Raw genomic sequence first — 55,525 nt, forward strand, 5'->3', positions numbered from 1 at the left:
CGAAACCCTCAGGGAAGCAACGAACGTCTCGACGGGGACCCAGACGGTGCCGCTCGCTGACGCGGACGGACGAGTCCTCGCCGAGACAGTGACGTCGCCACGGAACGTCCCGGACTTTCCGCGGGCGGCGATGGACGGCTACGCGGTCAGAGCCGAGGACACCTTCGGTGCGGCCGATCGATCACCTGCCACGCTCACTGTCGGGGACAGCGCTGGCCCGCAACGGGCGACCTGGGTTCACACGGGCAGTCCCGTCGCGGAGCCGGCCGACGCCGTCGTCAAGACCGAGAACGCCCGGGAAGTGGGCGACACCATAGAGATCACGAGCGCCGCCGCAGTCGGCCAGAACGTCAGTGAGGTCGGCGAGGACATCGAGGCCGACCAGCACCTGTTCGATCCGGGGCATCGGCTCCGCCCATCGGATCTGGCGCTGCTCCGGTCGGTCGGAACTGAGTCAGTCACAGTTCGGGAGCGCCCGTCCGTCGCCGTGATCCCGACCGGCGAGGAGCTGGTCGAGAGCGACCCCGACCCCGGGGAGGCGATCGAGACCAACGGGCTGATGGTCTCATCGCTGGCCGAGCGCTGGGGCGGCGACACCCGGTATCGCGATGTCGTGACCGACGATCGGGACGCGCTCGTGGCGGCGATCGAGGCCGATCTCGACGCGGACGTGATCGTGACGACCGGCGGCTCTTCGATCGGCAAGCGCGATCTGCTTCCGGCCGTTGTCGAGGACCGTGGTGAATTGCTCGTCCACGGAGTGGCACTCAAGCCGGGCCATCCGGTTGCGCTCGGACAGGTCGAGGACACGCCGATCCTCATGCTGCCGGGGTATCCCGTCGCCTGTATCGTCAACGCCTGGCAGTTCGTCCGGCCGATCGTCAACTGGACGACCGACACGGAGCCCGACGAGCCGGCCCGGGTCGAGGCCGAACTCGATCGGAAGGTCCGGAGCGAACCCGGCATCCGGAGTTGTGTCCGGGTGACCGTCAGCGAGACCGACGAGGGCGTCGTCGCTGACCCGGTCCACGAAAGCGGCGCGAGTATTCTCTCGAGCGTTTCGCTTGCCGACGGCTGGGTGCAGGTGCCCGAGTCGGTCGAGGGGTACGACGCGGGCGATCGCGTCACGGTCGAGTTCTGGGAGGCCCAGCCGTGACCGAGCGCAAGCAGTTTCGCGACCTCGCGACGCCGTTGGAACTCCATTCGGCAATAGAGGCGCTGGACATCGGGGCCGGGACGGAATCGGTCGGGCTACTGGACGCCGACGGCCGCGTCGCGGCCGAGCGGATCGACGCCGCCATCGACGTACCGGGGTTCGATCGCTCGACGATGGACGGATACGCCGTCCGGGCTACCGACACGTTCGACGCCTCCGAGGGCGATCCTTTCGTGGCCGACCTCGCCGGCGCCGTCGACGCCGGGGAGCGCCCCGAGACGGACGTCTCCGCGGGAACGGTTGTCAGTGTCGCGACGGGTGCGCCGCTGCCCTCGGGTGCTGACGCAGTGGTCCCGGTCGAGCGCACGACCCGACGTGAGGCCGACGATAGCACCGTCGTCGAGATCCGAACGGCCGTCGCGCCGGGGGACAACGTCATGCACAGCGGCGACGACGTGGCCGCCGGCGACCGGGCCGTCGGTCCGGGGACAGTGCTGACGACGCGAGACGTGGGACTGCTCGCCGCTCTCGGCGTCGAGACGGTCCTGGTCGTCGAGTCGCCGTCGGTTGGGATCGTCTCGACCGGGAACGAACTCGTGCGACCGGGCGAGGCCCTCGAGACCGAGCGCGGCCAGATCTACGACCTCAACACGTACGCGCTGGCGGCGGCAGTCCGAGCGGCCGGCGGCCGGCCGGAGGTCGTGCCACACGTCGCCGACGATTACGAGACGATGCACGAGACGCTACAGTCGGTCGGCGAGCGGTGTGAACTCGTCCTCTCTTCGGGCTCGACGAGCGCGAGTGACACCGACGTGCTCTATCGGGTCGTCGACGACCACGGATCGCTCGATCTCCACGGTGTGGCGGTCAAGCCCGGCCGCCCGACGATCGTCGGGGAGATCGCCGACACTCCCTACGTCGGCCTCCCCGGCAACCCCGTCTCGGCGCTGAGTATTTTCCGGACCTTCGTCGCGCCTGCGATTCGGGAGGCGGCCGGTCGACCGCCCGAATCCGCTCCCACGCTCGTGGGGGAGATGGCGGTCCCGAAGCGCTACACCGAAGGGCGGACGTACCTGCTCCCGGTCGCCGTCATCGAGGACGGGGTGGGCGACGTGCTCGTCTACCCGGTCGACAAGGGAAGCGGGGCGATTACCAGTCTCACCGAGGCCGACGGCGTCGTCGAAATGGCGCCCGAGACCGAGCTGCTCGACCGGGGCGAGTCCGTCACTGTCGAGCTGTTCTCCGCGGAGACGCGCCCGCCGTCGGTGCTCGCCATCGGCGAGTCTGACCCGCTGCTCTCGCGGTTGCTCGACCGGCTCGACGGGCCGCGCTATCTCCCCCACGGGAGTGCCGAGGGCCGTCGCCGTCTCCGCGATGGGATCCCGGATTTCGCCCTGCTCGACGAGGACGACGCCGATGTCGCTGCTGGCGATACCCTCGCCACGTACACCCGCGAATGGGGGCTGATCGTCCCGGCGGGCAATCCTGACGACGTGTCGGAACTGACTGACCTCTTCGAGGTGGAGGGGTTCTACAACCTCCCGCAGTCGTCGGCCCTACGGTCGACTTTCGACCACGCCTTCGGCGAGATGGCCGCCGAATCCGGTGTGTCAAGACACGATCTCACTGATCGGATCCATGGCTACGACCGGACGGTATCCGGCATTCGGAGTCCGGCCCGTCGCGTGGCCGAGGGATCGGCGACAGTCGGACTCGGGCTTCGCTTCGCCGAAACGGCGCTCGACGTTGATTTCGTGCCGATCGGCACACAACGGCTCAGCGTCGTTGCGGCCCCCGATCGTCTCGGCAAGTCCGGCATGCGGACGCTCCAATCAGTGCTTGAACGCGAACTCGATTCGATCGCCGAGTCGACGCCGGGATATAACATACACTGATGCCGAGTAAAGCGCGTGCGAGACGAACTCACTGATCAGTGCGTGAACAGGAGTAGCTGGTCGTCGGTCCGGACCAGACAGAACGGGCCGGGCGGCGACTGGAAGGTGTTCGTCCGCTTCTCGGAGACGAATAGCTCCTCGAAGGGCTTTCCGCAGGCCGGACACTCGAAGCTCCCGCGGTTCTCCAGTTGCATCGTCCGTCGGGTTTCCTTGCGGAGTTTGAACCCCTCTCGATACTCGTGGACGTCGAACCCGTCCGATACGTCCAGTCGCGCCATACCTTCGTTTCGGGAACCGTCACAATAAGGGCCGGGCTAGCCGCTCGCGTCCGGATCTGGCAGGCCTGCGTGTCGCCGGCTCCCCGGCGTGATGTCTGCCGACTCCAGTGTACATATACGCCTCGCGCCGGTAGAGAGAGGTATGACTGACACTCAGACGCCAGACGACATCCCGGGGAGCGACGAGGAGTGGCGCGAGATTCTGACCGAAGAGGAGTATCACATCCTTCGCGAGCGCGGCACCGAGCCGAAGTTCAGCGGCGACCTGCTGGACGTCGACGACGACGGCGTCTTCCGGTGTGCCGGCTGTGGCGCGCCGCTGTTCGACGCCGATTCGAAGTTCGAGTCCGGTCACGGCTGGCCGAGTTTCTACGACGTCGTCGAGGAGGGTAACGTCGAGACCGAGGTCGACACCCGACACGGGATGGAACGGACGGAGGTTCTCTGTGACTCCTGTGGCGGTCATCTCGGCCACGTCTTCGAGGACGGCCCGGAGCCGACCGGCAAGCGCTACTGCATCAACTCGGCAGCACTGGAGTTCGAAGCCGACGAGTAGCGCGATCCGGATCACCGGAACGTTTTTGACGCTATTCGAGGTGGTTTGAGACGTGTCCATGGACGACTCGCCCGAGGACGGGCCGTTGTTCGACCCGCGGATAACGAGTTACAACTGGCTGGCTGGCGTCCTTGGCGGCGTTGTGACGTTTGTCGCGGGCTATCTCGTGATGGCCGCCACGATCCTGATGCCGGACGGCCCGCCCGAGGGACTGAGCCTTCGTGAGTTGCTCGCCGAGATTGGACGTGTGTTCTACAACGCCCATCAGGTGACGCTGGATCTCCGGCCGGCCAGCGATAACGTCGAGATAGAAGACGCCCCGAACACGGTCAACTGGAGTGATGTCGGGCCGGACAGCGTGATCACGATAAATACGGAACTGCTCGACCCAAATCAGACGATCGTCTGGAACGCAGACGTCGAGCAGATGATCCCGTATGAACAGGTCGGGCTCTATGTGTTCGATTTCAGTCAGTACCAGGAACCCGTACAGCACGCCCAGGAGAAGCCGGAACTCCTCTATCGTCTGGTGCCCGTCATCGTATTGATCGCGGCGGGCGCGACGCTGGCGTATCTCACGCTCTCGGATTCGGATTCGATCCACGAAGCAGTCCTCCCGGCAGTCGCGTTTTCCGGTGGGTATACTGCGGTCGCAGTTCTCGGGACGTTTTTCGTCGGACAAGAACTCGCGGGCGGTGCAGTCGTTCTCTCGCCGAACCTCGGACAGACGATCGTGTTCGCGCTGATGTACAGTCTCCTGTGTGGACTCCTCGGCAGTTACGCGATCTCGGCGTGGCGTGACCGAAACGGTCCGATTGCTAATCACTGAACTCCTCACGTGACGACAGGATCGAGCGGTGGGCTTTTGCGGTGGCCGGCCGGAAGGAGGGTATGGATGAGGGCGAGCCGACAATTTTGCTGACGAACGACGACGGCATCGAGACCGCGGGCTTTCGGGCGCTCTATGACGCGCTCACCGACGTCGGCGATGTGATCGCCGTCGCACCCGATAGCGACCAGAGCGCCGTCGGTCGCGCGCTGTCTGAGTCGGTGACCGTCACCGATCACGAACTCGGCTACGCGGTCGCCGGGACGCCCGCCGACTGCGTCGTCGCCGGCGTGGAGGCGTTAGTTCCCGATGTCGATCTCGTCGTCGCTGGTTGTAACGATGGGGCGAACCTCGGCGCGTACGTGCTGGGTCGGTCCGGCACGGTGAGTGCGGCTGTCGAGGCGGCCTTCTTCGGCGTGCCGGCGATCGCCGTCTCGATGTACATCCCGGTCCGGGAGGACATCACGTTCGAGTCTATCTCGGCGGAATATGACGCCTACAGTGAGGCGACTCGGGCGGCAGCCTATCTTGCGGAGCACGCGCTTGGGGCTGGCGTGTTCGATCACGCCGACTACCTGAACGTCAACGCGCCGATGGCTGGTGGGGAATACGGTCCGCTCGAGGATGGCGAACACGCGCCGCTGGCGATCACCGAACCCTCGAAAGTGTATCAGATGGACGCGGTCCGGGACGGCGAGCAGGTCCAGCTCTACGATCGGATCTGGGAACGGATGGCAGAAGGTGATATTCCCGATGCGAACGGAACTGACCGTCGCGCTGTCGTCGATGGCAAGATCAGCGTCTCACCGCTGGCCGTCCCGCACACGAGCGAGCATCACGAAGCGCTCGATGCGCTGGCGGAGACGTACCCCGTGTGATCGCTGTTCGAGGCAGAGATCAGTCTTTCATCTGCTGGAGTTTGTCCAGCAGTTCGTCCTGGTCGGCCTCGGCTTCGAAGCTGACGCCCCCGTCGTGGTCGTTGTCGTGGACGTTGACGGCTTCGTCGTCGTCGTAGTCGGCATCGCTTTGCTGGTTCTCCTGTTCGGATTCATCGTAGCTACCGAAGCCCATTGTATCTCTCTCTATGGAGAGCGTGCGGAAAAACCGTATGGCTTCTACACTGCCCTGGTTGTGATTCTCACTCACTGTGGCAGCCGACAGTCTCAATTGGAGTCCGCGTGTGGCACCTGTATGGATCAGACTATCCTCGAACTCCTGGAGCGCAACCGTGAGCACGCCCGGACGTTCGAGACGCGTTTCGATGACGTCCAGGACGGCCAGCGGCCGGACGCAGTCACCGTCTGCTGTTCGGATTCGCGCGTGTTACAGGATCACATGTGGGGCAACGAGCAACCCGGCCAGTTGTTCACCTGCGGGAACATCGGCAATCGAGTCGTTCAGCGGACCGCTGACGGGGAGGTCGTCTCCGGCGACGTGCTCTACCCAATCGAGCACACAGGTACCGAAACCGCGATCGTCGTCGGCCACACCGGATGTGGGGCGGTCACGGCGACCTACGACCATCTGACGGACGGACTGTCGGAACCACCGGGGATCGAACACGCGATCGGACTGCTGGCCCCACATCTCCGGGACGGCGTCGAGACATTGCCGGACGGTCTCGACCGGGAGGACGCGATCAATCGACTCGTCGAGTACAACGTCGACCGCCAGGTGCAGTTCCTTCGCGAGAGTAGTGACGTTCCCGACTCGGTCACAGTCGTCGGCACCGTCTACGATTTTCAGGACGTGTACGGGGGCCGCCGTGGTGAGATTCACGTCGTCAACATCGACGGCACCCGATCGACCGCGGACCTGCGGGCGGACTACCCCGGGATCGAAGACCGGATCGATCGGCTCTGGGAGTACTGACAGTGATCGCGGCCACGGTAGGTGCGCGACTATCGGGTTGTACTCGCTGCGGTAAACCGACTGATCTATCGTTTGTTTAGGTTGTCGACAGTTTCCGGCAAATATCGATGATTTAATTGAGAGGCGTCGTCAAGCGCGGACGAAATATGAGCAATTCAAACGCGGAGCGTGAGACGTGGTCGACCCGCATCGGTTTCATTCTCGCAGCGGTCGGGAGCGCTGTCGGGCTCGGCAACATCTGGCGGTTCCCCTTCCAGGTCGGTCAGGAAGGTGGTGCCGCGTTCATCGTCATGTACCTGGCGTTTGTCGTGCTGATCGGCTTCCCGGCGATGATGGTTGAGTTCGTCGTCGGCCGAAGCACCGGTCTCAACGCCGTCGGTGGGATTCGGGAATTCGCTGGTGGCGCTTGGAAATACCTTGGTGGTTTGTTCGTTTTCATCGGGTTCGTTATCCTCTCTTACTACAGTGTCGTCGGTGGCTGGGTCCTCCGATATGTCTTCGGCAGTGCAACGGGCGGATATATCGGCACTGCCGGCCCTGACGAGGCACCTGTTGCACAGCAGTACTTCTTCGATATCGCGTCCGGCCTTGACGCGCTTTTGTTCCACGCGCTGTTCATGGCCCTTGTCGTCCTGATCGTCGCGCTTGGCATCAAGCGCGGTATCGAACTCGGTGTGAAGATCATGGTGCCCGCAATTATCGCCATTTTTGCTATCTTGGCAGTATATGCGTCTACGCTGTCCGGTGCTGGTGAGGCGTACGCCTACTATCTATCGCCGGATCTCGGATACCTGATCGACAACTGGAAAAGTATCGTCCCGGCCGCGGCGGGACAGGGATTCTTCACCCTTTCGCTCGGTATGGGGGTAATGATCACTTACGCTTCGTATCTCTCCGAAGACGAAAACCTCGGTATCGACGGTGGTACCATCGTCGCCTTCAATACCGGGATCTCTATTTTGACCGGCCTGATCGTCTTCCCAATTCTCTTTTCGGCTGGTGTCAGTCCCGGCGATCCCGGTGCTGGAGCGATCTTCGTTAGTGTCGCTGAGGCACTTGGAGACCTACAATTCGGACGAGCCATTGGTGTCCTGTTCTTCGCGACGGTCGCTATTGCCGCGCTGTCGTCGGCTGTCAGCCTGATCGAGGTCGTCGTCTCCTATGCGATCGACGAATTCAATGTTCCCCGCGTGCGAGCGACCGCTATCATTGGGACTTTGATTTTTGCACTCGGGATCCCCGTCACGATCGATCCCGTGATGGTGGATCTGTACGACATTTTTGCGGCCAAGATCTTGCTGGTGCTGGGAGGTATCCTGCTTGTCACTGCGGTCTCTTGGATCTATTCCGACAAAGCACTCGCCGAACTTAGCAAAGGGATCGGCTCCTTCTCGGGTATTGGCACGGTCTGGCTCTGGACGGTTCGGGTTCCAGTACTCGTCGTGCTGATCATCTCACTGTATCTGGGCATTGATTCGTTCATCGACTTCCTTGCTGGCCCCTTCGCTGAGTTCCTGGCATAACCGTCGGGATACTGTATCTGCCGTTCGCGCTTCTCTGACCCTCACTCCCCGACTGCGTCATATCAACAGATCAGTATCATGTGAACGTGATGGGGCAGTTCCCCAGGCAGTTTCCTTCTCCTACTGGGTTCCGGTGGGGCTGGGATTTGAACCACGCGAGGGTGGTCACTCGCTTCGCTCGTGCTCCACCTTCTCTCCTTCAAATCCAGCGTAGTGTTCAACGCGGCGCGTCAATGCGCCGCGCACTCACGGTGGGGCTGGGATTTGAACCGGACCAAGACGTTCCTGCTCGCTTCGCTGTGCGGGCTGCGACTTGTAGGCTTCAAATCCCCGTTTCAGCCGTTGCTCCTCGCGGAGTTGCTCGGAGCAAAACGGTGGGGCTGGGATTTGAACCGAAGCCAGACGTGCTCACTCCGTTGCGCGCGACTGGCAGGCTTCAAATCCAGCGTATTGTTCGGCGCGGCGCGTCAATGCGCCGCGCACTCACGGTGGGGCTGGGATTTGAACCCAGGAGGCTTAACGCCACCTGCTTTCAAGGCAGGCGCAATGGGCCGCTCTGCCACCCCACCGCAGTCACTTCTTGCGGGGCGGCCATTTAATGGCTGTCGGTTTTCTCGATATCCAACCCGTCCTCGCCCTCGGCCGCGTACACGCCCCGATTCTCCGCCCATTCGTACGTCCGGGTCGGATAGAGTCGGTCCGCTCGCGCACGCGCCCGAACGACGGAGACGACCGACGCGAGGTCGGCCCCCGTCTCGACCGGCTGCAGCGACGGCACGAAATCCACATCCAGGTCCGCCGCCCGTGCCGCTTCGACCAGCGATGTCACTTCGGGCGGGTCGTATGCACCCTCGAAATCGATCGGTTCGCTGAAGCCGGCGTATCCGACACGGCCACCCGGTCCCGGCGAGATGACGACCGGGCTTCGCCGGAGCTTCATTGACGTCGAATCGATCCCCTGGCGGGTCACCAGCGGGACCGTCGGCTCGATCACGTGGACACTCCCTTCCTCTTCGGTATCGAGCAAGTGCCGCACGGTGTTTCCGGCCCGGGCCGCGAAGGAACTCCCGACCTGCACCTCGTATCGAACGTCGTCCGGCTTCTCGACGGCCGCTGTGACGACTGCTTCGAGACGCCCTTTCGGCGAGACGTCGTCGTCGATATCGAGGTGCTCGCGCGGTCGGTAGTTGACGAGCAATTGCCCGCTGGCGGCTTCCGCCGCCCGGACGATGTCCGACAGCATCGCCTCGTACAGCGAGACGACTTCCGTGGCGTCGAGCGGCGTCGTTTCGACGAGTCGCTGGCCGACGACGCCCTCGATCGGTGGATCCGCGAGTACGGCGAGCGTGGTCATACCTCCTTTCGGGCTGGCCCGGCCTTGAACGTCGCGCTTGCCGATCACGGTCCCGCCACGGGCGAGCTGTCACGGTACAAACGTCTTTCAGTCCGCGTGGTGTGGACTCATCCATGGGCTGGTCGGCACGGACCCTCGGACGCTGGGCCGGCGTCGCGTCGATCAGCACCGTCTTCGGGGCCGTCCTGCTCGCTGTGGTGCTGTCGCCGGCGTTCGCGCTCGAGGCCAACGCCCTGTCCGATCTCGGCGAGCGGAGCCACCCGGCGAGTACGGGTCTGACGGTGATCGTCTTCAACGGCGGGCTGTTCGTCGGCGGCGTCCTCGGGCTGCTGTTCGCCGGGGTACTCTCGACTGCGACAGCGCGCCCCCTCTCCCGAATCGGCGCGGCCCTGTTCGGTGTCGCGGCGATATTGCTCTCCGCGATCGGCGTATTTCCCCAGGGACATCCCCTTCATTTCCCGGTCGCGTCCGGGTTTTACACCCTGTTCTCGGTGGCCGTGCTCGTGTTCGGTGTCGGGCAACTGCGCGACCGAGACACACGGTCGGCTCTGGTCTCGATGGGCGCGGGGGTCGGAAACCTCGCTGTCTGGACGGGGTGGATCACGCGGGGCGGTCTCCGGCAGCCTGGTCTCGCCATTCCGGAAATCGCCGGCGCGCTGTTCGTCGCGCTGTGGGTGCTCGTCCACGCAACCGGGCTGCGGTCGACTGACCGCCAGCCGGACGTGAGCGTTCTCGACTGATCGCTGGTCCCGACGACGGAACCGTTTACTCCCCGTGGGGCGAACCGACGGGTGGATGAACAAGTGGTACCGTCGAACGGTTCTCTCCTTTGCCGTACTCGTAGTCATCATTGCCGTATACGCCGTCGTCTATCACTTCGGGATGCTCTATCTCGAGGGCGAATCGAAGACCTTCCTGCAGTCACTAGAGGCCGTCGTCCAGACGTTCACGACGACCGGGTTCGGCGAGGACGCTCCCTGGCAGACTGATTTTATGAACATCCTCGTCATCGCAATGAACTTGACCGGCGTCGCACTGGTCTTCCTCGCGCTGCCGGTGTTGATCTTCCCGATGTTCGAGGAGGCGTTCTCGACGACCGTCCCGACGAGCGTCGAGGAGGACCTCGCGGACCACGTCGTCGTGTGTGCGGACAAGCCACGGGCGGAAGTGCTCATCGACGAACTCGAGAGCTGGGACGTCGATCACGTCTTCGTCGAGTCCGATCGCGAGGTTGCGACCGCGCGATACGAGAACGGCTACGACGTCATCCACGGCGATCCGACCGCAGTCAGCGCCCTCGAAAACGCGAACCTCGCAGACGCGCGGGCTATCGTCGCGGACGTTGCGGACGATGTCGACACGAGCATCGTTCTGACCGCCCAGGAGGTCAGCGAGGACGTTCAGGTCGTGAGTATCGTCGAGGATCCGGACCAAAAGCGGTATCACGAACTCGCCGGCGCCGACGTGGTGTTGTCCCCGCGCCCGATCCTCGGCGAGAGTCTCGCGTCGAAAGTCACCACGAGCGCCCGAACCTATATCGACGACGCTGTCGCGATCGACGGCGATCTCCAGGTCGCGGAACTTCCGATCAGCGCCGGGAGTCCACTGGAAGGGACGACGATAGCCGAAAGCGACATCCGCGAGGAGACCGGCGTCAACGTCATCGGAGCGTGGTTCCGCGGGGACTTCGAGAGTCCCCCCTCTCCAGAGACGACCATCGATCGGGGCACTGTCTTGCTGGTTACCGGCCGCTCAGAGCAACTTGCCGATCTTCGGGACCGCACGCGTGCGCCGATGCGGCGCTTCGACGGCGGACGTGTCCTGATTGCGGGCTACGGACAGGTCGGCCAGCGTGTCGCGACGCTGCTGGACGAACAGGGAATTCCCTATACGACTGTCGACTCGGCCGACGGAGACGGCGTCGATGTCGTCGGCGACGTGACCGATCCTGAAACGCTCGAGTCGGCCGGGATCGACGATGCCAGGACGGTGGTGTTGGCGATCCCCGACGACACGGCGGCGGAGTTCGCGACACTGGTCGTCCGCGATCTCAGCCCCGAGACGGAGGTCATTGCTCGCGTCGAACAGGCCGAAAGCATCCAGAAGATGTACCGGGCCGGCGCCGACTACGTCCTCGCACTCGAGACGATCACCGGCCGGATGATCGCCTCGACTGTCCTCGAAAACGAGGACGTCATCTCTTTCGACACTCAGGTCGAGGTCATTCGGACGGAAGCCCCGGAGATCGTCGGCCATACGCTACAGGAGGCCGAGGTCCGGCCGAAAACCGGCTGTACCGTCGTCGCCGTCGAACGGGACGGACGGGTCCAGACCGACCTCGGCTCCGACTTTCGGATCCAGCCCGGCGACGAGTTGATCGTCGTCGGCACGGACGAGGGGATCAACCGGTTTACCGAGACGTTCCGGTAGGCTCTCCGATTGGCCGAACCTCTAAGGGAATCTCACCCGATGTCCGGGACGTGCTGGAATCGGACATGCGGGACGACTATCTGGAGGAGCCACGATGACAGCTATCGACACGCGGGATCTTCGGATGGAGTTCGGTGATGTGACCGCGCTCGACGACCTGAATCTGGCCGTCGACGACGGTGAGCTGTTCGGACTCCTGGGACCGAACGGTTCCGGAAAGACGACGACGATCGAGATCCTGACTGGCCAGCGCCGCCCGACGAGCGGCTCGGCGACCGTGCTCGGGATCGATCCGGTCGAGCGGCCGATGGCTGTCAGAGCGGAAATCGGGATCTTGCCCGAGCGCGAGGATCCGCCGAGCTTCCTCACGCCACGGGAGTATCTGGAGTTTGCGGCCGAGATCCGCGGGCTGGCGGACGCGGGCGAGCGCATCGACGAGTGGGCGACCAAACTCTCCTTCGAGCACAAACTCGATACGCTGGCGACCAATCTCTCGGAGGGCGAACGCCAGCGCGTCATGCTGGCCCAGGCGTTCTTTCACGAGCCGTCGCTGGTCTTTATCGACGAGCCGCTGGTCAACCTCGACCCGATCTTGCAGGAAGAGGTCAAAGAGCACCTGCAGGCCTACTGTGAGAGTGGCAACACCCTCTTTCTCTCGACGCATTTCGTCGACGTTGCCGAGGAGCTCTGTACCCGTGTCGCCGTCCTCAGAGAGGGACGACTCCTGGGCACGACCGACCCGCGGACGCTTGACGGTGAGGAGGCGCTGCTCGAGTACTTCCTCTCGACTGTCGAGGGCGATAAGCCGGAAACGGTCCCGACGACGGGGAGGTGACTTGTTGTGGGAATCCTACGTGCGATGATCGAGGAGGAATGGCGGCTCCACGCCGATCTCTTCGGAGGACGGCGGTTCGGCGCGTTCCCGGCCGGCGTCGCGGTCGTTGCGGCCGGCTCGTTCTGGCTCCTGGCCTCGATGGGGACGGACACGGCAGCGATCGCCGCCGGTCTGCACGTGCTGGTCGGCTTCTTCGGGTTGCAGGTCGGGACGATCGGACTCGTCGGTCGGGACGCGATGCGCGACGTGCTCGGGGACGTGACGCTGCTGGTGTTCAGTTCCCGGACGCTACCGATCTCGTGGCGGCGATTGCTCGCGACGTTCCTGTTGAAGGATCTGCTGTATTACTCGGGGCTGTTTCTGGCACCGATCGCGCTGGCGTACGCGCCCGTGGCACTCGCGACCGGCGACGGCGTGCTGGCGGTCCTGTCGCTGTGGATGACGCTGGCGGGCACGTTCGCCCTCGGGGTGAGCCTGAGTCTGGCGCTGGTGGGGCTCGCGAGCTATCACGGCGCTCTCGCGCTTGTGGCTGCCGGGCTGGCGACTGCCACTGTCGTGGTCAGCGGCGTCGATCCGATCACGCTGACGCCGTACGGCCCCTTCGTCGATCCGACGCTTGGGACCGTCATCGCCGGATTCGTTCCGACAGTCCTCGTCGCGACGCTCGGAGTCGCCCTGTTCGAGCCCGTCGAGCGGACCGACGGGAGCCAGCGGATCGGCCCGCTGTCGAGCTACGCCCGTGCGATCCCCGACGACACCGGAATCGCTCGGCGGACGGTCCTCTCGGTCGCGCGATCGAGCGGCTCGGTCTGGAAAGTCGCCTTCTCGATGGGCGTGCTGGTGGTCGTCGTAGTCGTGTTGCTCTCGGAGCTGGCGCGCGTGACCGTTCTCGAACCGCACTTCGGGCTCGCACTCGGGACGTTCCTCGGGCTCGGCGGGTTCACGACCTACGCCTGGCTCACCCAGTTCGAGGATCCTCGGGAGATGCTGCGGTACCCAGTCACGATCGAGCAGGTCTTCGCGAGCAAGCGGCGGGCGTATCTGGCGCTCGTGTTGCCCGCCGGCCTGGCGTACATCCTCCTGGCAGCGGTGTGGCTCCCGGTCGCGGAGCTGGTCGTCGCTGCCGTCGTCTTCCCGGGCGTCGCGGTCTACGTCTTCGGACTCACGGCGTATGTCGCGGGACTCTCCCCGACCGAGTTACTCTTCGACACGCCGCTGTTCGCGGCGTTCGGTGCCGGCCTGGCTGTCGTTGCGGTACCGTTGTTGGTCGCGGCGCTGGCGACGACTGCAGCCCCGGCACTGACCGTCGCTGTCGGAATCGGGATTGCCGTACTCGCCGGACTCGTCGGTGTCGTCCTCGCTCAGCGGGCCGGCCCGCGCTGGGAACGGCGACTCCGCGAATGAACCGTCAGATAGAGTTCTTCAGCTTCTCGAAGAAGCCTTCCTCGACGCTGATGTCCTCGTCGCTGGCATCGGCGAACGCCTCCAGGGCCTCGCGCTGTTCGCCGTTCAGCTCTTCGGGCGTGTACACCTGGACGGTCACGTAGAGGTCACCCTGTCCGCGCCGGCGCAGGTGTGGCATCCCCCTGCCCTCGAGCCGGAACGTCTCGCCGCTCTGGGTGCCCGAGGGAATCTCCAACTCGACGTCGCCGTCCAGCGTCCCCACTTCGATCGTGTCGCCGAAGACTGCCTGCGGGAACGAGATCGGCTCGCGCCGCCGGAGGTCGTCGCCCTCCCGTTCGAAGTCGGGGTGCTCGCGGATCGACACGTCGATCAGCAGGTCGCCGTTCGGTCCGCCGTTCTCGCCGGGTGCTCCCTCCCGTTCCATCCGGAGGGTCTGGCCGTCCTGGATACCGGCGGGAATCTCGACGGTGAGAGTCGCCTCGTTGCGGACGACGCCGTCGCCGCCGCAGGTCGAACAGGTCTCCTCGTAGAGCGTCCCGTCGCCGCCACAGCGCCGGCAGGTCGTCGTCTGCTGGACGCGACCCATCGGCGTCTGCTGGACCTGCGTGACCTGGCCACGGCCGTCACATTCGGGACAGGTCTGGCTGTCTGCGTCCGGTGGGTGGCCGTTGCCATCGCAGTCCGGACAGGTCTCGGGCCGGCGAACTGTCACCTGCTTTTCGGCTCCCTCGTGGGCCTCTTCGAGGTCGATTTCGAGCGTCGTTTTCAGGTCCTGGCCCTGGCGCGGACGGTTGCTGTCACGACTCCGACGGCGGCCGCCCCCGAAGAACTGATCGAAGATGTCCTCCATGTTGAAGCCACCGCCGAACGGGTCGCCACCGCGACCGCCGCGGCCACCGGCGCCACCGCCGTCGAAGCCGCCGCGCTTCTCGGCCTGTTCGAACCGGTCGTGCCCCATCTGGTCGTAGGCCTGGCGCTTTTCGTCGTCGGTCAGCACTTCTTTGGCCTTCTTGACCTGCTTGAACTTCTCCTCGGCGTCGGGTTCGTCGCTCACGTCGGGGTGGTACTCGCGCGCTTTCTTCCGGTAGGCCTCCTGGATCTCCTCCTCGCTGGCGTCGCGTGAGACCCCGAGTATATCGTAGAAGTCCTCGCTCATTCGTTATCGCTGGGTAATCGGTTGAGACACTTCAAAAGCCCGGGTCACCGATGCTACCGTGCCGGTGGCACGAGCAAGACGTTGCTGTCGGCTCTGGCGGTCACGTCCTCGGAGGTACTGCCGAGCAAGAGCCGACGGAGACGGCTCCGACCCCGGCCACCGAGGAGTACCGTCGTCGGGTCGACCTCGTCTTCGACGGCGAGGATCTCCTCGGCGGCTTCACCCTCCCGGACCATCGTCGTCGTTTCGATCCCGTTTTCTTGGAGCGTTTCGGCCATCGATTTGAGGCGCTGCTCGGCGTCGTCGACGCCGTCGTCACCGGCACGACGGTCCGGCGGCCGCACGTGTAGCAGCGTCGCCTCGTGGGTCGCTTCCCTCGTCCGGTGGAACTGCTCGAAGGCCCGCTCTGCGTTCTCCGAGAAGTCGGTCGCGTACAGCATCCGCCGGAAGAGGTGCTTGTTCGCGACTTCCGGAGCCCCGTCCCGTTCGACGATCCGCTGGACCAGCAGCGGACTGACGGCCGTCCGCGCGATGTTCCGGACCGTGCTCCCGATGAATCGCTGTTTGAGCGGGCTCTGTCCACGGGAGCCCGCGATGATGAGATCGGCATGCACTTGCTCGGCGAGGCCGTTGATCCGGCGATGGGGCGTTCCGCGGACGATGTGAGTGTTGACTGTGAACCCCTCGGATTCGAGTTGCTGTTGCTGGCGCTGTAGCCCGCGTTTCGTTTGACCGGCGATGTCACTGCCTGGCATCCCCGCTGTGATGTTGGGGCTGGTGACTGTGATCAGATCGATCTCGTCGATCCCGTACCGCCCGAGACACTTCAGGCAGATCCGTGAGTCGATCGCCGTATCGATCGCCGAGGACAGATCCGTTGCGTACACTGCGCGCATGTCTCTCTGTAGTGGCGCTGCTGTAATAGTATTGTTGGTGAATTCCAATACCACACAATATCAGTGATACCGCTACAAACGGGCGATAACGGCCCGGAGTCAATCGGCAGGTGTGACGGTCGTCTCGGTTTGCTGGCGATACGATCGCCAGTATCCCTGTGCATACGCGCCGATGAACATGCCGCCGATCGCGACGAGAATCGGGTAGTTACCGATCCCGAGGCTCGCGTAGGCCGCTCCGGGACAGATCCCCGAGAGGCCCCAGCCGATGCCGAAGATGGAGCCGCCGATGACGACGTTTCGGTCGAAGGATTTGACGCGCTTGCGGAAGATATCGCCCGTCAGTGGCGCTCGCTCGAGCACCCGCGGGACGACGGCGAACGTGACGGCCGTGACGACCGCACCGCCGCCCATCACGAACAGCAGGCCGAAGTCCTCGAACTGGAGGAAGTTGAGCACGACCTCCGGACGAGCCATCTGACTCAGACCGAGGCCGAACCCGAAGACCAGCCCACCGAGCAGGATGACACCGTGGAACAGCGGCGAACGCTCGCTCATGGCGACACCCCCAGTGCGGCGACTAGCTGTGCCGTCCCGATCGCGAACGCCAGGAACGTCGCCACGTTGACGAACGAGGTGTTCGACCCCGAGCCGACGCCACAGACGCCGTGTCCGGAGGTACAGCCCTTCCCCACGCGCGTTCCGATTCCGACCAGCACGCCACCGACGAACAGCCGCCAGAGCTGTACGTCGGTCGTCCAGCCACCGGCCCCGAGCGTCAGCGCGTAGGCTGCCGCGCCGGCGACGATCCCGACGGCAAAGACGACCCGCCAGTCCCGGGATGCCAGATACTTCGGCTTGTTGAACCGCGAGACCTTCGAGACGTACGACCACGTCGACTCCAGGAAGGTGCTCGCACCGGCGATGATGCCGGTGGCGGCGTAGATGATCGTGACGCCGAGCCCGATGAGCAGCCCGCCGGCTGCGTAGTGGCTAATACCGTTCGGGAACAGCGTTTCGACGGTGATCTGGAGCGGTTCAATCGTCATCTGCGTCGCCCGTGTCGATCTCGGATTCGTCCGCTTGCCCGTCCCGATCGTCGAGCAGCCGCTCCAGCCCCGGCGGCCCGACGATGCTGACGTTGCCGTCCTCGTCAAGCACGAATGGCTTGGTCATACTCGTCTCTCCGTACCCTTCCGTGCTACTAAAACGTTTGGATAGTAATGTATATTTGTGGCAATATTATGGACAAACGAAGTCTATATCCGGGTGGAGCGAATTACTTAAAGACCCCTGGTTTGATGGCATTCTATTCTAACCATTTCTTCGAGATCACGGGAACCTGACCGGGATAGCCCGGGTCGGATGTGGATTAGTATTGCAGGTAAAGAACAATATAGGCGCGGTGCTGATTCACGATATCGGAGTTACTCAGCGGCGTCGACACGGATCGTCACGGCGACGTGTTCGGGTAGCGGGACCCGCGTGCCGTCTTCGAGTTCGACCTCGATCAGTCCGATCGGGGGCGTATCGACGACGGTCAGCGTCGTCCCGGGGCCGATCCCGACATCGGCGAGGTACGCTAGTTCGTCGGGATCGCGGTCCCGAACCCGTGTCACTTCGACCACGTCGCCGTCCTCGCACTCGCTGAGGGCCGTTCCGATGCACTCCTCGATCGGTTCGAGTGTGTCGCTGGGGATCGGGTCGCCGTGGGGGTCGACGTCCGGATCGTCGAGTTGCGCCGCGACGCGGCGCTCGAACTCCTCGGAGATGTGGTGTTCCAGCCGGTCGGCCTCCTCGTGGACGGCCGTCCAGTCGAACCCGAGTCTGTCAGTGAGATACGTCTCGAGCAAGCGGTGGTGGCGGATGACCTCGGTCGCGATCGTCTCGCCCTCCTCGGTGAGCCGCACGCCCTTGTATTTCTCCCGCTCGACGAGTCCGCGGTCCTCCAGTTTCTCCATCATGCTCGTCGCCGTCGGCGGCGTCACGTCCATGCTCTCGGCGATGGTCGAGGTCGAGACCGGCCCCGTCGTCTCGCGCTGATGTTCGTGGATCGCCTTGAGGTAGTCCTCCATCTCGGGGCTGAGCATCTACCCGTATCTCGGGCGACCGCCGAAATAAAGGCTGGCTCTCCGGCCGACTACAGACGGTCCTGTTCTTCGAGAAATAAAGGCTGGCTCTCCGGCCGACTACAGACGGTCCTGTTCTTCGAGTTGGTCCAGCACGTCCTCGACGAACGACTCGACGTCCTCGTATGGGAAGTTCCCGCTTCCGAGCTTCGTGTTTAGCTGCATGGCTGTCATCGAGAAGTCACCCGATTCGAACGTCGTACTCGGACCGTCCGGCAGCGCCGGTACCAGGTCCATCGGACTGGAGATCGGATAGTCAGCGCCCTCGAACGCGTCGATGAACTGTTCGCGCAACTCGTCTGTGTCTACCATGGCGTTCGACGTTTTGGGATACTATCCTCAAAAATCATTCGCGTTTCCCTCCTTTCGCAAGCATCTCACGGACGCGCTCTCTAGCTCGCCCACTCGACCATCTCGGCGTAGGTGTCGTCCGTCGAGAGTGCGGCGGCGTCACCGACGAGCACCAGCGACTTCTTCGCCCGGGTGAGCGCGACGTTGATCCGCCGGTAGTCCTCGAAGATCGGTCCGTCGAGGTCCCCAGTCGCGACGAAAGAGACCACGATCACCTCCTTGCTTGAGCCCTGGAAGCGATCGACAGTATCAACGGCCACCGCGTCGGGCACGCGCTGGCCGATCTCGGCGACCTGCGCGCGGTAGGGGGCGATCACGCCGATGTCCTCGCGGGCGACGCCGGCGTCGGTGAACGCCTCGACGATCTCGGCGACAGCGTCCGCCTCATCGGGATTAGTGTTCCCCCGTGCCGCCCCATCTGGATCGACGAAGGTCACACGATCACGGAGATGGTCGGGAAGCGCCGAGGGCCCAACCCCATCCAGATCGTCCAGCCGCTGGGCCGCGACCTCGCCGGTGGCCGGGCGGAGTTGCCCGTCGTAGAACGCCCGCGAGGGAAACGCCTGGATACGCTGAGCCATACGGTACTGGCGGTCGAGCAGCACGCCCGCGTCGGGATGCGTCTCGATCAGTCGCTCGAACAGCGATTCCTGAAGTTCGTTTTCTGCTCGCACGACCGGGGGCAACTGCTGATGGTCACCGATCAGGACGAACCGCTCGGCGAGGTTCGTCGCCGCGAGCGTCCCCGGCTCGGTGAGTTGGCCCGCCTCGTCGACGACCGCGGCGTCGAACTCCTGTTCGCGGACGATCCGTGACCCGCAGGAGGCCGTGGTCGCCGCCACGACCGGCGCGTCCCGAAGTTTGTCTGCCAGTTCGCCCGGATTACCGGACTGTTCGAGCCTGAACCGCTGCATGTCCTCGCGAACGCCGCTCTCGGTCCCCACGCGGACGATGTCCTCGAATCCCTGCTCGACCAGCGCCGCCATCGCGTTGTCGACGGCCCGGTTGGTGAACGCCGACAGCAGCACGCGCTCGCCGCGATCGACGAGTTCCCGGACGATCGTCGCCAGCGTGTAGGTCTTGCCCGTCCCGGGCGGACCGTGGACCAGCGCGAAGTCCTCCGCACCCACCGCCAGCCGGACCGCCTCGTCCTGGGCCGGGTTGTTCCCGATGAACGTCTCTTCGGGACGATCGAACTCGGGATCGCGCCGCCCGAAGAGGACGTCTTTCGTCGGCTGGGGTTGTTTCAGAACTGCATCGTGCAGCGCCGTCAACAGTCGGTCTGTCGAGAGTTCAGAGGGGTAGATGTCCAGCCGCCTGAGTTCGACGGGCTCGTCCGCAGTGACGACGACTTCCTGTCCGGTTGCCGACTTGCCGCTCTCGGCGTCGGGCGACGGCCCGCCGAGCCGCTCGACCCGTGCGAGCTCGGCCTCACCCCGGATGGGGTGGCCGTCACTGGCAAGAACGACATCGCCCTCCCGGATTTTCGAGGTCGCACCCGTTCCCTCCGCGCGCAGCTCCCAGCGCCCCCCGTCGATTTCTCGTCGCTCCGTGGGTTCGAGATCCACCAGCGCGCGGTCGTCGTCGGCCCGCTCGTGAGCGCCTTGCTCCCAGAGTTTCGCATATTCGCGGTGGACTTCCCGCCGTTCTTCCTCGATCGCCCTGTAGAACTTCTCGAAGTATTCGCGTTCGGCTCCGGGGATCGGCGACCCGACTTGCCCCGCTTTCGACTCCTGGTCGAGCCGCCCCGAGACGGCCATACACGTGTCCTGCTCGAAGCAGTACTCGCATTTGGCGTCGGCCTCGTAGCCGGTCGGGACATCGCTGTCGTACTCCATAGCCGCGATGGCGTTTCGCTCCCGGAGGACGAACTCGAGCAGCCCCGGACCGATCGAGAATTCCTTGGCCGGCGAGAGATCACCGCTCTCCTCGCTGCGCTCGACGGCGGCGTTTTTCGTATACAGCAGCGTCCCGGTGTCCGGCGCGGCTGCGAGTGCGGACGGGCTATCGCTTTTGGCCGCGCCCCCGTCGCCCATCATCTCGGCCGCCGAGGTCTCCTCCGCCGCGCGCTCGCCGAGGATCAACGCGTAGGCGGCAGCCTGGATCTTGTCGTGAAATCGGGGCTCGCGCCGGGTGTTCTTGCCCGTTTTCAGTTCGACCGGCATCCCCCGGCGGACTGCGTCGGCCCGTCCTTTGATCCCGTACCGTTCGCTGATCAGCGTCATCTCCGAGCGCCACTCGTCCGTTTCAGTGAGTGTCCCTTGCGCGAGCCACCCTTCGATGGCGCTGGCGTGATCCCGGACGTCCTCCGTCACGTCACCCACGTCCCGCCCCAGCAAGCCGAGTTCCAGTCCGGCGGCCTCGACCTGCTCCTCGACTGCGGTGTCGAGGTCCCGGCCCCGCAGCAGATCGCCGAACACCTCGTGGACGATCGTCCCCTTGACGACCGGATAGGCCAGCGGCAGCCCGTCGATCTTGTTGAGATAGTACATCCGGGGGCACTGCACCCACGAGCGGATGTCGGTCACGTCGACGATGAAGTCGGGTTCGACGACGACCATCGTGTCACTGCCAGTGGTGTACTGCGTCTCACCCTGGTAAGTCCGCTGCTCGGTGTCGTAGACGGCCAGTTCCATGCCTGCCTGGAGTTGTTCTCCGTTCTCGGTCCAGTCGCCCCACAGCGTCACCATCGTTGGCTCGCCGCGACCGCGGTCGGGCCGGATCGTGACTTCACAGAGCTCGCGCTCCCCGTACTGTGTGCTGACGGTTTTCGGGCCTTCGACTTCGACGACGACGCCGCGAACGTTCACGAAACGGGCCAGGTTCGCGTCGGGAAAAACGCTGTCGGTGAGCTGTGGGTCCGGGTGACAATGCGGCAGATTCAATTCACATAACACTCAAGAAACACATAAAAATATAATAGTATTAGTATAAGACATGAGGATATAGCCGATTTCAATTCCACAATTCGGATATTTCTCGTGTTGAAGTCATAACAGAGATATGGTACGTATACCATATGTATTTAAATACTAATCTAGCTTATGAATAAGTATGGTTGATGTATACGACTATCGGCCCGACAGCGAGCGGCGTACCGTTGCCAGTGACGACCGGGCGTCCCCCGTCGGTGAAATCGAGGGTGGCTGATGTCCGAGTCCCAGACCGCCAGGCTGCACAGCGTTATCTGGTATCTTTCCGTGCTGGTAGCGCTCGTCGGCCTCGCCAGTGTGAGCACAGGCCGTTTGCTGACCGGGGCAGCTTTCGGTGTGGCTGGCGGGAGTACCCTCGTCGTATTGTCCCTGCTTTCGACGTGGCAGATTCACCGTGACAAGTTCGGGCACGCCGTCGGCGGCACGCTCGGCATTCTCGCCGTCGCAAGCATCTTCTTCGTGGCTATAGTGGTCAGTGTCGACGTTTTCTCGCTCGGTTTCCCGACCGACGTTCGGGTAGTCGCATTTGCGACGGGACTGCAGGCAATGCTTTTCATCCTATCGGTTCGCTCACCGAGTAGTTCCCCGATCGCACGATGGCTCGCCCCAGTCACTGGCCATATCACAGTGCTTTTTGGCTCCGCCCAGGCGCTTGGATGGGGGCCGTTCACGTCCAGAACGGTCTTGCTGGCCTACGCAGTCGGCTTTTCGTTGCTTGCCCTGCACGCGTTCTGGATGCGCCAGCGCGCTAACGAGCGTGTCATCCCCCCGCGTCCTGACACCGATCCACGACGATGGGAGGCGGTACTAATCGTCGCCGTGTTCGTTGCCGTGATCAGCGCTGCGATCGCGGACCTCGTTGTTCGGCCCGGCACTGCCGAACTCGCCGTCCGATCCGGTGGGCTGATTCCCGAGAGCGCTGTCGCACAGACGGCGGCCGCGATCGCTGCCGGGGCAGCTGTCGTCGGATTCTCGACGATCGCCGCTCCACCGTCACCGCCCGGATTTCTCGATGTCCTCACTGGCACTCGCGCAACGGTCGTACAGCACGCTCTCACGCTTATCCTCCTGTTGAACATGCTGCTCGCCGTCGTGTTGATGGCCGCCCCGTGGGGCTTCTATCCGGTACTGGGTGTGTTCCTCGCGTGGCTTGCTATCGGAGTTTCGGTCGAATACGCGTCCGTGGTCCACGCCCGCCGCAAGCGGCCAACGACGGCGTCTCCGGCCCCGCCGCTACCCCAGGATCCGTCCATCACCGTGGTCGTAGCCGCTTACAACGATGAGGCTGTCCTTTCAGAGAGCCTGTCACACAACATTGAGGAGTTGGCTCCGCTCCCATTCGTCGTCGTACCAGCCAGTCGATCTACGGACGACACCGTCGCGGTCGCAAACGAATTCCAACGGCAGTATCCGGATCGGGTCCGGGCCGTCGAAGGTGTCGGCGATACCAAAGCCGCAGATCTCAACGATGTGTGGGCCTCCATCGACACGGAGTTCGCTCTCGTGCTGGATTCGGATGAGATTGTCGACACCGAGTTCGTTGCGCGGGGTCTACACGCCCTCGAGGAGCAGCCCGAGCTAGGTATCGCGCAAGGGCGGAAGGTATCGGAGGCCCCACGCGAAAGTTCGCTGGCGCTGTTTGGCAGTGTCGAACGCCAGCAAAGTACGTGGCTTGAGCACCGGTTCATGCACGATGTCTTCGGTGCGGGCCATTTCGCCGGCTCCGCTGCGTTGATCCGACGGGAAGTCCCTTCCTCGGTAGGCGGCTGGTCACCGGCGGTGCTGACTGAGGACATCGATCTCACAGTTCGCCTCCAACTCCAGACCGACTGGGAGATTGCCTACGACATGGAGATGGTCGCACTGGAATCGACACCCGAGAACAGTCGCGAATTGGTGCGCCAGCGCCAGCGGTGGACCCGTGGATGGGCACAGGTCGCCGAACGATACTTGGGAACGATGCTTCGATCTCGGGGTGTGGGAACACGACGAACTATCGGGATGTCGTGGCTCCTGTTTGCCGCGGTGAGCGCGCCGCTCGCCACGATATTCCCCACGTTGCTCGTGCTACCGTTCCTCGGAATCGGCGGCGGGCTGCCGTTGCTCGCAGCGGTCGTGCTGGCGTTGTATCTGCTCCCTGCTCGCGGGATATCCTTCGGGTACGCAGCACTGCGAGACCCCACGATTCCCCTTCCGACCACGCTCGGGAACGCGGTAAAGATCGTCGTCTATGGCTATCTCTGGATCGTGCTCAACTGGATCGTCCAGATCCACAGTCTCTACCTCGAAATCGGCGGCTCACCGGGTGTGTGGCACGTGACGCGGAAACAGACAAGGGAAGAGATGCGACGGCAAGCGAGCGTCCATGAGACGACGGTCGTAGCCGGCACAAATCCCTTCAGCCGCTGGTACAGAACCCGGATCGGTCAGCCGACCACGGACGGTGAGATTCTCGGCTACTGGCTGTATGTGCTCGGCACGATACTGGGTGTTCTCGGTGTCTGGCTGTTGTTCAACAGCCACTCCGCGGGACCCGCTCGTCAGTGGTCGATCGTCCTCGCCTCGGCAAGTCTGGTCCTACTGATGGCCGGGCCGGCAATCCGATTGCCGCTTCGACGCAGTAGCACCTTACTCACCTATCTCGGGATGGCGATCTCCGCGGTGGCACTCGTCTGGTTCGTCGTCGCATACCCCGCTCAGTGGAGTACCGACACGGGTCACCCTACGATCATCGCCCTCTACACGGTTGGTGTGTTCGTCATCGCGATCAGTGCTGCAGTCGTTCCACTCGTGACCAAAAGTGTCGAACCCGACCAGCCAACGACCACACCCGACGAAACAGTCGGTGCTCAGCAAACGCCTGTCGAAACCACGCCCCGACTCTCGTCGGACGAGCTCTGAAAGGCGAGTTTCGGCGCATCTGGTGCGCCTGATGGACTATTCTGTCGGGTGGGTTTGACCGCTCGTCGTATTTGTCTCAACGAGCGTCGAGGCGTTTTCCAGTCGGACGACAGTCAATTCGCGGTAGGCGCGCCCGTTCGGACAGAAGCCAGCCACGTCGGGATCGACCCCGTACCACTGGACGGTCACGCGGTCTTGCTCGGTTAGCTCGAAGCCGATTTCCTCGGCTGTGATCGTCAGCGTGTCCCCGTGCTCGATGGTTCCCTCAGCACCGATCCACTCGCGGCTTGCAGTGTCGGGACTTTCCCCGTTCCGGACCGAGACGACGACTCGGTCGGTCGTCGCCCCGCCGACCGTCCTGTTGCCGGTGTGGACGACGACCACCGCCGACCCGTTCGAGGCGACGGTGAACTCGGCGTCCGGCGCGGTGAGATCCGCGGTGTCCGCACAGGGGCCGCCGGGGGCGAGAAACAGGCCGACATAGCCCACCACGACGATCCCGACCAGCAGTACGATCGGCCCGAAGACACCGATCGCCCAGCGACGCCCCTCGATGTCCGACATGCCCGCGTCTCGTCGTCCGGGGCCCATAGAGATTGCTATCACCGTTCCGATCCGCCCACATTTCGCGTATTGAGTGTTTCGCGGATCGACATCTTCATTCTGAACCGGCCACAACGACACGGGTATGCGCGTTCGCGACTGGCAGGACATTCTCGAGGACGTCGTCGAGAGCGACAGCGACCCCGACCAGTGGCGAGCAGTCGGCGGTGATCGCCGATCCGGGATCGGGGAGGATCTCTATCTCGCCCATCCCTCAAGCGGGGTCTATCAGCTCAAAACCTACGCGAAAAATCCCTACGAGGTGCAGGGCGTCGGCGCGCAGGTCGCACGACGGATCGACGACGAGATCGAGCCGCTGTTCCCCGAAGCGGGAAGCGGTCTGTTCGGCGTTCAGCAACCGATCGAAGACGAAGATGAGGCCGAACGCAAGGCCAGACACCTGGAGACGGTACTGGAGACCCACGCCGAGGCCCCGACGACCCCGGAGGCGCTGTTTGAAGACGTTATGGACACGCTCGACAGTCCAGCTTACGGCCCGATGGAGTTCGACACCTACGACCGCCCCGATCCGATGACCGATCTCACCGACACCTTCGAGGAGGCTGAACAGTTGCTCGACGCCGAACTCGAGGATCTCATCGACGAGAACGTGACCCGCGGATTTCACTAATACGGACTGTCGTACGTCTGTGTTTCCGAATGTGACTGCCGTGTTACGGCAGTGCGAGGAGAAAGCCCCGCCCTGTAGGACGGGGTGGATAGCCCCCTAGGGGCCCGTACGTTAGTCGGCCGCCAGCGGGTCCGATTCTTTGGCCGGCAGGTCACGCGTCGCGACGATATCCACGCCGGTTCCACAGACGTCTTCGAAGACCACGTCGCCGAGTTCGATCGGGGCCTCGACCTCGACGGTGGCGAGTTCCTTGACGGCGGCCTCGAGTTCCCCTTTCGGGATCGGTTCGGCCGTCTTCACTGGCACGTACGGCAACACGCCGCCTTTGACGCGCACCGTCGTGGGCAGCACTCTGGTCGGATTGCGGTACTCCTCTCTGGCGTAGTCTTCACCCTGGATACAGCCAGCCCCCTCCATCGAGAGGATCTCGCCGTCCTCGACTTCCAGTTCGATCTCACAGCCGATCGGGCACCTGATACACGTAATTTCGACAGTTTCGGTCATGCTTCCTCCCGTTGAACGACATCCAGTTCGAGCCGCGGCTCGGGCAACTCCGCGAGAGTATCGCTGTCGACGTTCAGCGTGACCATCTCGCCGGGTTCGGCCCGCCGTTCGAAGGTCCGGGCCAGCTGCTCGCCGCCCGAGGAGAGCGTGACGAACACGTCCTCCATCGGCGCGTGGACGCGCATGTACAGCGGGATCTCCTCGCGGTCGGGATCGACCGTCGAGATCCGGTCCGGGACGACGTAGCGCAGTTTCCCCGTGCTTTCGATCTCGATCGGTTCCTCGCGGGTCTCGACGCGATCCTGCAACGACCGGGCGGCACTGCGACCGGCGATCATGCTCTCCTCGGTGACCCAGTCGACCACGTCGTGGACGTGCAGGACGTTCCCGCAGGCGTAGATGTCCTCGACGTTGGTCTCGCGCGTCTCGTCGACGATCGGCCCGCCGGTCACCGAGTGTAACTCGACGCCGGCGTCGACCGACAGTTCGTTCTCGGGGATCAACCCGACCGAGAGCAGTATGGTGTCACACTCGATCTCGTATTCGGTCCCCGGGATCGGTTCGAAGTCCTCGTCGACCTCTTGGACGGTGACCCCCTCGACGCGGTCGTTCCCGTGGATCTCCGTGATCGTCTGCTGGGTACGAAGCGGGATGTCGAAGTCCTCCAGACACTGGACGACGTTGCGAGTGATCCCGCCCGTGTAGGGCATGATCTCGAGCACGGCCTCGACCTCGGCACCTTCGAGGTGCATGTGACGGGCCATGATGAGCCCGACGTCGCCGGAGCCGAGGATGACGGCCTTCTCGCCGGGCAGTTTTCCCTCCATGTTGATCAGCCGCTGGGCGGTCCCCGCGGTGAAGATGCCGGCCGGCCGCGAGCCGGGGATGTCCAGCGCGTCCCGCGTCCGCTCGCGACAGCCCATCGCGAGGATCACTTTCTCGGCGTCGATCTCGGTCACGCCGTCCTCGTCGTTGACGGCGTAGACGGTCCGGTCGTGAGTGACCTCAAGCACCATCGTGTCCAGCCGGATATCGACGCCGCGCTCGGCGACGTTCTCGATGAACTGCTGGGCGTACTCCGGCCCCGTCAGCTCCTCCTCGAAGTACTCCAGCCCGAAGCCGGGGTGGACACACTGCTGGAGGATGCCGCCGAGTTCGAAGTCGCGTTCGAGGATCACGATGTCGTCGACACCCTCGTCGTAGGCAGCCTGTGCGGCCCCCAGTCCGGCGGGACCGCCGCCGACCACAACCAGGTCGTGTTCTTCTCGACGCATCGCGTCGAGGTCACCGGTAACTGCCTGTCGGCTTTCAGTCATCGGCGTTCACCTCCGAGCCCTCGCGGGACTTCTCCAGCAGTGGCTGTTTGATCTCGTCGGTTAGCAGCTCCGACCCTTCTTCCTCGAGTTTGATTTCTGTCATGGGAACGTCGAGTTCCTCGGAGAGGATCTCGATGACGCGCGGGCCACAGAACCCGCCCTGACACCGGCCGGCGCCGGGCCTGACCCGGCGCTTGATCGCGTTGACCGTCTGTGCGGGGACGGGCTGGTTGATCGCGTCACGGATCTCGCCCTCCGTGACGGTCTCGCACCGACAGATGATCTGCCCGTAGCGGGGGTCTTCCTCGATCAGTGCCGCCCGCTCCTCGTGGCTCATGTGCCGGACTTTCGGCGGGCCGCTGTAATTGGGGTCGAACGCCGGATCCTCCTCGAGGTCGCCACGCACCTCTTCGACGAGGTCGACGACCAGTTCGGCGGTCGCCGGAGCCGAGGCCAGCCCGGGCGACTGGATCCCGGCTGCGTTGATAAACCCTGGCACCTCCTCTTCGATCTGGATCCGGAAATCGCCGGTCTCCTTGATCGCCGGCCGCAACCCGGCAAACTCCTTGATGACGTCCTGTTTGGTCAGGTCCGGGACCGTCTTCTGTGCGCCCTCGAGGACCTTGTCGAGCCCCTGTCGGGTCGTCGCCTTGTCGCGCTTATCGTCGATCTCCTGGGCGTTGGGGCCGATCAGCAGGTTTTCCTCGTCGGTCGGCGTCACGACGATCCCCTTCGTGACTTCGGTCGGCACGGGGAAGATCGTCGTGTCGATATCGATGTCGAACTGCTTGTCGTAGAGGTAGTACTCCCCGCGCCGGGGCGTGATTTCGAAGTCGTCGACGCCGACCATCTTCGAGACCTCGTCGGCGTACAGCCCGGCCGCGTTGATCACGATGTCGGCGTCGATCTCGCCTTTCGCGGTTTCGACAGTGAACCCCTCATCAGTCTTCGTGATGTCGGTCACTTCGGCTTCGAGCTCGACGCTCGCCCCGTTCTCGACGGCGTTGTTGGCGAACCCGACGGTCAGCTCGAAGGGATTGACGATTCCGGCCGTCGGGGCCCATAGCGCGGCCACGGCGTCGTCGGTCAGGTGCGGTTCCTTCTCGAGGAGTTGCTCGCGTTCGAGGATCTCCAGTCCATCGACGCCGTTGTCCTGCCCCTTCGCGAGGAGTTCTTCGAGTTTCGGCCGTTCGCTCTCGTCGGTCGCGACGACCATCGCCCCGCGCCACTCGATCGGCACGTCCAGTTCGTGCTGAATCCGCTCGTGATACAGTTCGTTACCCCGGACGTTCAGCCGCCCTTTCTGTTTGTCCGGGTCGGCGTTGAACCCGGCGTGGATCAGAGCCGTGTTCGCCTTGCTCGTCCCGGTGCAGACGTCGGGGGATTTCTCCACCAGTACGACGTCGAGTTGGTACCGCGACAGTTCCCGTGCGATGGCCGTCCCGGTCACCCCACCGCCGACGACCACCACATCCGTTTGTGATTGCATGGTGTATGCTCCGAGCGACGCTCCGCCAGATTGAGTCAACGTGGCGATGCCATCCATGGCCGGCGCAGCGTCGCTGCTCCAAATGTATTGACGAATCCGACAGTAAATTCTTTATCGGCGATTCCCAGAAACCAGTAAACAATCATTTCTGACCGAGAACGAGCGGTCTACGGACGAATCGCGGTCCAAACCGCAAATCCGAGGATGCCAATCAGGCTAGCTGACCGGCAACTGTCTCCAGCGCGGCATCGAGCACGGCGTCCCGCCGACCGGCGAGGAACGCGATCTGCTGGGAGCGGCTGCTCTGTGCCTCGACTCCGGCGTCCGGGACTGCTTCGTCGATCCGGGTCGCGACGGTGCGCACGTCCAGAGCGTGCTCGCTTCGAAGGTGCAGGTCGTCCTCGCCGATGCCGACGATCGCGTCGACGTCACTGCGCAGCTGTCGGAGCAGTTCGTCGAGCAGCAGCGTCTCCGGCGGGAAATCAAAGCGGTGGGTGAACGCTTCGGTGTCGAGGACGGCGACCTCGACGCCGTCGACCGTCCGGCGATCGACGTTCGCCTCGGCGGTCTCGACGGCGGTCTCCAGTTTCGAGCGGAACTGTTCGCTGACGTGGCCCGCGAGCCCGCGCGCCTCGTCGTCGGCCACGTCGCTCGCCCGCCCCGCAAAGAGCAGGTCGGCGATCAGCTGTCGTTTGTCCTCGTAGGACTGGTAGTACGCCTCCAGCGCGACGGCGTCCCGGATGTCCGCGAGCGTGTCGCTCTCGTAGCCTGCCTGTCGTGCGGCCTCGGCGTACGCTTCGGGCGGTTCCTCCCAGAAGCTCACCGCCGGCAGATGCAGCAGGTCCTCGCGGACGTCCTCGTTGACGTGTGTCGCGACGTTTGCCGCGATCGCTGCCGTCGTCGGCCCGTCGAGTTGGCCATCCACCGTCGTCAGCGTCGCGGGATCGGCATCGGGGCTGACGACCGTCTCGACCTCGTCGGCGATCTCCGGCTCGGCGACGGTGTCGATCACCACGCGCGGCGCGTCGTACACATCGAGGAACTCCAGTCCGTCCAGCGACTCGCGCGTGCCGCCGACCGCGACGAACACGTACAGCGGCAGTTGCTCGTCGTGGCGCTCACGGTTGCCGAGCATCGTCGTGACGTCCTTGGTCGCATCGCCCATTTCGTAGACGTCGCCCTCGAGTGGCCGACGATCGAAGTAGTGATACTCGGCGTCCGAGCGGGAGTGTTCCTCGCGGATCAGCGGGAGCGTCGCACGCTCGATCGCCGCACCGGCGACATAGCCGTCCGCGGTCGCGCTGTGGCGGACGATGACCGGCCGCTCCTCGAAGACGGCACGCCGGATCTCGCCGGCCGCGTCGCGGAACGACTCCGAAAGGCTCGACAACATCTCGTCCTCGGCGAGCAGGTCCAGCGCGCCAGGTCGGGCCTTCTCCGTCAGTGCCGCCTCCATCCGTTCGCGAACCGTCTCGCGTTCGTCGTCTTCGAGCGCGGTGAGTTGCTCGGTCTCGACCTGCAGTTCCCCGCGGCGCTCTCGGACCTCGCCGGACAGGCGAACGACGTCGTCTTCGCCGATGTCCGGATACGCTCGGACGCCCGCCTCCTCGAAGGCAGCGCAGTCGACTGTGCCGGTGCCGTCGGCGAGTTCGAACACCGTCGGCCCGCTGGTCTGGCGCGCGCTCTCGATCTTCCCTTCCAGTCGTACCGTTTCGCCGATGCGATCCCCGAGGGAGTCGACCGTCACGAGCGGCGCCTCGTCGGCTTCCTCGGACGCGACTGTCTCGGCTGCGGTCCGCGTCTCGCCTGCCTCGGGCCCGTCCGAATCGGCCTGTCGCGTCCGGACGCCACCCGCTTCGGGACGGCCGGACGGCTCGTCGCTCTGTTCCGACGCCGTCTCTGTCTTCGATGCAGTGACAGCCTCCGCTGCTTCGTCAGACGACGCGTCCGCGGCCGTCTGCTCCGACTCGGACGCGTCCGACGTGTCGCCTGTGTCCGGCGCGCTGCCGTCGATCTCTTTGGGGTGTTTCGGCTCGTCGAACGCGGGGTCGTCGATCAACTTCCCGCGGAACTCCCGGTCGGACTGGCGGATCGACCAGCCGAGGTCGATGTTACCGTTGTCTCTGACGTTTTTCACCTGGACGTAGACTGCGTCACCGGGCTCCCATTCGAGGTTGTCGAGCCGGCCGTCCAGCTCGCTTTCGTGGAGCAGTCCCGTCACGCTGTCGCCGACGTCGACGAAGACGCCGAACTCGGCGAAGCCGTCGACCGTCCCCTTGTAGTAGCGGCCGGATGTCAACTGATCGGGACTCGATCCTCGAAACTCGAATGCGACGTCCTCTTGGTGAATGTCGCAGATCTTACCGTCAACAGATTTGCCGCAAATGATGCACGAACCCATTGATCTGAACAAATGCACCCGGATTAAAACTGTTGTCGAATCAGTTCCGCCCATCGACCGCTCAGAACGCGAGCAATTCGACTGACGCTCTAAGGACTTTGCTCGCGGCTTCGAACCCGCGGAAGCCGTATCCGAACCCGATCGCAGCCGTCGGGATCGCGGCCACGGTCGCCCGCCGGTAGTTCGTCCCGTGGACGACGGCGAGACCGACGACCAGCAACACGAACCCGTATACTGTACACAGCAGTCTGACTGCCGGGATCGGGACGCCCGCGACGACACACGGCGCGCTCGCGTACGCGAGCACCTGGACAGTCTCGCTGACGCCCGCCCGATCGGGGACTAGCCCCATCAGGACGAGTACCTGCAGCGCGACCAGCAGGTGCAACGCGACCGGCGCGACGAGTACCACCGTCAGCAACAGCGCCAGCACCGGGCCGGCGACCGGATGGCTCCCGACTGCGGGCGCGGCGCCGGCGAGCAGGTACCGCCCCCCTTCGGCGAACAGCACGACGCTCATGAGGAAAAACAGCCCCGGAGCCTGATCGGCCGGGGCGACGCCCGCCCGGAAGAACCGCCGCGGTGCCGTCAGAACCTCGAACCAGGCGCGAGCGATCGCTCGCGGCCCCCGGTCGCGCCCGCCCTCCGGATCCTTGATCCACTGTGTCACGCCCGTCCCTTGCAGCGGCGGTGATTTGTCCGTTTGGAAACCGGCCGTCCGCTCGCGAGACGGGCGGACGCGCTACCGTTGCGCGTTGCTCCTGACCGTGCTCCCGATCGCGAGCGCGGCGCCGATGATGACGAGGTTCTTGACGATGTACTGGCCCTCAACGGTCAGCGCGTAGGGAGCGGTCGTGTAGACGACCTCGGGCAGGAGCACGAGCGGCAGGAACGTCCCGGGCAGCTGCAGAAAGAGCAGGAAGATCCCGGCCCGGATCAGCGGCCGGTAGAGCAGGAAGAGCCCGATGAGCATCTCCCAGACGCCGAGCACGGGGACGAACACTTCCGGCGGCACGACGTAGACGGTGGACGCGACCAGCTCCGCCGCCGGGCTGACGTCGAGCACTTTCAGCGCGCCGAACCAGATGAACACGACGCCAACGGAGGCCCGGAGCATCGGGATGCTCCATCGCTCCATCGCCTGGGCGATGGCCCTGTCGACCGCGTCGAACCGCTCTCTGTATGTCTCGAGTCGCTCGCTGACTGTTCCGTTTTCCATGGCTGACGTACGTGCTGGGCCGGAAAGTCCCTTTCTGCCCGATATCGGCAGGCCCGGCTGGTCGAATCGTCGCTCGACGAGCCCTCCTCAGTTCGCACGGCACACGAGCCGTGACGGTTAATCGCCGGCGCCGACGTTTTCCTCGCTCTCGAACGACGGCGGTTCGGGTCCGATGTTCGCGTACCGGACGGCGTCCGCACCCAGCGTCGCCACGCGCGACTCCAGGTCGCTATCGACGAACTCGCCGTCCTCGATCGCGCTACTGGCTCGCGGAACGGCCGCCTGATGGGGGATCACCCAGCAGTCCAGCGCCCGACAGACCGACCGCAGGTGATCCAGCGCGGTGATCGGGAACGACCCGCCGGCGACCGCGAGCAGCCCCACGGTCTTTTTCTCAAACTCGTCGAACCCACAGTAGTCCAGCGCGTTCTTCAGCGGCGCGGCGTAGGAGCCGTGATAGACGGGCGTCCCCAGCAGAATCGAGTCCGCCTCGCGGATCCGCCGTTTGAGTTCGGGCGCGTCGCCGGCCTCTCGGGCGTCCGCGTCGAAGACCGGGAGTTCGAGTTCGCGAAGGTCGATCAGATCCGTACTCGCGCCGGCCGCCCCGGCTTCCTGTAGCGCGCGCTTCAGTGCGAGCCGCGTATAGCTGTCCTCGCGGAGGCTCCCCGCGACTGCGGCGACGTGTGGATCGGTCATAGGCACCTCCTACTCGCACCGTCACAAAGAAGCCCCCGATGACGGCGAAACACGCTGTCCGGGGGACCACGCTTCCGCGCAGACGCTCGCCCTCCGGTGGTGGCGAACTCACCGAGGGGGCAACCCGCCACTATCAAGTCGGTGGCGAGTGCCAACCTCGGTATGGACCTGGGCATCATCGTCGAGACGAACGATCCGGAAAAGGTCTGGAACGGCTTCCGGCTCGCGAACACGGCGATAGAAGACGGTCACTCGGTCGAGACGTTTCTCCTCGGTGACGGTGTCGAGGCGCCCGATCTCGAACACCCGAAGTTGAACCCGCACGGCGCGATACGCAAGTACACACTCAACGACGGCGAACTGTTAGCCTGTGGTACCTGTATGGACTCGCGCGATCTCGAAGCCGACGAGCTGCGTCCGCGTGGCTCTATAAAAGGGAACAGCGCGAGTACCCCGACCCACCGTGGTCGGGGGGTGAAGCGCGTCACCCCGTGCAGTAATCCAAACAATTAATACGACAGAGTGACTACGTAATAGTAACGGTCAGAAAACAATCTCTAAAGGCAGAATTGAAGACCTCAATTCCGCGCTGGCCGTGTCACGGACCTGGAAATGCGACTCCTCTCAAAACCCCGCCGCTATGGTGGGTGAGACGGGAGTTGTCGGGTCGTGGTGGAGCGACCGACCTCCACGGACACACCTCGTGTGTTCGGGTATTAATCCGGAGCCGACCCCTTCACTGGGGAAGGTCGGAGGGAATTAAATTCGCCTGCTGGTGCAGTGCGGTCCTAAACGGCGAAGCCCCGCGCCACTGTGCGCGGGGTACTTCACGAGCGACTGTCTGGCCGTCGTCGAGAACGCCGACAAAGTGATCACGATCGGGTAACGATCCCCGCAATCGCGCAAGCCCGGATTATCGCTGCGCATACGACAGAATTTTCAATGCGCACTGTGTATCCTCGATGATGGTCACAAAGAGCGCGCTCGCCCAGCAGTTGGGCGTCGTTGCCGGGTTCGACGATCCGCGGGCCCCACTCGAACAGTACCGGACGCCCCCGGAAGTCGCTGCGAGTCTGATCCATACGGCGGATCTGCAGGGTGACATCGAGGGACGGACGGTGGTCGATCTCGGTTGCGGGACGGGCATGCTCGCGCTGGCGGCCGCGTTGCGCGGGCCGCGGCGGGTCGTCGGGGTAGACCTCGACGCGGCCCCGCTGGCGACGGCCCGGGACAACGAACGCCGCGTCGGAACGACCAGTGCCGTCGACTGGGTCCGCGCAGACGCCACGAAGCTACCGCTGTCGGTCGAGAACGCGACGGTCGTGATGAACCCGCCCTTTGGCGCCCAGGACGGCAACGAACACGCCGACCGCGCGTTTCTGGAGACGGCAAGCGAGATTGCGACCGTTTCCTACTCGATCCACAACGAGGGCAGCCAGTCGTTTGTCGAGTCGTTCGCGGCGGACAACGGCGGGGACGTCACCCACGCGTTCGCGGTCGAACTCGATATTCCACACCAGTTCGACTTTCACGAGTCCGGGACCGAGGTGATCGACGCCGAGGCGTTCCGGATCGAGTGGGGTCAGTAGCGAGACATCAGTCTCTCCGGGTCGGCGGCACGTTCTTCTGTGCGACCCGGACGCGTGTGCCGTCGTAGTTCGCGTAGAGATCTCTGCCGTCGCGCTCGAACCTGATCGCACCGACAGTCGTGTTCGATCCCGTTTCCGGCAGGGCCCCGACGCCGATTGTTTCGTTGTGCTGTCGAATGGCGACCTCGAAGTCAGTGTCGGCCGGCTGTAGCGTTATCGTTCGGTTCGCGATCGTCGCGTCGGCCCGTGCCGGCCCGGACGTGAACGCCACTCGCGACGGTTCGTCCGGCGGGTGAAGCTGGACGCGATAGGTCCGGTTACCACCGACGACAGACCATCCGGTGCGCGAGACGCCGACGGTCTCGCGCCAGCCGACGCCCCCGACCGTGACCTCCGTGTACCCGGTGGACGCGAGCCGCGATTTCGAGGTCGCGAGTTGCCAGACGTTGCGGCGCTCGCTGTAAACGATCACGCCGCTCGAATCGACTGAGGTCACCTGCTCGAGGCCCGGAATGTCGACCATCGCGTAGAGCTGGTTGGTCACGTTTTCCGAGTAGCCGACCTGGTAGTCACGAACTTCGACAGGATCGTTCGGGAGCTCAGTCGATTCGACGGTCTGGAGGTGGACGACGACGCCGGCGAGCGCGAGCGTGAGGACGGTCATCACGAGCACGCCGGCTGCCGCCTGGCCGCGTGACGGGAGTTCCTCGCGCAGTCGCTCTGGGGCCCGTGACGGCCACGGGATCGAGGGACGAGACGACCGGCGCGCCGTCGCAACGATTGCCGCCCCGAGCAGGAAGACGAAGGCGATACCGATTCCTCGAAAGAGGGCGTACCGGCCGTTCCCGAGCGGCAGATACGCCAGCCACAGCTGTTGTATAACTCCGAACAGCACGGCCGCAAACCAGACGCGTGGTGCGGAGGGTCGATCCCCGCGCCGATACCACAGCGCGATCCCCAGCAACACACCGAGCAGGAACCCGAGGAGATGCCCGGTCACGGCGATGTCCGCGAACCAGACGCCGTAATATCCGATGCCGGGCGAATGTGTCGTCACCGGACTCGTGAAGGCAGTATAGAGCGTCCCGAGCATGTCAGACAGCAGCAGCCCGACGACGGCCGTCAGCGGGCGGACGACCAGCGCGAACCCGGCCAGCGCGTAGACGACCCCCGAAAAGCCGATGATCGGCCCCGGGACGAACGCCGAGGTCGCGACTCCGACGAGTCCCATCGCGCCGGCGAACAGCAAGGGTCGAACGTAGGGACTCCGTCGGGACAGATACTCGATCTGTGTGCCCCTGCCCGGCCGGAAGTGGCTGTAGCCGTACTCGGCGATCGATCCGAACACGAGCAGCGAGATGACGTTCCCGCGGAGGTGTGCGAGGTTCGCGTGACTAAACGGCGCGGCGAGAACGCCCAGAGGATACTCGTAGGACCAGGCAGTGAACGCGTACGTGACCGGTTGCCGCGGATCGAAGGGGTTACCGCTGTAGGCGCCCTGGACGAACAGGAACATCCCAAGCAGGAATACCGCGGTCAGGACGGTCCCCCAGGGAGCGCCCAGCAATAGCCGGGATCGGAGCCGACGCATCCACTCACCGCCGGGGTCGGCCAGCCGATAACAGACCAGCCCGGACCCGACGGCGACAGCGACGACGAGCAGTTGCATCGGCCACGGCGGTGCCTCGATAATCGTGTCGATCCCAGCCTGCACGGGCACCGGCGCAGTCAGCCAGCCGGACATACCAGAGAAGTGTGTGTCCGGCCTGCTTATATTCCCGTGTATTAGATGACGGTCCGCAGGCCGATCTCAGAACAGTCCGATGCCGACGGCGTACGGCCACTCGACGCTACCGAGCGCCAGAAACGCCAGCGCACCGCCAAGCAGCGTGGCGTTTTTCAGGAAACTCGTCATCTCGCTCTGTCGCTGCTCCTCGGGGACGGCCCAGAAGTCGTGCATCGTCGGCGTCGCGACGAGCAGGAACACGGCGATCGCACCCGCTGCGACGACCGGGAACGCGCCGATCGCGATCGCGACTCCGCCGGCGATCAACTGGACGCCAGTCGCCGGGACCAGAAACTCCGCGGCAGGGATGCCCTTGGCTTTGCTGTAGCCGATCATCCCCTCCGCATCGAGCAGGTGGTTGAGCCCGGTAAACGCCAGCACGAGCCCGAACAGGGCACGAGCGAGCAGGAACACCTCGCCGGAACCGGCCGATTCGAACGCCATCAGGCGACACCTCCGGAGAGGGACTGTGCTTCGTTCGATACGACTCGCGGCAGATTCGAGATAGCGACTATCACGACAGTACCTAGTTCGTATCCGAACCCATTTATCGCTTCGCGGACATAGATGTCACCGGATAACCCCGATGTCATCGGAACTCACTACCACGGACGAGCAGTCGGGACCGTGTCCGGTCGTCGAAACGATCGAGCAGATCGGCTCGGAGTGGCGGCTCGTCGTGTTACACGAGCTACAGAGCGGCGAGCGACGGTTCAACGAACTCAAACGGGCGACCGACGCCAGCGCGCGGACGCTCTCGCGCGTTCTCGACGACCTCCAGGAGCAGGGGTTCGTCACGCGGCGGCTCGAAGAGGACGCACCGGTCGCGACCTACTACGAGTTGACGGAGAAGGGCAAGTCACTGTGTCCCGTTTTCGATGCGATCGACTCGTGGGGACAGGAGTGGCTGGAGAGCTGATACTCCCGCCGTAATCGCGTCTTTCGGCACGCACGGCAACGCAGGTTTTTCAACGCTCGGGTTCGTGAACTCGCGTGATGGGAGTACGGCCACCTGCGGACGACGACCTGAGCGAGCCGGAATCGGTCGAGTTCGGGATCGCTGCACTCGACGGGACGCTGTCGGAGGCGGACCTGTCGTTTCCGACCGACCGCGGGACCGTCATCGAAAAACTGGGCGACCAGTCGGTTCCATACGACGCCGCGGGCCGCACGGTCCAGCTCGCGGAGGTACTTTCGGAACTCGACCGCGACCGGTTCGAATCGAAGCAGGACCTGCTCGATGCCCTCTACCCCGCCTTCGAGGAGCGCAGGAGTTCACCGCGCGGGCTACTCAGTCAGTTGCGGTCGCTGGTCCCGTTCTGATCCGAGTCGTCTTCGCTTGCGATCCGCTCGATGAAGTGGAGCTGTTCGCGGTGTAGCGTCACGATCATATCCGAGAGCACGCCGAAGATCAGCAGTTGTACGCCGAATATGATCGCCAGCGTCGCCAGTACCGCGATCACCTCGTGAGAGACGTTCCGCGTGAACCATTCTACGGCAACGTACACGCCCAGTCCGATACCGGCCAACATGGACAGTCCGCCGATGCTCCCGAAGTAAAACAGCGGGTTGTTCGTCTTCGCCATGCGATACAGCGTGAGCAGGATCACCGCCCCGTCCCGGAAGGGGCTGAGATTCGTATCCGCACCTTCCGGCCGTCGCTGGTAGGTTATCGGAACGACCTCGGTCGGCACGTTGTGTTTCACGCACTCGACGGCCATCTCGGTCTCGATTCCGAACCCGTCGGCCGTCAGGGCGAATCGCCGCGCCGACTCGGTCGTGAACGCACGATACCCGCTGAGAATGTCGGCGAAATCACGGCCGTGAACGGACCGGAATGCGGCGTTGATGAGCCGATTTCCGGCCCTGTTGAGACGGGACATCGCGCCAGCTTCCATGTCGGCGAAGCGGTTCCCGATGACGTGTTCGGCCTCACCGTCGACCAGGGGGTCGAGCATCACCGGGGCGTCTTCCGGGCGATACGTCGCGTCCCCGTCGACCAGCAGGACGTACGGCTGGTCGATCAGCGAGATGGCTTCCCGGACCGCCTGTCCCTTTCCGGAGCCGCTCTGGCGGCGCACTTCGACGCCGTGCTCGCGGGCGATATCCCGGGTGCCGTCGGTCGAGCCGCCGTCGATCACCAGTATGTGCTCGAAGCCCTGCTCGCGGAACCCGGTGAGGACGTCGCCGATGGCTGCCGCTTCGTTGTAGGTCGGCACCAGCACGCAGACGTCGCTCCAGTCGCCCATTACCCGACAGTCCGCACAGGCGCGCAAAAAGTGTGTGGTCTCGGAGACCGACAGAGTTGCCCCACCAGATCACTCTGCACGCGGGAAGTTGTCGATCGTCTCGCTCTCGAAGCCGTCCGCGTCGAACTCGTAGTCCCGATCGAGGAACTCGACGATCTGGCGCGTGTCCTCCTTGGCGTTCTGGAGGCAGGTCGAGGCGCCCGGCGAGGGCGTGATGTTGAAGATGATCCCGTGGCCGTGGATCTTGGCCTCGCCCATGTCCAGGGATTTCGTGCTGGTGTCGACGATCTGCGGACGGACGCCACCGTAGCCTTTCGCACGCTCGATGTCGTCGGCCTCGACTGTCGGGACGACCTTCTGGACGTGCGGCAAGAATGCTTCCTTGCCGATCTGCGGGACGTCGTACAGGAGGTTCTTGAGCACGAACGGGAACAACACCCGATCCGCGAGGATGTTCGTGTAGCTCGCAAACGCCGCCGGACTGAACCCGAACACGTCGAGGAAGTCCGGAACCGTCGAGAGCCGCCCCCGCTCCAGCGCCGGCACGAACTTCGCGGTCGGGCCGAACCTGGTGATCCCTTCGTCGTGCACGTCGGCGTCGCCGTGGACCGCCGCGAACGGCAGACGCTTCATCTGGAGAGTGTACACCTTGCCGTTCAGCAGCCCGTCCTCGGAGAGGAAGAAACTCCCCGCCACTGGGAGCAGCGCCATATCGTCGCCGTAGCCCATCTCCTTGGCGATCTGCAGGCTGTGGGAACCGGCTGCGACGACCGTCGCGTCGGATTCGAACGTTCCGCTGTCGGTCTCGACGGTGAATCCTTCCATCGTCTCGTCGATGTTGGTGACCTTCGTCCCCGTGTAGACGTCGACGCCGCCTTCTACGCGGGCCTGCTCGACGAACGATTTCGATATCTCGCCGTAGTCGACGGTGTAACCGTCTGGCGTGTGCAGTGCGAGCAGATCGGTGTCGGGATCCCGGCCCTCGACGACCTTCGGTTCGAGTTCAGCGATCCGCTCGCGACCGATCGCCTCCAGTTTCGGATACAGGTCGCCGAACCCTTCCTCCTCGTGTCGGTGCCTGAGCGTCTCGACTTCCTCGTCGCCGACCGCGAGCACCATCTTCGAGCGCTTGCTGTGCATCTCCCGGTCGGAATCGTGGTTTTCGAGATAGCCCGCGACCATCTCGGCCCCGCGTTTGACCGATTCGGCCTTCTCCAGGGTGTAGTTCGTCTCGATGTCCCCAAAGTGCAGCGTCTGGGAGTTGTTCGTGACGTGGGAGTTGATCGCCGCGATCTCGTCCTCTTTCTCGATCAGCGCGACCCGCTCTACGTCCGTGAACTTCGAAATAGTGTACAGCAGCGACGCGCCGCTGATGCCCCCGCCGACGACGATGATATCGTATTCTTGGTCCATGGTATCATCCGATGTGACTCGGTAAGCGTTCTTCGTTACTACAGGCGGGCCGAGCACACTAAACCGCTACTATCTATCGGGTACGTTAGAATTACCGGGGCTAATTCGATCGACTACTGTCGGTCGCGCTGCAGTCGCTGTCGCCGGCGCTCGAACTCCTCGTCGGAGAGTTCCCCACGGGCGTACCGTTCGCGGAGTGCGGCGAGCGCACCGTCCGTGCTGGAGGGAGGTTCGGTGTTGGGTGAGTTGTTCGGTCGGGTGTAGCCGCCGACCAGCGCGACGATCGCCCCAATGACCACGATCCACAGCAGCGGTCCGAGCCCGAACCAGCCGACGCCACCGACGCCACCGCCCATCGCGCCGGCGCCGTGTTGCGCGGCGGCGGGCATCGTCAGCGCCACGAGTACTGCGAGCGCAGCGACGGCAGTTCCGATCGAGCGACCGGTTCGCGAGCGGAGCGACGCGTCAGTCAATGGCATCCCCCCGGACCGCCACTGTATCGCCACGCTGAATCACTCGTTCCCTCTGTCCGTGTTCCGTCGGACGGGTACGGACTGCTCTCGTACCCGTCTCCCGGGTAGTAGGTGCCGTTCACGGCGGAGGGATACGTACTGTTTGCGTAACCCCCGTGATGGTACGCGGTACCGTTTGCGTACCGAGCGGGTGCGGACCCGTTCACGTACGCGCCACCGTGATAGTGCGACGCGTTCGCGGGCCGTTCGTCGCCTGCTCCGTACGCCCACCCGTGATGTGGGCCGTGGTGGGGTCCGTACTGGCCGCCGTATCGCGTCTCGTTCGTAGCGGCTGGGCCGTAGGAACCGCCACCGTGCGGGCCGTAATGGCCGCCACCGTGTGGCCCGGCGTACGGACCGACATCGTCCGGGGCGTCCCCACCCCAGACGTTCGTGTCCATCCAGTCTGTCCAATTATTATCGTTCGTCCCGTGCGCGCTGACGGCCGGGATGAGCAGTGCAACACCGATCAGTGCGACCACCAGGAGTAGCCAGCGGTCGGTTCGGTCTGTCATCGTGTGATCGCCTCACCCCTTTCTATGGGGGGTACTGGGTTATCCCCGTGGGTCTAAACGAACCTCTCAAATCGTCCGAGAACGTTTATGCAACGGTTAGAGAGTTTTTGAGGAACAAGATCGTTCGTGGCGACGGTTGCAGACACTCTCAGTTCCCGAGGCGCTCCTCGAGGTCGTCGTCCGGATAGACCCGGTAGGTTCGGCCCTGTTTCTCCCGGTAGAGCAGGCCACGCTTTTCGAGCTCCGAGACCGTCTGGCTCACCTTGCTCTTCGAGAAGTCCGAGCGGTCCCGCAGTGCGATCTGTGTGAGCCCCGGCGACTCGACGACCGGTTCGAGGATCCGGCGCTCGTCGTCCGGCAACAAGTCCAGGACCTGGCGGACCGACTGTCCGTCCCCGTCGGTCGTCGCCGACGCGTCCTCGTCGGGTCCAGCCTCATCCGGCTGATCCACGCTCGTGTGGTGTGCTGTCTCGCCCGCTTCGCTCTTCGCGTCGGATGCGTCCACCGTCCCTTCAGCCGTGCTCGCGGGAGCGCTCTCGGCCGCCGTCGTTCCGTTGGTGCCGGCGGTCGGTTGTCCGGCCACGTCCGTCCGCATCCCGTTGGCAGCCGGAGGGGACGTATCTGTCCGTTCGGCGGCCTCACCCCGCATAATCGCGTAGAAGCCGATCAATAGCGCGACCGCGAGTAGTGTCCCGACAGCATATACAATCGGATCCGTGCCGCCCATCGTGGACGACCCGTCCATCATCGAGCCCATCATCTCGTGACTTGTTTGCCGTTGCTGGATCGCCTGCCAGGTGAGTACACCGCCGCCGAGCAGCAGTGTCGCGACTGCGGCCGCGACGACTCTGTCCGACGTCTGTCGGTCCATAGGCGTAGCTACACGACTGGGACTTCTAACGCTGTCGCTGTCGTCTCGGCGAAAACGGCAGTGATAGCCGGAATCAGGAGACTGGAGCGGTCGCGATCGGTGACGCCGTTACTCCGCGTCGCCGGTCTCGATCGGAGCGCGGATCGTGTTGCCCCATTCCGTCCAGGAGCCGTCGTAGTTCTCGACGTCTTCGAAGCCGAGCAGTTCGTGGAGCACGTACCACTCGATTGAGGACCGTTCGCCGACTCGGCAGTAGGTGATGACCGACTGATCCTCCTCGATGCCGACCTCCTCGTACAGCGCACGGAGTTCGTCGGCGTCTTTGAACGTGCCGTCGTCGTTCAGGACTGACGTCGTCGGGACGTTCTGTGCGCCGGGAATGTGGCCGCCACGCTGGGCGGTCTCCTGAAGGCCCTCGGGGGCGATGACCTCACCGGTGAACTCCGCAGGCGAGCGGACGTCGACTAGCGGGACACCGGAATCGATCGCCTGCTCGACATCTGACTTGTACGCGCGGATGTTCTCGAACGGTCCCCGTGCGGTGTACTCCTGGGGCGTGAACTCCGGGACCTCCGTCGTCAGCGGGTAGTCGTTTTCGACCCAGTAGGGCTTCCCGCCGTCGACGACCCGCACGTCCTCGTGGCCGAAGTATTTGTACTGCCAGTAGCCGAACAGTGCGAACCAGTTCGGGACGCGTCCGCCACCGTAGAGGACGACCGTCGAGTCCTCGGTGATCCCCGCGTCCCCGTTCAGCTGTTCGAAGGACTCCTTGTCGAGGATGTCACGAGAGACCGGGTCGCTGAGGTCTTCTTCCCAGTGGAAGAACGTCGCCCCCGGGATGTGGCCGTCCTCGTAGGGCGTGTACTCCGAGTCCGCAGTGACCGTCGGGTTGTTGATCTCGACGAGTCGATACTCCGGATCGTCCGCCTGGAACTGTTCGAGGTGATCTTCGACCCAGTCCGCCGTCACGAGCGTGTCCGCACCGTGTTTTGCCATACACGACGTTGTATGTACCCCTCCTCCATAAACATATCAGTAGTGTGTAAATTTGCCGTCGTTCGTGACGGCAATATCCTGGAAATGCGGGCCGTTCGGATCGAACAGGGGTGTTTTCCGATAGCTCGCTCGCTCACTCCTGTCTCCAGTTGTGGTAAAAAACGCCGAGACCGACAGCTATGAGCGTTCGAAGCGGCTGACGTAGCACCTCTCCTCGAAACGTCGATATCGCTAGTTCCCGCGATCACACGGGACGTGTGCGCTTTCGCTGTGCCACGATCGGGGGCGGCGGCAGCGGGCCCGTGTTATTCGCTGTCTGGTTCGTCTTCGTCGACGTCTTCGAAGTCGGCGTCGACGTACTCCTCGCCCTGGCCGCCTGCACCAGCGCCAGGACCGGCTGCGCCGCCCGGACCAGCGCCCGCGGCACCGCCGGGACCGGCACCCGCAGCACCGCCCGGACCCGCACCGCCGGCGGCCTGCTGGGCCTGCTCCTGGTACATCTGCTTGCCGATCTCCTGGAGTTCCTCGGTTAGCGCCTCGGTGACTTCCTCGTAGTCGTCTTTCTCGGCGTCCTCGTCTTCCAGCACTTCCTCGACGTCCTCGATCTTGGCCTCGATGGACTCCCGAAGGTCGTCGTCGACGTTCTCCTCGTTCTCCTCGAGCAGCGTCTCGGCGCGTCGGACCGCGGCCTCGGCCTCGTTGCGGGCCTCGATGCGCTGACGGCGCTGCTCGTCCTCTTCGGCGTGTTTCTCGGCTTCTTCCTGCATCTCTTCGATCTGCTCGTCGCTCAGGCCGGCACCGCCCTCGATGGTGATCTCCTCGGAGTTGCCCGAACCCTGATCCTCCGCGGAGACGTTGACGATCCCGTTCTCGTCGATGGAGAAAGTCACCTCGATCTGGGGCGTGCCTGCCGGGGCGGGCGGGATGCCCGTCAGCGCGAACTCCCCGAGCAGTTCGTTCTCCTCGGCGATCTCGCGCTCGCCCTGGAAGACGCGGATCTGGACCTGCGTCTGGTTGGCCGCGGCGGTCGTGAAGATCTTCGACTCCTCGGTCGGAATCGTCGTGTTCTTCTCGATGAGTCGCTCGAACAGCCCACCCTTCACTTCGACACCGAGCGAGAGCGGCGTCACGTCGAGCAGGACGATGTCGTCGACGTCACCCGAGAGCACACCGCCCTGGATGGCCGCACCCAGTGCGACCGCTTCGTCGGGATTGACGTTCTTCTTGGGCTCCTGGCCGGTCAGGCCCTCGACTTTCTCCTGGACCTGTGGCATCCGCGTCGAGCCACCGACTAGCAGGACCTCGTCGATGTCACCTTTGTCGTAGCCGGCGTCCTCCAGGGCCTGCTCGGTCGGCTCGACCGTCCGCTCGATCAGGTCCTCGGTCAGGCTCTCGAACTTCGCTCGCGTGATCGACTTCTCGAGGTGGACCGGCCCGTCGTCGGTCGCCGTAATAAAGGGCAGGTTGATCTCGGCTTCCTTTCGGGAAGAGAGCTCGATCTTGGCTTCCTCGGCGGCGTCTTTCAGCCGCTGAAGGGCCTGCCGATCGTCGGTCAGGTCGATGCCGTGTTCGTTCTCGAACTCCTCGGCGAGCCAGTCGATGATGGCCTGGTCCCAGTCGTCGCCACCGAGGTCGTTGTCGCCGTTGGTCGCGACGACCTCGTAGACGCCGCCACCCAGATCGAGAATCGAGACGTCGAAGGTCCCGCCACCGAGGTCGTAGACGAGCACCGTCTGATCGGACTCGTCGTCTAGCCCGTAGGCCATCGACGCGGCGGTCGGCTCGTTGACGATGCGCTCGACCTCGAAACCGGCGATCTCGCCGGCGTCTTTGGTCGCCTGGCGCTGGCGGTCGTTGAAGTACGCCGGGACCGTGATGACGGCCTTCTCGATCTCGTCGCCGAGATACTCCTCGGCGTCGTGTTTGATCTTCTGGAGGATCATCGCCGAGACCTGCTCGGGCGTGTACTCCTCACCCTCGATATCGACGGTGTAGTCGTCCTCGCCCATGTGGCGCTTGATCGACTGGATCGTCTCTTCGGGATTCTTGACGGCCTGGTTCTTCGCGGGCTTGCCCACCAGCCGCTCGCCGTCGTCGAACGCGACGACCGACGGTGTCGTTCGCTCGCCTTCGCTGTTGACGATGATCTCCGGGTCGGCCCCTTCCATCACCGCGAACGCCGAGTTGGTCGTCCCCAGGTCGATGCCGAGGATCTTGTTGCTTGCCATGTTAGCGGTATGTATCCGTCAGACTCGGTTAAAAGTTGCTAGACGCGCCGAGACCGAGTTGCCCTCGACCGGCCGAGAACGGCAGTCTGAGCGGATCTCTGCCAGCCTTTCCGGAGCTTATAAACCAACCGCTTTCAGAGAGGTCATCGCGTGCCACGGATGCGTTGCGTCGCACTGACCGTCACTCTGAGGTGAACGGCCCCCGATTGTCGCGACGTGACCTTCAGCATCTGTGTCCGCGAGCGCTACCGCGACGAGGACGGCGACGAACAGACTCGCTTCGGTGTGGCCGTCACGACCCGCCTCCCCGGCGTGGGAACGCTGTGTCCGTTCGCCAGCGAGAACGGCGCAGTCGCTACCCAGAGCCTGGTCAACGTCGAACTCGGGCGGAAGGGGATCGAGTATCTCGACGACGGACTGGCCGTCGAGGACGCCCTGGAGGCGCTGCTCAGCGCCGACGAGGGACGCGACCAGCGACAGCTCCACGGTGTCGGCACCGGCGGGGAGTTCGCCTTCTCCGGTCCGGAGTGCAAACCCTGGTACGGCCAGCGGATCGGTGACAACTACACCGTCGCGGGGAACCTCCTGACCGGCGAATCGGTCATCGAGGCCGTGGCCGAAACCTATGAAGCGAACGCCGCCGGCGACGAAAGCGACGCCGACAGACCGCTCGCGGCCCGCCTGATCGACGCGCTCGAAGCGGGCCACGCCGAAGGGGGTGACAAACGCGAGGAACTCCCCGTTCAGAGCGCCGCGTTGCTCGTCCGCTCGACCGAGGAGCGGGCGATCGAACCCTACTACGACGACCTGCGGGTCGACGCGACCGAGACGCCGATCGCGGATCTCCGGGAGACCTACGAGCACGCAAAGCGCGGCTACGAGATGGCCCTGGAGCGATACGAGAGCGACTACGAGGAAGACGAACTCGATTCGGAGTAGTCGCCGGGATCCAGGCGGCGGACGGCGACGTCCTCGAAGACGGCCGTACTCGTCCGGTTCGGGACCGTCGAACAGACCGCGAGCCCGACCGCGACCTGGCTGTCGAGGTCGATCCGTCGCTGGTCGATGGCGTACCACTGAGCGCCCGGTCCCGCTATCGAGCAGGTCAGTCGATCACCGACGCGATCGATCCGCATCCGGCGTGGCTCTTCCCCGGATAGGTGGCTGCCGCTGGTCAGCCCGTCGGCAGTCTCGCGCCAGAGCAACTCGACGTTCCGCTCGGCGTTCTGACCGACGTAGCCGTGGCTGGCGTCCGCCTGGATCGATTCACGGAGCATGAGTCCGGCCTTGCTGAACGGTCCTGACGCGTCAATGTCTCCGATCGTCGCCTCGATCCGAACCGGGCCCTCGACTGTCGTGTGGACGAACGTGAAGTCGTTCTGATCGTGCCAGATGTCCCGCCCGTCGCCGGTGACTGTCCAGGCGTCCGCACTCTCGTCGTAGCTCGCGGACCCGGGCTGCTCGACGCTGCCGACATCTGTGATGTCAGTCAGCGACAGCGATTCGCCGGCTGCCGGCTCCCACTCCGGTTCGGGAATCGACGGACAGTCGTGGAACTCGAAGCGTGCGCCGCCGCTCTCGCCGTCAGTGACCGAGACCCACCACCCGTTCGAGTCGGCGATCTCCTCGACGATAGCCAGCCCGGTTCCGGTCCTGTCGTTGCCCGTGCTGTATCCGTCTTCGAAGACGCGGTCCCGTTCGTCCGGCGCGATGCCGGGACCGTTGTCGGCGACGTAGAACCCGTCGTTGGTCGTCCCGACGTGGACCGTCAGCGGTTCGGACGGTGTTCGGCCGTGCACGAGCGCGTTCTTGAACAGGTTCTCCAGTAGCGGCCGGAGATCCGATTCGCGAGCGAGGACCAGGGCAGACTCCGGGGTATCGATCTCGAGAGAGACGTTCGGCTCATCGTGAGTGAGGCGGTCCCAGACGGACATCGCGACCGACGCGAGCTCGGTTCGATGGACGGTCGTCTCGACGTCGCCGCCCTCGGCCACGTCCGAGAGGTCGTCGATGAGCTCGTCCATCCGTTCGAGCGCCTCTTCGACCCGCGATAACGCCGACTCGTCACCGGTCTCTTTCGCGAGTTCGAGGTGCCCGTTTGCGACCACGAGCGGGTTCTTCAGGTCGTGTGCGAGATACCGCGCGAGCTGTTCCGTGCGGGATCGCTCCGTCTGGGGCCCGCGTGTTTCCCGCTGCCCGACCGGCGTTCGATAACCGATCACTCCCAGTGGTCGCCCCTCACTGTCAGTCCACGGTATCTGTGCGTGTTCGAACCGTTCGCCGTCGGCTCCGAGTTCGAGGACCTCGTCGACGACCGGCTCGCCCGAGGAGAGTACCCGGCGGTCGATCCGGTCCCACTCGGTCCCGAACGCGTCTTTATCGTCCAGTTCCGTCTCGGTCTCTCCGAGTACGCGTGACGGTGTGGTATCCTCCGATCCCGGGTCGTATTTCAGGTACGTCCCCGCCGAATCCTTCAGAAACGTTGTCCGATCGAGTCCCGAAAGCAGCGAGTCCAGAGCGTCGTGTGCCAGCGAATCCGACAGCCGATCGAGATATCGATCGACCGCCCGCTCGGTCGTGCCGGGGAGGTCGTCCGTCTCCAGGACCAGCGTCACGTAGCCGGATCGACTCGCCGCGATCACATCGGGGTCGAGTTCACCCAGGTGGACGAGCAGTTCCGGCCTCGTGCCCGGGGTGTCGGCCTCGGTCGCGAGTTCCCGCGGATCGATCTCCTCGTCGGGACCGACCCGCGGATCGTCAGCCGAGAGAACCACACAGGCGACGTGGCGCTTCCGGGCACGATCCGGTAGCTCCGCCGGAGCGACCGTCTCGACCCGGGAGTCTACTCCCGGAGCGATCGTCTCCCGCCGTCGCTCTGCCTGCTCACCCGACCCTGTGATCAACACGGTCAGCTCGCCCGCCAGGAACCGTCGAGCGAGATGCACGAGATAGCAATTAGATATATAAGACAATAAAACATGTAGGTGTGTATTCGCCCACGCGACCATCGAAAAATCGCCCGGGTCAGATCGCGAACTCGTAGAGTTCGTCGCCGACGTGGTGGATCGAGTCGACTACCTTGCCTTCCTCGCCGACCATCTCCGATCCCGCGACGCGGGCGCGTCCGATCGCGAGCACCTTGCCGTGGGTCTCCTCGGCGATAGCGACCAGGTCACCGGCCTCGATGCTGTCGTCGGCTTCGACGATCCCGGGCCGCATCACGTCCGCGCCGTCGGAGACAAAGGAGATCGCGCCGGCGTCGACGGTCACGACGTTGCTCCGGGGTTCGTACTCGTTGGCGCCCTTGACCGTCAGGAACGGCTCGGGGTCCGAATCGTCCCCCTCGACGTACAGTACGGCCGGTTCACCGTCGACGAGGACGACGTCCCAGTCGCTGTCCTCGAACTCCACTTTCTCGAAGGTCTCGGCTTCGATCTCGACGCCGAGCGTCTCGGCGACGGCATCGGTAATCTCGCTGATCGCGTCGGCCCTGAGATGATGTCGAGATTTGACATCCATACGAAAGCGTTGCCGTCGGCAAATATAAATCGAGCGCTCGCGCAGCCGACATATCCCGACTACGCGAGGACAGGTGTCGAAACGCCTACCTACCGGGTGGACGTATCGACTGGCATGACCGACGAGGAGTCCGCCCAGGCCGAAGCCGGAACCGCGGAAGGCCAGGGTCCCGTGGAGATCGACGAGGAACTCGCCCGCCATCTGGAGAACAAGCGCGACGAACTGTTCGAAAAATTCGACATTCGCGACGCTTTCCCACCTGCGGTACTCGACGAGGCCGAGGAGCGCACGACTGACGTCCAGGAAGAGATACAGGACGAGATCGACGAGCGCCGTGACCTGCGTGATCTGACTGCCTTCACGGTGGATCCGATCGACGCCCAGGACTTCGACGACGCCGTCTCGATCGACGTTCGCGACGACGAGATTGTCCTGTGGGTCCACATCGCCGACGTAACTCATTATGTCAATCCCGAGACGGCGATGTGGGACGAGGCCGTCGAGCGCGGGAACACGGTCTACCTGCCGGCCTACACGGTCCACATGCTCCCGCCGATCCTCGCCGAGACCGTCTGTTCGCTGGTCCCCAACGAGGATCGGCTCGCCCACACCGTCGAGATGCACCTCGATCCCGAGAATCTCGGCTACGAGAACATCGAGATCTACAAGTCCGTCATTCGGAGCGACGAACGACTCACCTACACGCAGGCCGAGAACCGGCTCGACGACCCGGACGCGGACCTGCACGACGAACTCTCGGCGGTCTGGGAACTGGCCGACGAGATGCACGAACAGCGCAAGGAGGATGGCTCGCTGGTACTCAACCCCGCCAGGGACCGCGCCCACACGATCATCGAGGAGTGTATGCTCAAGGCCAACAAGGCCGTCACCCACGAACTCATGTGGGACCGCGGGGTCGAAGCGATGTACCGGGTCCACCCCCAGCCCGCCCCCGAAGAGTGGGACGAAGCCCTCCAGGAGATCCAGGACCTGGACGGTGTCTCTATCCCCGGGAGTGCCTGGGACGACCCCCGGAAGGCCGTCAACGCGACGCTCGAACAGGCGCCGGGCCGCCAACTGGACAAGATCCAGTGGGCCGTGATGAAAGTGATGCCCCGGGCGAAGTACATGAACGACCCCTTCGGCGGCCACCACGCCCTGAACTTCGAGATCTACGGCCACTTCACCTCGCCGATCCGCCGACTCTCCGATCTGATCAACCACTGGATCGTCTACACTAACGACGTACCCGAGGACCTGGTCGCGCTCTGTGACCGCGCTTCGGAGCGCCAGCAGAAAGCCGAGAAATGCGAGCGCGAGTACAAGAAATTCCTCGAGGAGGTCGGCCTCGACCCGTCGGCGGTCAACAACCGCGGTATCGAGGTCATCGAGGAGTAACCGGCCGCCTGCTTGCCGGGACGTCCCTCTTCCGTCGTACCGTTCTGGGTGGTTGTCACGGTGTCAACGAGCGGCCGGCGAACCTATAGAATATCTGTCTTAATATATTTAGAAATTATCTGCAGATAGTCGACTACGACAGCATGTTAGTTTGGAGAAACAGTTCCGTGTGTTTGGAGAACTATCTCGACACAAGATTTTAAACGGGGGAAAACGAATTCTAAATTGGGAGGTGTGCCGAGCATGGCTACGAGAGATAAGGCCGTCGAATCGGCTGATAGACGAGCGAGCGCGCCGACGACTGGACCTGATTTGAGTCGGTACGACGTCATCCTCGTAGCCATCCCGCTGGCCTTTCTGGCCGCACTATTGACCGGACAGATACTTTCGTTGCCGATGCAGGCCACGGTCGTTGTCGGTGCAGCTCTGGGTGCGCTCGCAGTCGTCGACGCGTTGTTCGTGAACCCCCCGAAACAGGGACGACGGACGCGCTGACGGCCACCCAAACCATTGGGGCACGCACCTTATGCTGACACTCCGCTTAGGTATGCGCAAGATTGCAACAAAACTGTCTCAAGATAGCGCCGTACTCTGTGCCGATTTCTGTCAGCCAAAGAGCTAACTGTGTGTCGGCCTCAACTCAGGGTAACCCCATTCGATCTCGATGTTAGACGACAATATCACTACCAGTAAGGAGATCCACAAGCGGACCGGGAAGACGTTCTACTACGCGACGAGACTGCTTCCCGAGCGGATCCGCAAGCCGACCTACGTCCTCTATGGCTTTTTCCGGATCGCCGACGAAGTCGTCGATCAGGCTGACGGGCTCCCCTCGGAGGAACAGTACGAGCGCCTGGAGTCGCTCCGGGCGAAAGCGCTGGGGGAGCAGCGGGCGGAGGACGACGTGCTCGCGGCGTTTCAGTCGCTGCGCGAGCAGACGGAGATCCGAGACGCTGACGTGAACGCCTTCCTCGATGCGATGGAGCAGGACATCGAGACGGACCGCTACGAGACCTACGAGGACCTGGAGGCGTACATGCGCGGCTCAGCTGTCGCCGTCGGCAACATGATGCTGGACGTGATGGATCCCGACCAGAAGGAGACGGCACGACCGCACGCGGCCGCACTCGCCGAAGCGTTCCAGCTCTCGAATTTCCTCCGGGACGTGGGCGAGGACATCACCGACTACGGCCGGATCTACCTACCGCTTGAGACGCTTGAGCAGTTCGGCGCCAGTGAAGACGACATCGTCCGGCGGCGAGCGAGCGAACCGTTCAAAGCCGCGATGCGGGCCGAGATGGCCCGCACCGAAGATCTGTACCGGGACGGCGTCGCCGGGATCCGGTATCTACCGGACGACTGCCAGCTCGCGGTCCTGCTCTCGGCGGTCCTCTACGCCGAACATCACCGGCAGGTCCGCAGCGTGGACTTCGACACGATCCACCGGGACGCGAACCTGGGTCGCGCTCGCAAGCTCTATCTCATTGCCCGGACCTGGTGGCACTGGCGGAAACACCACGATCCGGAGACGACCTTTTACGCCGTCAGCGCCATCCCCGAGGACGCCCCGACACGGGAACACTATCCCGAATCGGTCGCCGACAACGTGATCTCGGCGAGCCACGACTGACTGTATCGGTATCTCGCGCTACTCGGCGACGATCTCGTGACGGCGTTCGGCCATCTCCGATTCCTCGAAGACGAATACCCGACCGTCGACGGTCTCGAAGTCGGCGTCGATTTCGAGAGCGAACCCGTCTCGCGTGACTGTCACGCCGGGGAACACGCTCGCAGACTCGCCGTCGGCGAGCAGGACGCGGCCGACGCCGCTGTCTTCGAGGATCTCATCGCCGGTCTTGCGGTCGTTGAGATAGACGAGGATCCCTTCGGTCCCGTCCCCATCAGTGATGAGGACATGAACGTCCATCTGGGGCGTCGTGCGATGGCTCTCGACTGTCTTCGAGGGCACACCGTGATAGAACACCTGCCGTCCGTCCAGGTATTCGACACCGATACCGCCCTCGGTGAGCTCGACCGGAAGCGTCGACGGCGCGACCTCGCTGGCGCGATTCATACGCCTGACTTTACCTTCGCCGGTCAAAAGCACCGCGCTCGGGGACGAACCAGCACCCATTTATCGGGTTCGAACGCACCCACGACCATGCACGGACAGGCACGGGCGCCGGCCGCCGGGACGGTGCTGAACGCCCTCGCGACCGGCAAGGGTTCGGCGTTCGCCATCGACGCCTACACGACTGCGACGGTCGAACTGCTCGAGGACACCGACGTGATCACCGGCGAGGTCGCCGAGGATCGCGATGCAGACACGCGACTGATCGAAACCTGCGTCGCGTACGTCCTCGACGCCCACGGCGAGGCGGCGATTTCGGGCGCACACGTCGAGACCGAGAGCGAGGTGCCGATGGCTTCCGGGCTGAAATCCTCTTCAGCGGCCGCTAACGCCACTGTCATGGCGACGCTGGATGCTCTCGACGCGACCGAGAAGATGACGCGTGAAGACGCCGCCCGACTGGGTGTCATGGCCGCGCGGGACGTCGGGGTCACAGTCACCGGCGCGTTCGACGACGCGTCGGCGTCGATGCTCGGCGGCGTCACAGTCACCGACAACGCGAGCGACGAACTGCTCGCTCGCGAGGAAGTCGACTGGGACGTGCTCGTCTGGACGCCCGACGAGCGGTCCTTCAGCGCCGACGCGGACGCCGAGCGCTGCGAACGGATCGCGCCGATGGCCGATCTGGCGTTCGATCTCGCCAATGAGGGGGCGTACGGACGCGCGATGACCGTCAACGGACTGGCCTTTTCGGCGGCGCTTGGCTTTTCGACCGATCCGATGGTCGAGGCGATGCCGCTGGTCGAGGGCGTCTCGCTGTCGGGGACCGGGCCGAGCGTCGTCGCGGTCGGCGACCGGGAGGCATTAGAGGACGTGCGAGAGATGTGGGACCGACGGGACGGATCAACATGGCTGACAACGACACAGACAGCAGGCACCCGGACGAGATGAACCTCGCGGAGTTGCGCGAGGAGATCGAGACGATCGATCGCGAGATCGTCGAGAAGATTGCCCAGCGCACCTACGTCGCGGACACGATCGCACAGGTCAAATCCGAGAAGGGGCTACCGACGACCGACGAACAGCAGGAGCAGGCCGTGATGGATCGCGCCGGCGACAACGCCGAGCAGTTCGACGTGGACGCGAACCTGGTGAAAGCCGTCTTCCGACTGCTGATCGAGCTGAACAAGGTCGAGCAGCGCGAGAGTCGGTAGCACTGTACCCGGGGATTTAGTACGACCGTACTTCGAGGCCGTCGATACGTCCGAAGTGCGTCGTGTTTCTTGTGATGACCGGCTCGTCGTTGAGAAGCGCAGTCGCAGCGATAATACAGTCTTCTCGCTCGACCCGTTCGCCGTCAGTGATTAGCTCTCCCGAAAGTGTTCCGGCTTTTCGCATCACGGTGTGGTCGGCACTCACGACGTGCTTCGTTTCCAGTATCTCGAGAATTCGCTCCCGCTTCGTCTCCGGCGTTTGCGATCGAGCGACGCCCTCGTAGAGTTCCAACACTGTCACGGAGGACAGTTTCTGTGGTCGCGCTTCTTTTTCGACGATGTTGAGCAGCCGTTTCGCGTTTTCGTCGCCCCGGAGTAAGTCGATGATGAACGATGTGTCCTGAATCATTCCGACGCCTCGTCGTCTCCGGCTTCGTTTAACGCCGCTGTGAGGCGATCACTCCGTTCGTTGGACTTCCTTCGTCCGTCCTCGATAGCTGCCTCGAGGGCTGCCGCCTCGTCCTCGGAAAGAATGCCTGTGACCTCGTTCCACGACCGTTCCCCTGCAAGGCGCTTGACGGTTTCACTGAAGCTTTCTCCCTCCTTTTTTCGGGCTTTCAGCCGCTCGTAGGCTTCCTCGTCGAGTGAAATCGTTTTTGTCGCCATCGTAGTACACAGTACTGTATGCACACTTAAAAATCCAGTGCGGATGAGAGTTATGATCCCGTAGAACGAAACGGTTAGAAGATGCTCAGTCGGTTCCAGCAACTCTCAGGCTCGGCAGTGAGTGTCGTGCTCGCCGTCCTCTTCGCGGGCGTGGTCGTCTCCGTCGTCGTCCTGGAGCCTGGGGTGATCGTCGGCGGTGACGATCCTGGCCCGTCTGTCGAGTCGGTCTCGGGGGAGACGACCGTCACTATCTCCTACACCGACGCGACCGGGGCCGCACAGACGGCCACAGTTTCGGGTGTCGATCCCACACGCACCAGCGCTGCGGACGACTGGGCGATCGTCGATCGGTCGTCGCTCCCGCCGGCACTACGGGCTGTCGACGACGGGCCTGCACACGGCGTCGTCGGCTTCGGCGAGTGGGCCCTGGTCGGTGCCACGAAAACCGCGACTGTGCCGATCGACGGGACGACGCTGACAGTCGTCGTGCCGGCGGGACGAGATGTCGATCCGGACCGCAAAGTCGGGTTCATCGAAGCCTTTGCCGGGCCGTATTCGCTGTCGGGCGACACCGACAGCGTCGTGCTCGTCTCGGTGCCCGACACGTTCCCGAACAGGGGGCTGATGTACGCCGACGACAGGGGGTATGTCACGACTGAGTCATTTTGGGACGGCGACGCCCACAGCGTCTGGATCCACGAGTATATCCACGCACGGCAGGACTTTCGGACCGCCGACGGTATGACGTGGTTCCGTGAGGCCAGTGCCCGCTATCTGAGTCAGCGATTTATGCAGGAACAATACGAGGGTGTGACGACATCCGACGTTCACGCGGCCCTTGCCGGTCGCTCGGAGGATACGGCTGTCACGCTTGCGAATCGGACGACCTGGGACGGGACGAACGGCCACTACTACGTCGGGGCCCGACTGCTGGCGGCGGTCGACGCGGAGATCCGGGCCGCAAGCGAGGGGGATCACACGGTGGTCGACGTGTTCTGGGCGATGAACGCCGAGGACGACCCGGTTACTATCGAGCGGTTCGTCGAACTCGTCGAGCGGTGGACCGAACGCGACCAGCCGTGGATCAGGGACGCGATTGAGGGCGACCGACCGATCCCGGAACGACACGAACGGTCTAACT

At 64.0% G+C, this 55,525-nt stretch carries 57 protein-coding genes and 1 tRNA gene (2 of these 58 only partly in view); 24 read left to right on the top strand and 34 right to left on the bottom strand.

What is annotated here, in order from left to right:
- Both glp and HSEST_RS04890 read left to right on the top strand, forming a co-directional pair.
- On the top strand, positions 1-1,156 hold the 3' portion of the coding sequence (glp, locus tag HSEST_RS04885) for a gephyrin-like molybdotransferase Glp (RefSeq protein WP_229122532.1). Its footprint begins 65 nt before the window's first position; the window shows 1,156 of its 1,221 coding nt (coding positions 66-1,221); the start codon falls outside the window, past its left edge; it ends in the stop codon at positions 1,154-1,156.
- On the top strand, positions 1,153-3,051 hold the full coding sequence (locus HSEST_RS04890) for a molybdopterin biosynthesis protein (protein ID WP_229122534.1): 1,899 nt from the start codon (positions 1,153-1,155) through the stop codon (positions 3,049-3,051). Before glp ends, HSEST_RS04890 begins: the two co-directional genes overlap by 4 nt.
- Before the next feature lie 35 nt (positions 3,052-3,086).
- On the opposite strand, the gene HSEST_RS04895 is transcribed toward HSEST_RS04890, so the two are convergent.
- On the bottom strand, positions 3,087-3,329 hold the full coding sequence (locus HSEST_RS04895) for a DUF7385 family protein (RefSeq protein WP_229122535.1): 243 nt from the start codon (positions 3,327-3,329) through the stop codon (positions 3,087-3,089).
- 142 nt (positions 3,330-3,471) lie between these two features.
- Here HSEST_RS04895 and msrB point away from each other — a divergent pair, with 142 nt between their 5' ends.
- From msrB to surE, 3 genes are all read left to right on the top strand, one after another.
- Entirely contained in the window at positions 3,472-3,885 is a 414-nt protein-coding gene (gene msrB, locus HSEST_RS04900; protein WP_229122537.1) for a peptide-methionine (R)-S-oxide reductase MsrB, read from the top strand.
- 58 nt (positions 3,886-3,943) lie between these two features.
- A complete protein-coding gene (locus tag HSEST_RS04905) occupies positions 3,944-4,714 on the top strand; it encodes a hypothetical protein (RefSeq protein ID WP_229122538.1) in 771 nt (256 codons plus the stop codon).
- A gap of 62 nt (positions 4,715-4,776) precedes the next feature.
- A complete protein-coding gene (surE, locus tag HSEST_RS04910) occupies positions 4,777-5,592 on the top strand; it encodes a 5'/3'-nucleotidase SurE (RefSeq protein WP_229122539.1) in 816 nt (271 codons plus the stop codon).
- A gap of 19 nt (positions 5,593-5,611) precedes the next feature.
- On the opposite strand, the gene HSEST_RS04915 is transcribed toward surE, so the two are convergent.
- Positions 5,612-5,785, bottom strand: a complete 174-nt coding sequence (locus tag HSEST_RS04915; protein ID WP_229122540.1) for a DUF5786 family protein — start codon at positions 5,783-5,785, stop codon at positions 5,612-5,614.
- Between the two features lie 120 nt (positions 5,786-5,905).
- Here HSEST_RS04915 and HSEST_RS04920 point away from each other — a divergent pair, with 120 nt between their 5' ends.
- Both HSEST_RS04920 and HSEST_RS04925 read left to right on the top strand, forming a co-directional pair.
- A complete protein-coding gene (locus HSEST_RS04920; RefSeq protein WP_229122541.1) occupies positions 5,906-6,586 on the top strand; it encodes a carbonic anhydrase in 681 nt (226 codons plus the stop codon).
- A 146-nt stretch (positions 6,587-6,732) separates the two neighbouring features.
- Positions 6,733-8,109 carry a sodium-dependent transporter gene (locus tag HSEST_RS04925; protein ID WP_229122543.1) on the top strand — a complete coding sequence of 459 codons (1,377 nt, stop codon included), beginning with the start codon at positions 6,733-6,735 and terminating at the stop codon, positions 8,107-8,109.
- 486 nt (positions 8,110-8,595) lie between these two features.
- On the opposite strand, the gene HSEST_RS04930 is transcribed toward HSEST_RS04925, so the two are convergent.
- Positions 8,596-8,678, bottom strand: a tRNA-Ser gene (locus tag HSEST_RS04930).
- A gap of 26 nt (positions 8,679-8,704) precedes the next feature.
- On the bottom strand, positions 8,705-9,463 hold the full coding sequence (locus HSEST_RS04935; RefSeq protein WP_229122545.1) for a hypothetical protein: 759 nt from the start codon (positions 9,461-9,463) through the stop codon (positions 8,705-8,707).
- A gap of 113 nt (positions 9,464-9,576) precedes the next feature.
- Between HSEST_RS04935 and HSEST_RS04940 the strand changes: the two genes are divergently transcribed.
- The 4 genes from HSEST_RS04940 (at position 9,577) to HSEST_RS04955 (ending at position 14,132) form a co-directional block, all read left to right on the top strand.
- On the top strand, positions 9,577-10,203 hold the full coding sequence (locus HSEST_RS04940; RefSeq protein ID WP_229122547.1) for a DUF998 domain-containing protein: 627 nt from the start codon (positions 9,577-9,579) through the stop codon (positions 10,201-10,203).
- Positions 10,204-10,258: 55 nt separating this feature from the next.
- Positions 10,259-11,893, top strand: coding sequence for a potassium channel family protein (locus tag HSEST_RS04945; protein ID WP_229122548.1), 1,635 nt, complete (start codon positions 10,259-10,261; stop codon positions 11,891-11,893).
- A gap of 94 nt (positions 11,894-11,987) precedes the next feature.
- Positions 11,988-12,728, top strand: a complete 741-nt coding sequence (locus tag HSEST_RS04950; RefSeq protein ID WP_229122550.1) for an ABC transporter ATP-binding protein — start codon at positions 11,988-11,990, stop codon at positions 12,726-12,728.
- Positions 12,729-12,734: 6 nt separating this feature from the next.
- Positions 12,735-14,132, top strand: a complete 1,398-nt coding sequence (locus tag HSEST_RS04955) for a hypothetical protein (RefSeq protein WP_229122551.1) — start codon at positions 12,735-12,737, stop codon at positions 14,130-14,132.
- Positions 14,133-14,136: 4 nt separating this feature from the next.
- Here the strand turns inward: HSEST_RS04955 and dnaJ are convergent, their stop codons facing one another.
- From dnaJ to HSEST_RS04995, 8 genes are all read right to left on the bottom strand, one after another.
- Positions 14,137-15,288, bottom strand: coding sequence for a molecular chaperone DnaJ (gene dnaJ / locus HSEST_RS04960; RefSeq protein ID WP_229122553.1), 1,152 nt, complete (start codon positions 15,286-15,288; stop codon positions 14,137-14,139).
- A gap of 53 nt (positions 15,289-15,341) precedes the next feature.
- Positions 15,342-16,184: a universal stress protein gene (locus HSEST_RS04965; RefSeq protein WP_229122555.1), complete on the bottom strand. Its 843-nt coding sequence runs from the start codon at positions 16,182-16,184 to the stop codon at positions 15,342-15,344.
- Positions 16,185-16,283: 99 nt separating this feature from the next.
- Complete coding sequence (locus tag HSEST_RS04970) at positions 16,284-16,742, bottom strand: YeeE/YedE family protein (protein ID WP_229122557.1); 459 nt, start codon at positions 16,740-16,742, stop codon at positions 16,284-16,286.
- Positions 16,739-17,233, bottom strand: a complete 495-nt coding sequence (locus HSEST_RS04975; RefSeq protein ID WP_229122558.1) for a YeeE/YedE family protein — start codon at positions 17,231-17,233, stop codon at positions 16,739-16,741. Before HSEST_RS04975 ends, HSEST_RS04970 begins: the two co-directional genes overlap by 4 nt.
- On the bottom strand, positions 17,223-17,360 hold the full coding sequence (locus HSEST_RS04980; protein ID WP_229122560.1) for a hypothetical protein: 138 nt from the start codon (positions 17,358-17,360) through the stop codon (positions 17,223-17,225). Before HSEST_RS04980 ends, HSEST_RS04975 begins: the two co-directional genes overlap by 11 nt.
- Before the next feature lie 251 nt (positions 17,361-17,611).
- On the bottom strand, positions 17,612-18,274 hold the full coding sequence (locus tag HSEST_RS04985) for a metal-dependent transcriptional regulator (protein WP_229122562.1): 663 nt from the start codon (positions 18,272-18,274) through the stop codon (positions 17,612-17,614).
- A 99-nt stretch (positions 18,275-18,373) separates the two neighbouring features.
- The gene (locus HSEST_RS04990; RefSeq protein WP_229122564.1) at positions 18,374-18,625 is read right to left on the bottom strand and encodes an MTH865 family protein; all 252 of its coding nucleotides are present in this window, start codon (positions 18,623-18,625) and stop codon (positions 18,374-18,376) included.
- An 80-nt stretch (positions 18,626-18,705) separates the two neighbouring features.
- Positions 18,706-21,474 (bottom strand): AAA domain-containing protein, encoded by a 2,769-nt coding sequence (locus HSEST_RS04995; protein ID WP_229122565.1) that lies wholly within the window; start codon positions 21,472-21,474, stop codon positions 18,706-18,708.
- A gap of 339 nt (positions 21,475-21,813) precedes the next feature.
- Between HSEST_RS04995 and HSEST_RS05000 the strand changes: the two genes are divergently transcribed.
- Positions 21,814-24,498 carry a glycosyltransferase gene (locus HSEST_RS05000; protein ID WP_229122567.1) on the top strand — a complete coding sequence of 895 codons (2,685 nt, stop codon included), beginning with the start codon at positions 21,814-21,816 and terminating at the stop codon, positions 24,496-24,498.
- A gap of 36 nt (positions 24,499-24,534) precedes the next feature.
- Here HSEST_RS05000 and HSEST_RS05005 read toward each other — a convergent pair whose 3' ends face one another.
- Positions 24,535-25,062 carry a hypothetical protein gene (locus HSEST_RS05005; RefSeq protein ID WP_229122569.1) on the bottom strand — a complete coding sequence of 176 codons (528 nt, stop codon included), beginning with the start codon at positions 25,060-25,062 and terminating at the stop codon, positions 24,535-24,537.
- Between the two features lie 124 nt (positions 25,063-25,186).
- On the opposite strand from HSEST_RS05005, the gene HSEST_RS05010 reads away from it, so the two are divergent.
- Positions 25,187-25,732 carry a hypothetical protein gene (locus HSEST_RS05010; RefSeq protein WP_229122571.1) on the top strand — a complete coding sequence of 182 codons (546 nt, stop codon included), beginning with the start codon at positions 25,187-25,189 and terminating at the stop codon, positions 25,730-25,732.
- 111 nt (positions 25,733-25,843) lie between these two features.
- On the opposite strand, the gene HSEST_RS05015 is transcribed toward HSEST_RS05010, so the two are convergent.
- From HSEST_RS05015 to HSEST_RS05045, 7 genes are all read right to left on the bottom strand, one after another.
- Entirely contained in the window at positions 25,844-26,236 is a 393-nt protein-coding gene (locus HSEST_RS05015) for a DUF1667 domain-containing protein (protein ID WP_229122572.1), read from the bottom strand.
- Positions 26,233-27,552: an NAD(P)/FAD-dependent oxidoreductase gene (locus HSEST_RS05020; RefSeq protein ID WP_229122574.1), complete on the bottom strand. Its 1,320-nt coding sequence runs from the start codon at positions 27,550-27,552 to the stop codon at positions 26,233-26,235. The genes HSEST_RS05015 and HSEST_RS05020 overlap by 4 nt, the downstream gene beginning before the upstream one ends.
- Positions 27,545-29,041 carry an NAD(P)/FAD-dependent oxidoreductase gene (locus HSEST_RS05025; protein ID WP_229122576.1) on the bottom strand — a complete coding sequence of 499 codons (1,497 nt, stop codon included), beginning with the start codon at positions 29,039-29,041 and terminating at the stop codon, positions 27,545-27,547. Before HSEST_RS05025 ends, HSEST_RS05020 begins: the two co-directional genes overlap by 8 nt.
- Positions 29,042-29,252: 211 nt before the next feature.
- Entirely contained in the window at positions 29,253-31,442 is a 2,190-nt protein-coding gene (locus tag HSEST_RS05030; RefSeq protein WP_229122577.1) for a DHH family phosphoesterase, read from the bottom strand.
- A gap of 61 nt (positions 31,443-31,503) precedes the next feature.
- Entirely contained in the window at positions 31,504-32,112 is a 609-nt protein-coding gene (locus HSEST_RS05035; protein ID WP_229122579.1) for a YIP1 family protein, read from the bottom strand.
- Between the two features lie 72 nt (positions 32,113-32,184).
- Positions 32,185-32,661, bottom strand: a complete 477-nt coding sequence (locus HSEST_RS05040; RefSeq protein WP_229122581.1) for a hypothetical protein — start codon at positions 32,659-32,661, stop codon at positions 32,185-32,187.
- Between the two features lie 117 nt (positions 32,662-32,778).
- On the bottom strand, positions 32,779-33,357 hold the full coding sequence (locus HSEST_RS05045) for an NADPH-dependent FMN reductase (RefSeq protein WP_229122583.1): 579 nt from the start codon (positions 33,355-33,357) through the stop codon (positions 32,779-32,781).
- Between the two features lie 162 nt (positions 33,358-33,519).
- Between HSEST_RS05045 and HSEST_RS05050 the strand changes: the two genes are divergently transcribed.
- Together HSEST_RS05050 and HSEST_RS05055 are read left to right on the top strand one after the other, a co-directional pair.
- A complete protein-coding gene (locus HSEST_RS05050) occupies positions 33,520-33,870 on the top strand; it encodes a DsrE family protein (RefSeq protein ID WP_229122585.1) in 351 nt (116 codons plus the stop codon).
- A 452-nt stretch (positions 33,871-34,322) separates the two neighbouring features.
- Positions 34,323-34,946: an METTL5 family protein gene (locus tag HSEST_RS05055; RefSeq protein WP_229122587.1), complete on the top strand. Its 624-nt coding sequence runs from the start codon at positions 34,323-34,325 to the stop codon at positions 34,944-34,946.
- Positions 34,947-34,953: 7 nt separating this feature from the next.
- Here the strand turns inward: HSEST_RS05055 and HSEST_RS05060 are convergent, their stop codons facing one another.
- Together HSEST_RS05060 and HSEST_RS05065 are read right to left on the bottom strand one after the other, a co-directional pair.
- Entirely contained in the window at positions 34,954-36,690 is a 1,737-nt protein-coding gene (locus tag HSEST_RS05060; protein ID WP_229122588.1) for a rhomboid family intramembrane serine protease, read from the bottom strand.
- 66 nt (positions 36,691-36,756) lie between these two features.
- Positions 36,757-37,176, bottom strand: coding sequence for a DoxX family protein (locus HSEST_RS05065; protein ID WP_229122590.1), 420 nt, complete (start codon positions 37,174-37,176; stop codon positions 36,757-36,759).
- A 142-nt stretch (positions 37,177-37,318) separates the two neighbouring features.
- Here HSEST_RS05065 and HSEST_RS05070 point away from each other — a divergent pair, with 142 nt between their 5' ends.
- Positions 37,319-37,651 (top strand): winged helix-turn-helix transcriptional regulator, encoded by a 333-nt coding sequence (locus HSEST_RS05070; RefSeq protein ID WP_229122592.1) that lies wholly within the window; start codon positions 37,319-37,321, stop codon positions 37,649-37,651.
- A 77-nt stretch (positions 37,652-37,728) separates the two neighbouring features.
- Positions 37,729-38,055: a hypothetical protein gene (locus HSEST_RS05075; RefSeq protein WP_229122594.1), complete on the top strand. Its 327-nt coding sequence runs from the start codon at positions 37,729-37,731 to the stop codon at positions 38,053-38,055.
- Here HSEST_RS05075 and aglJ read toward each other — a convergent pair.
- The 7 genes from aglJ to dnaK all read right to left on the bottom strand — a co-directional run bounded on the left by aglJ (position 38,028) and on the right by dnaK (position 45,516).
- Positions 38,028-38,981: an S-layer glycoprotein N-glycosyltransferase AglJ gene (aglJ, locus tag HSEST_RS05080; protein WP_229122596.1), complete on the bottom strand. Its 954-nt coding sequence runs from the start codon at positions 38,979-38,981 to the stop codon at positions 38,028-38,030. The genes HSEST_RS05075 and aglJ overlap by 28 nt on opposite strands.
- Before the next feature lie 69 nt (positions 38,982-39,050).
- A complete protein-coding gene (locus tag HSEST_RS05085) occupies positions 39,051-40,394 on the bottom strand; it encodes an FAD-dependent oxidoreductase (protein WP_229122598.1) in 1,344 nt (447 codons plus the stop codon).
- A 113-nt stretch (positions 40,395-40,507) separates the two neighbouring features.
- On the bottom strand, positions 40,508-40,873 hold the full coding sequence (locus HSEST_RS05090; protein WP_229122600.1) for an SHOCT domain-containing protein: 366 nt from the start codon (positions 40,871-40,873) through the stop codon (positions 40,508-40,510).
- Entirely contained in the window at positions 40,864-41,421 is a 558-nt protein-coding gene (locus tag HSEST_RS05095; RefSeq protein ID WP_229122602.1) for a hypothetical protein, read from the bottom strand. The genes HSEST_RS05090 and HSEST_RS05095 overlap by 10 nt, the downstream gene beginning before the upstream one ends.
- Before the next feature lie 148 nt (positions 41,422-41,569).
- Positions 41,570-42,292 carry a helix-turn-helix transcriptional regulator gene (locus HSEST_RS05100; protein ID WP_229122603.1) on the bottom strand — a complete coding sequence of 241 codons (723 nt, stop codon included), beginning with the start codon at positions 42,290-42,292 and terminating at the stop codon, positions 41,570-41,572.
- Between the two features lie 108 nt (positions 42,293-42,400).
- The gene (locus HSEST_RS05105; RefSeq protein ID WP_229122610.1) at positions 42,401-43,288 is read right to left on the bottom strand and encodes a sulfurtransferase; all 888 of its coding nucleotides are present in this window, start codon (positions 43,286-43,288) and stop codon (positions 42,401-42,403) included.
- Positions 43,289-43,593: 305 nt separating this feature from the next.
- The gene (gene dnaK, locus HSEST_RS05110; RefSeq protein WP_229122611.1) at positions 43,594-45,516 is read right to left on the bottom strand and encodes a molecular chaperone DnaK; all 1,923 of its coding nucleotides are present in this window, start codon (positions 45,514-45,516) and stop codon (positions 43,594-43,596) included.
- A gap of 216 nt (positions 45,517-45,732) precedes the next feature.
- On the opposite strand from dnaK, the gene HSEST_RS05115 reads away from it, so the two are divergent.
- Positions 45,733-46,455 (top strand): DUF1028 domain-containing protein, encoded by a 723-nt coding sequence (locus HSEST_RS05115; RefSeq protein WP_229122612.1) that lies wholly within the window; start codon positions 45,733-45,735, stop codon positions 46,453-46,455.
- Here HSEST_RS05115 and HSEST_RS05120 read toward each other — a convergent pair.
- The gene (locus tag HSEST_RS05120; RefSeq protein WP_229122613.1) at positions 46,425-48,461 is read right to left on the bottom strand and encodes a sensor histidine kinase; all 2,037 of its coding nucleotides are present in this window, start codon (positions 48,459-48,461) and stop codon (positions 46,425-46,427) included. The genes HSEST_RS05115 and HSEST_RS05120 overlap by 31 nt on opposite strands.
- Positions 48,462-48,540: 79 nt before the next feature.
- Complete coding sequence (locus HSEST_RS05125) at positions 48,541-49,035, bottom strand: RNA-binding protein (protein ID WP_229122614.1); 495 nt, start codon at positions 49,033-49,035, stop codon at positions 48,541-48,543.
- A gap of 114 nt (positions 49,036-49,149) precedes the next feature.
- On the opposite strand from HSEST_RS05125, the gene HSEST_RS05130 reads away from it, so the two are divergent.
- The 3 genes from HSEST_RS05130 to HSEST_RS05140 all read left to right on the top strand — a co-directional run bounded on the left by HSEST_RS05130 (position 49,150) and on the right by HSEST_RS05140 (position 52,063).
- Positions 49,150-50,433, top strand: coding sequence for an RNB domain-containing ribonuclease (locus HSEST_RS05130; protein WP_229122615.1), 1,284 nt, complete (start codon positions 49,150-49,152; stop codon positions 50,431-50,433).
- Positions 50,434-50,676: 243 nt separating this feature from the next.
- Positions 50,677-50,928: a hypothetical protein gene (locus tag HSEST_RS05135; RefSeq protein WP_229122616.1), complete on the top strand. Its 252-nt coding sequence runs from the start codon at positions 50,677-50,679 to the stop codon at positions 50,926-50,928.
- A 169-nt stretch (positions 50,929-51,097) separates the two neighbouring features.
- Positions 51,098-52,063, top strand: coding sequence for a phytoene/squalene synthase family protein (locus tag HSEST_RS05140; RefSeq protein ID WP_229122617.1), 966 nt, complete (start codon positions 51,098-51,100; stop codon positions 52,061-52,063).
- Positions 52,064-52,081: 18 nt separating this feature from the next.
- On the opposite strand, the gene HSEST_RS05145 is transcribed toward HSEST_RS05140, so the two are convergent.
- Positions 52,082-52,507 (bottom strand): DUF5796 family protein, encoded by a 426-nt coding sequence (locus HSEST_RS05145; protein WP_229122618.1) that lies wholly within the window; start codon positions 52,505-52,507, stop codon positions 52,082-52,084.
- A gap of 87 nt (positions 52,508-52,594) precedes the next feature.
- Here HSEST_RS05145 and HSEST_RS05150 point away from each other — a divergent pair, with 87 nt between their 5' ends.
- Both HSEST_RS05150 and HSEST_RS05155 read left to right on the top strand, forming a co-directional pair.
- Complete coding sequence (locus HSEST_RS05150) at positions 52,595-53,455, top strand: shikimate kinase (RefSeq protein ID WP_229122619.1); 861 nt, start codon at positions 52,595-52,597, stop codon at positions 53,453-53,455.
- The gene (locus HSEST_RS05155) at positions 53,413-53,718 is read left to right on the top strand and encodes a chorismate mutase (RefSeq protein ID WP_229122620.1); all 306 of its coding nucleotides are present in this window, start codon (positions 53,413-53,415) and stop codon (positions 53,716-53,718) included. The genes HSEST_RS05150 and HSEST_RS05155 overlap by 43 nt, the downstream gene beginning before the upstream one ends.
- 16 nt (positions 53,719-53,734) lie before the next feature.
- Here the strand turns inward: HSEST_RS05155 and HSEST_RS05160 are convergent, their stop codons facing one another.
- Together HSEST_RS05160 and HSEST_RS05165 are read right to left on the bottom strand one after the other, a co-directional pair.
- On the bottom strand, positions 53,735-54,127 hold the full coding sequence (locus HSEST_RS05160; protein WP_229122621.1) for a type II toxin-antitoxin system VapC family toxin: 393 nt from the start codon (positions 54,125-54,127) through the stop codon (positions 53,735-53,737).
- Entirely contained in the window at positions 54,124-54,384 is a 261-nt protein-coding gene (locus HSEST_RS05165; RefSeq protein ID WP_229122622.1) for an antitoxin VapB family protein, read from the bottom strand. Before HSEST_RS05165 ends, HSEST_RS05160 begins: the two co-directional genes overlap by 4 nt.
- A gap of 81 nt (positions 54,385-54,465) precedes the next feature.
- Here HSEST_RS05165 and HSEST_RS05170 point away from each other — a divergent pair, with 81 nt between their 5' ends.
- Positions 54,466-55,525: the 5' portion of a hypothetical protein gene (locus HSEST_RS05170; protein WP_229122623.1), read on the top strand. The gene runs 2 nt beyond the window's last position; 1,060 of the gene's 1,062 nt are visible here — the first part of the coding sequence; it begins with the start codon at positions 54,466-54,468; the stop codon is cut by the window's right edge — 1 of its three bases falls inside, at position 55,525.

It is taken from the genome of Halapricum desulfuricans, from assembly GCF_017094465.1.
In the GTDB taxonomy this organism is placed as follows: Archaea; Halobacteriota; Halobacteria; order Halobacteriales; family Haloarculaceae; genus Halapricum.

Excerpts from the sequence above, each read along its gene's own strand:
- HSEST_RS04895 (WP_229122535.1), bottom strand. The coding sequence starts at position 3,329 with ATGGCGCGACTGGACGTATCGGACGGGTTCGACGTCCACGAGTATCGA.
- msrB (WP_229122537.1), top strand. The coding sequence starts at position 3,472 with ATGACTGACACTCAGACGCCAGACGACATCCCGGGGAGCGACGAGGAG.
- HSEST_RS04905 (WP_229122538.1), top strand. The coding sequence starts at position 3,944 with ATGGACGACTCGCCCGAGGACGGGCCGTTGTTCGACCCGCGGATAACG.
- surE (WP_229122539.1), top strand. The coding sequence starts at position 4,777 with ATGGATGAGGGCGAGCCGACAATTTTGCTGACGAACGACGACGGCATC.
- HSEST_RS04915 (WP_229122540.1), bottom strand. The coding sequence starts at position 5,785 with ATGGGCTTCGGTAGCTACGATGAATCCGAACAGGAGAACCAGCAAAGC.
- HSEST_RS04920 (WP_229122541.1), top strand. The coding sequence starts at position 5,906 with ATGGATCAGACTATCCTCGAACTCCTGGAGCGCAACCGTGAGCACGCC.
- HSEST_RS04925 (WP_229122543.1), top strand. The coding sequence starts at position 6,733 with ATGAGCAATTCAAACGCGGAGCGTGAGACGTGGTCGACCCGCATCGGT.
- HSEST_RS04935 (WP_229122545.1), bottom strand. The coding sequence starts at position 9,463 with ATGACCACGCTCGCCGTACTCGCGGATCCACCGATCGAGGGCGTCGTC.
- HSEST_RS04940 (WP_229122547.1), top strand. The coding sequence starts at position 9,577 with ATGGGCTGGTCGGCACGGACCCTCGGACGCTGGGCCGGCGTCGCGTCG.
- HSEST_RS04945 (WP_229122548.1), top strand. The coding sequence starts at position 10,259 with ATGAACAAGTGGTACCGTCGAACGGTTCTCTCCTTTGCCGTACTCGTA.
- HSEST_RS04950 (WP_229122550.1), top strand. The coding sequence starts at position 11,988 with ATGACAGCTATCGACACGCGGGATCTTCGGATGGAGTTCGGTGATGTG.
- dnaJ (WP_229122553.1), bottom strand. The coding sequence starts at position 15,288 with ATGAGCGAGGACTTCTACGATATACTCGGGGTCTCACGCGACGCCAGC.
- HSEST_RS04965 (WP_229122555.1), bottom strand. The coding sequence starts at position 16,184 with ATGCGCGCAGTGTACGCAACGGATCTGTCCTCGGCGATCGATACGGCG.
- HSEST_RS04970 (WP_229122557.1), bottom strand. The coding sequence starts at position 16,742 with ATGAGCGAGCGTTCGCCGCTGTTCCACGGTGTCATCCTGCTCGGTGGG.
- HSEST_RS04975 (WP_229122558.1), bottom strand. The coding sequence starts at position 17,233 with ATGACGATTGAACCGCTCCAGATCACCGTCGAAACGCTGTTCCCGAAC.
- HSEST_RS04980 (WP_229122560.1), bottom strand. The coding sequence starts at position 17,360 with ATGACCAAGCCATTCGTGCTTGACGAGGACGGCAACGTCAGCATCGTC.
- HSEST_RS04985 (WP_229122562.1), bottom strand. The coding sequence starts at position 18,274 with ATGCTCAGCCCCGAGATGGAGGACTACCTCAAGGCGATCCACGAACAT.
- HSEST_RS04990 (WP_229122564.1), bottom strand. The coding sequence starts at position 18,625 with ATGGTAGACACAGACGAGTTGCGCGAACAGTTCATCGACGCGTTCGAG.
- HSEST_RS05000 (WP_229122567.1), top strand. The coding sequence starts at position 21,814 with ATGTCCGAGTCCCAGACCGCCAGGCTGCACAGCGTTATCTGGTATCTT.
- HSEST_RS05005 (WP_229122569.1), bottom strand. The coding sequence starts at position 25,062 with ATGTCGGACATCGAGGGGCGTCGCTGGGCGATCGGTGTCTTCGGGCCG.
- HSEST_RS05010 (WP_229122571.1), top strand. The coding sequence starts at position 25,187 with ATGCGCGTTCGCGACTGGCAGGACATTCTCGAGGACGTCGTCGAGAGC.
- HSEST_RS05015 (WP_229122572.1), bottom strand. The coding sequence starts at position 26,236 with ATGACCGAAACTGTCGAAATTACGTGTATCAGGTGCCCGATCGGCTGT.
- HSEST_RS05020 (WP_229122574.1), bottom strand. The coding sequence starts at position 27,552 with ATGACTGAAAGCCGACAGGCAGTTACCGGTGACCTCGACGCGATGCGT.
- HSEST_RS05025 (WP_229122576.1), bottom strand. The coding sequence starts at position 29,041 with ATGCAATCACAAACGGATGTGGTGGTCGTCGGCGGTGGGGTGACCGGG.
- HSEST_RS05030 (WP_229122577.1), bottom strand. The coding sequence starts at position 31,442 with ATGGGTTCGTGCATCATTTGCGGCAAATCTGTTGACGGTAAGATCTGC.
- HSEST_RS05040 (WP_229122581.1), bottom strand. The coding sequence starts at position 32,661 with ATGGAAAACGGAACAGTCAGCGAGCGACTCGAGACATACAGAGAGCGG.
- HSEST_RS05045 (WP_229122583.1), bottom strand. The coding sequence starts at position 33,357 with ATGACCGATCCACACGTCGCCGCAGTCGCGGGGAGCCTCCGCGAGGAC.
- HSEST_RS05050 (WP_229122585.1), top strand. The coding sequence starts at position 33,520 with ATGGACCTGGGCATCATCGTCGAGACGAACGATCCGGAAAAGGTCTGG.
- HSEST_RS05055 (WP_229122587.1), top strand. The coding sequence starts at position 34,323 with ATGGTCACAAAGAGCGCGCTCGCCCAGCAGTTGGGCGTCGTTGCCGGG.
- HSEST_RS05060 (WP_229122588.1), bottom strand. The coding sequence starts at position 36,690 with ATGTCCGGCTGGCTGACTGCGCCGGTGCCCGTGCAGGCTGGGATCGAC.
- HSEST_RS05065 (WP_229122590.1), bottom strand. The coding sequence starts at position 37,176 with ATGGCGTTCGAATCGGCCGGTTCCGGCGAGGTGTTCCTGCTCGCTCGT.
- HSEST_RS05070 (WP_229122592.1), top strand. The coding sequence starts at position 37,319 with ATGTCATCGGAACTCACTACCACGGACGAGCAGTCGGGACCGTGTCCG.
- HSEST_RS05075 (WP_229122594.1), top strand. The coding sequence starts at position 37,729 with ATGGGAGTACGGCCACCTGCGGACGACGACCTGAGCGAGCCGGAATCG.
- aglJ (WP_229122596.1), bottom strand. The coding sequence starts at position 38,981 with ATGGGCGACTGGAGCGACGTCTGCGTGCTGGTGCCGACCTACAACGAA.
- HSEST_RS05085 (WP_229122598.1), bottom strand. The coding sequence starts at position 40,394 with ATGGACCAAGAATACGATATCATCGTCGTCGGCGGGGGCATCAGCGGC.
- HSEST_RS05090 (WP_229122600.1), bottom strand. The coding sequence starts at position 40,873 with ATGCCATTGACTGACGCGTCGCTCCGCTCGCGAACCGGTCGCTCGATC.
- HSEST_RS05095 (WP_229122602.1), bottom strand. The coding sequence starts at position 41,421 with ATGACAGACCGAACCGACCGCTGGCTACTCCTGGTGGTCGCACTGATC.
- HSEST_RS05100 (WP_229122603.1), bottom strand. The coding sequence starts at position 42,292 with ATGGACCGACAGACGTCGGACAGAGTCGTCGCGGCCGCAGTCGCGACA.
- HSEST_RS05105 (WP_229122610.1), bottom strand. The coding sequence starts at position 43,288 with ATGGCAAAACACGGTGCGGACACGCTCGTGACGGCGGACTGGGTCGAA.
- dnaK (WP_229122611.1), bottom strand. The coding sequence starts at position 45,516 with ATGGCAAGCAACAAGATCCTCGGCATCGACCTGGGGACGACCAACTCG.
- HSEST_RS05125 (WP_229122614.1), bottom strand. The coding sequence starts at position 49,035 with ATGGATGTCAAATCTCGACATCATCTCAGGGCCGACGCGATCAGCGAG.
- HSEST_RS05130 (WP_229122615.1), top strand. The coding sequence starts at position 49,150 with ATGACCGACGAGGAGTCCGCCCAGGCCGAAGCCGGAACCGCGGAAGGC.
- HSEST_RS05135 (WP_229122616.1), top strand. The coding sequence starts at position 50,677 with ATGGCTACGAGAGATAAGGCCGTCGAATCGGCTGATAGACGAGCGAGC.
- HSEST_RS05140 (WP_229122617.1), top strand. The coding sequence starts at position 51,098 with ATGTTAGACGACAATATCACTACCAGTAAGGAGATCCACAAGCGGACC.
- HSEST_RS05145 (WP_229122618.1), bottom strand. The coding sequence starts at position 52,507 with ATGAATCGCGCCAGCGAGGTCGCGCCGTCGACGCTTCCGGTCGAGCTC.
- HSEST_RS05150 (WP_229122619.1), top strand. The coding sequence starts at position 52,595 with ATGCACGGACAGGCACGGGCGCCGGCCGCCGGGACGGTGCTGAACGCC.
- HSEST_RS05155 (WP_229122620.1), top strand. The coding sequence starts at position 53,413 with ATGGCTGACAACGACACAGACAGCAGGCACCCGGACGAGATGAACCTC.
- HSEST_RS05160 (WP_229122621.1), bottom strand. The coding sequence starts at position 54,127 with ATGATTCAGGACACATCGTTCATCATCGACTTACTCCGGGGCGACGAA.
- HSEST_RS05165 (WP_229122622.1), bottom strand. The coding sequence starts at position 54,384 with ATGGCGACAAAAACGATTTCACTCGACGAGGAAGCCTACGAGCGGCTG.